This window comes from Streptomyces sp. NPDC057682 (genome assembly GCF_042799575.1).
In the GTDB taxonomy this organism is placed as follows: domain Bacteria; phylum Actinomycetota; class Actinomycetes; order Streptomycetales; family Streptomycetaceae; genus Streptomyces.
The window spans coordinates 335,471-390,690 of record NZ_JBHVIN010000007.1 but is presented as its reverse complement, the minus strand read 5'-3'; the positions used below and the strand labels follow the sequence as shown (position 1 = coordinate 390,690).

The 55,220-nt window shown below is 72.5% G+C and carries 53 protein-coding genes (2 of these 53 running past the window's edge); 26 read left to right on the top strand and 27 right to left on the bottom strand.

What is annotated here, in order from left to right; all coding sequences use genetic code 11:
• Both hydA and ACFVDM_RS15960 read left to right on the top strand, forming a co-directional pair.
• A protein-coding gene (gene hydA / locus ACFVDM_RS15965; protein ID WP_383639023.1) for a dihydropyrimidinase crosses the window boundary here: on the top strand, positions 1-214 show its 3' portion. It extends 1,178 nt beyond the left edge of the window; only the last 214 of its 1,392 coding nucleotides appear in the window; its start codon lies beyond the left edge, outside the window; the stop codon is at positions 212-214.
• A gap of 241 nt (positions 215-455) precedes the next feature.
• Complete coding sequence (locus ACFVDM_RS15960) at positions 456-1,457, top strand: TIGR03842 family LLM class F420-dependent oxidoreductase (RefSeq protein ID WP_383639020.1); 1,002 nt, start codon at positions 456-458, stop codon at positions 1,455-1,457.
• Positions 1,458-1,464: 7 nt separating this feature from the next.
• Here the strand turns inward: ACFVDM_RS15960 and ACFVDM_RS15955 are convergent, their stop codons facing one another.
• Positions 1,465-2,238 carry a hypothetical protein gene (locus ACFVDM_RS15955; protein WP_383639017.1) on the bottom strand — a complete coding sequence of 258 codons (774 nt, stop codon included), beginning with the start codon at positions 2,236-2,238 and terminating at the stop codon, positions 1,465-1,467.
• Positions 2,239-2,436: 198 nt separating this feature from the next.
• On the opposite strand from ACFVDM_RS15955, the gene ACFVDM_RS15950 reads away from it, so the two are divergent.
• The gene (locus ACFVDM_RS15950) at positions 2,437-2,784 is read left to right on the top strand and encodes a hypothetical protein (protein WP_383639014.1); all 348 of its coding nucleotides are present in this window, start codon (positions 2,437-2,439) and stop codon (positions 2,782-2,784) included.
• On the opposite strand, the gene ACFVDM_RS15945 is transcribed toward ACFVDM_RS15950, so the two are convergent.
• Positions 2,768-2,908 (bottom strand): hypothetical protein, encoded by a 141-nt coding sequence (locus ACFVDM_RS15945; protein ID WP_383639011.1) that lies wholly within the window; start codon positions 2,906-2,908, stop codon positions 2,768-2,770. The genes ACFVDM_RS15950 and ACFVDM_RS15945 overlap by 17 nt on opposite strands.
• A gap of 331 nt (positions 2,909-3,239) precedes the next feature.
• On the opposite strand from ACFVDM_RS15945, the gene ACFVDM_RS15940 reads away from it, so the two are divergent.
• Positions 3,240-4,703, top strand: coding sequence for an amidase (locus tag ACFVDM_RS15940; RefSeq protein WP_383639008.1), 1,464 nt, complete (start codon positions 3,240-3,242; stop codon positions 4,701-4,703).
• A gap of 3 nt (positions 4,704-4,706) precedes the next feature.
• Here the strand turns inward: ACFVDM_RS15940 and ACFVDM_RS15935 are convergent, their stop codons facing one another.
• Together ACFVDM_RS15935 and ACFVDM_RS15930 are read right to left on the bottom strand one after the other, a co-directional pair.
• Complete coding sequence (locus tag ACFVDM_RS15935) at positions 4,707-5,513, bottom strand: class I SAM-dependent methyltransferase (RefSeq protein WP_383639005.1); 807 nt, start codon at positions 5,511-5,513, stop codon at positions 4,707-4,709.
• Positions 5,510-6,493 carry a carboxymuconolactone decarboxylase family protein gene (locus ACFVDM_RS15930; RefSeq protein WP_383639002.1) on the bottom strand — a complete coding sequence of 328 codons (984 nt, stop codon included), beginning with the start codon at positions 6,491-6,493 and terminating at the stop codon, positions 5,510-5,512. The genes ACFVDM_RS15935 and ACFVDM_RS15930 overlap by 4 nt, the downstream gene beginning before the upstream one ends.
• Before the next feature lie 169 nt (positions 6,494-6,662).
• Here ACFVDM_RS15930 and ACFVDM_RS15925 point away from each other — a divergent pair, with 169 nt between their 5' ends.
• Positions 6,663-7,856: a sensor histidine kinase gene (locus tag ACFVDM_RS15925; protein ID WP_383638999.1), complete on the top strand. Its 1,194-nt coding sequence runs from the start codon at positions 6,663-6,665 to the stop codon at positions 7,854-7,856.
• A complete protein-coding gene (locus tag ACFVDM_RS15920) occupies positions 7,853-8,533 on the top strand; it encodes a response regulator (RefSeq protein WP_383638996.1) in 681 nt (226 codons plus the stop codon). The genes ACFVDM_RS15925 and ACFVDM_RS15920 overlap by 4 nt, the downstream gene beginning before the upstream one ends.
• A gap of 9 nt (positions 8,534-8,542) precedes the next feature.
• On the opposite strand, the gene ACFVDM_RS15915 is transcribed toward ACFVDM_RS15920, so the two are convergent.
• Entirely contained in the window at positions 8,543-9,607 is a 1,065-nt protein-coding gene (locus ACFVDM_RS15915; RefSeq protein ID WP_383639171.1) for a biotin/lipoate A/B protein ligase family protein, read from the bottom strand.
• Positions 9,608-9,890: 283 nt separating this feature from the next.
• On the opposite strand from ACFVDM_RS15915, the gene ACFVDM_RS15910 reads away from it, so the two are divergent.
• From ACFVDM_RS15910 to ACFVDM_RS15900, 3 genes are all read left to right on the top strand, one after another.
• A complete protein-coding gene (locus ACFVDM_RS15910; RefSeq protein WP_383638993.1) occupies positions 9,891-11,162 on the top strand; it encodes a ricin-type beta-trefoil lectin domain protein in 1,272 nt (423 codons plus the stop codon).
• A gap of 35 nt (positions 11,163-11,197) precedes the next feature.
• Entirely contained in the window at positions 11,198-12,559 is a 1,362-nt protein-coding gene (locus tag ACFVDM_RS15905; protein WP_383639168.1) for a ricin-type beta-trefoil lectin domain protein, read from the top strand.
• Positions 12,560-12,689: 130 nt separating this feature from the next.
• Complete coding sequence (locus ACFVDM_RS15900; RefSeq protein WP_383638990.1) at positions 12,690-13,517, top strand: inositol monophosphatase family protein; 828 nt, start codon at positions 12,690-12,692, stop codon at positions 13,515-13,517.
• 22 nt (positions 13,518-13,539) lie between these two features.
• On the opposite strand, the gene ACFVDM_RS15895 is transcribed toward ACFVDM_RS15900, so the two are convergent.
• Positions 13,540-14,397, bottom strand: a complete 858-nt coding sequence (locus ACFVDM_RS15895) for an SDR family NAD(P)-dependent oxidoreductase (RefSeq protein WP_383638986.1) — start codon at positions 14,395-14,397, stop codon at positions 13,540-13,542.
• 90 nt (positions 14,398-14,487) lie between these two features.
• On the opposite strand from ACFVDM_RS15895, the gene ACFVDM_RS15890 reads away from it, so the two are divergent.
• Positions 14,488-14,919, top strand: coding sequence for a MarR family winged helix-turn-helix transcriptional regulator (locus tag ACFVDM_RS15890; protein WP_383638983.1), 432 nt, complete (start codon positions 14,488-14,490; stop codon positions 14,917-14,919).
• 35 nt (positions 14,920-14,954) lie between these two features.
• Here ACFVDM_RS15890 and ACFVDM_RS15885 read toward each other — a convergent pair whose 3' ends face one another.
• Positions 14,955-15,740 (bottom strand): nucleotidyltransferase domain-containing protein, encoded by a 786-nt coding sequence (locus ACFVDM_RS15885; RefSeq protein ID WP_383639165.1) that lies wholly within the window; start codon positions 15,738-15,740, stop codon positions 14,955-14,957.
• A 171-nt stretch (positions 15,741-15,911) separates the two neighbouring features.
• Between ACFVDM_RS15885 and ACFVDM_RS15880 the strand changes: the two genes are divergently transcribed.
• Both ACFVDM_RS15880 and ACFVDM_RS15875 read left to right on the top strand, forming a co-directional pair.
• Positions 15,912-17,345 (top strand): phytoene desaturase family protein, encoded by a 1,434-nt coding sequence (locus tag ACFVDM_RS15880; RefSeq protein WP_383638980.1) that lies wholly within the window; start codon positions 15,912-15,914, stop codon positions 17,343-17,345.
• A 56-nt stretch (positions 17,346-17,401) separates the two neighbouring features.
• Positions 17,402-17,938, top strand: a complete 537-nt coding sequence (locus ACFVDM_RS15875; RefSeq protein WP_383638976.1) for an O-acetyl-ADP-ribose deacetylase — start codon at positions 17,402-17,404, stop codon at positions 17,936-17,938.
• Between the two features lie 27 nt (positions 17,939-17,965).
• Here the strand turns inward: ACFVDM_RS15875 and ACFVDM_RS15870 are convergent, their stop codons facing one another.
• Positions 17,966-18,274, bottom strand: coding sequence for a UBP-type zinc finger domain-containing protein (locus ACFVDM_RS15870; protein ID WP_383638973.1), 309 nt, complete (start codon positions 18,272-18,274; stop codon positions 17,966-17,968).
• Positions 18,275-18,505: 231 nt separating this feature from the next.
• Here ACFVDM_RS15870 and ACFVDM_RS15865 point away from each other — a divergent pair, with 231 nt between their 5' ends.
• Together ACFVDM_RS15865 and ACFVDM_RS15860 are read left to right on the top strand one after the other, a co-directional pair.
• Positions 18,506-19,993, top strand: coding sequence for an AlkA N-terminal domain-containing protein (locus tag ACFVDM_RS15865; RefSeq protein WP_383638970.1), 1,488 nt, complete (start codon positions 18,506-18,508; stop codon positions 19,991-19,993).
• Entirely contained in the window at positions 19,990-20,538 is a 549-nt protein-coding gene (locus ACFVDM_RS15860) for a methylated-DNA--[protein]-cysteine S-methyltransferase (RefSeq protein ID WP_383638967.1), read from the top strand. The genes ACFVDM_RS15865 and ACFVDM_RS15860 overlap by 4 nt, the downstream gene beginning before the upstream one ends.
• A gap of 134 nt (positions 20,539-20,672) precedes the next feature.
• On the opposite strand, the gene ACFVDM_RS15855 is transcribed toward ACFVDM_RS15860, so the two are convergent.
• Both ACFVDM_RS15855 and ACFVDM_RS15850 read right to left on the bottom strand, forming a co-directional pair.
• Positions 20,673-21,254 (bottom strand): TMEM165/GDT1 family protein, encoded by a 582-nt coding sequence (locus ACFVDM_RS15855; protein ID WP_383638964.1) that lies wholly within the window; start codon positions 21,252-21,254, stop codon positions 20,673-20,675.
• A 236-nt stretch (positions 21,255-21,490) separates the two neighbouring features.
• The gene (locus tag ACFVDM_RS15850) at positions 21,491-22,405 is read right to left on the bottom strand and encodes an alpha/beta fold hydrolase (RefSeq protein ID WP_383638961.1); all 915 of its coding nucleotides are present in this window, start codon (positions 22,403-22,405) and stop codon (positions 21,491-21,493) included.
• 86 nt (positions 22,406-22,491) lie between these two features.
• Here ACFVDM_RS15850 and ACFVDM_RS15845 point away from each other — a divergent pair, with 86 nt between their 5' ends.
• Entirely contained in the window at positions 22,492-23,082 is a 591-nt protein-coding gene (locus tag ACFVDM_RS15845; protein WP_383638958.1) for a CGNR zinc finger domain-containing protein, read from the top strand.
• Positions 23,083-23,090: 8 nt separating this feature from the next.
• Here the strand turns inward: ACFVDM_RS15845 and ACFVDM_RS15840 are convergent, their stop codons facing one another.
• The gene (locus ACFVDM_RS15840; RefSeq protein ID WP_383638955.1) at positions 23,091-23,849 is read right to left on the bottom strand and encodes a class I SAM-dependent DNA methyltransferase; all 759 of its coding nucleotides are present in this window, start codon (positions 23,847-23,849) and stop codon (positions 23,091-23,093) included.
• Positions 23,850-23,884: 35 nt separating this feature from the next.
• Positions 23,885-24,616 (bottom strand): NAD-dependent deacetylase, encoded by a 732-nt coding sequence (locus ACFVDM_RS15835; protein WP_383638952.1) that lies wholly within the window; start codon positions 24,614-24,616, stop codon positions 23,885-23,887.
• A gap of 66 nt (positions 24,617-24,682) precedes the next feature.
• On the opposite strand from ACFVDM_RS15835, the gene ACFVDM_RS15830 reads away from it, so the two are divergent.
• Positions 24,683-24,883, top strand: a complete 201-nt coding sequence (locus ACFVDM_RS15830; protein ID WP_383638949.1) for a DUF2191 domain-containing protein — start codon at positions 24,683-24,685, stop codon at positions 24,881-24,883.
• A gap of 27 nt (positions 24,884-24,910) precedes the next feature.
• Here the strand turns inward: ACFVDM_RS15830 and ACFVDM_RS15825 are convergent, their stop codons facing one another.
• Positions 24,911-25,402 carry an NUDIX domain-containing protein gene (locus tag ACFVDM_RS15825; protein WP_383638946.1) on the bottom strand — a complete coding sequence of 164 codons (492 nt, stop codon included), beginning with the start codon at positions 25,400-25,402 and terminating at the stop codon, positions 24,911-24,913.
• A 160-nt stretch (positions 25,403-25,562) separates the two neighbouring features.
• Here ACFVDM_RS15825 and ACFVDM_RS15820 point away from each other — a divergent pair, with 160 nt between their 5' ends.
• The gene (locus tag ACFVDM_RS15820; protein ID WP_383638943.1) at positions 25,563-26,678 is read left to right on the top strand and encodes a glycerate kinase; all 1,116 of its coding nucleotides are present in this window, start codon (positions 25,563-25,565) and stop codon (positions 26,676-26,678) included.
• 270 nt (positions 26,679-26,948) lie between these two features.
• Here ACFVDM_RS15820 and ACFVDM_RS15815 read toward each other — a convergent pair whose 3' ends face one another.
• A complete protein-coding gene (locus tag ACFVDM_RS15815; protein WP_383638940.1) occupies positions 26,949-27,773 on the bottom strand; it encodes a helix-turn-helix domain-containing protein in 825 nt (274 codons plus the stop codon).
• Positions 27,774-28,116: 343 nt separating this feature from the next.
• Here ACFVDM_RS15815 and ACFVDM_RS15810 point away from each other — a divergent pair, with 343 nt between their 5' ends.
• Genes ACFVDM_RS15810 through ACFVDM_RS15790 form a run of 5 tightly spaced genes read left to right on the top strand, consistent with a single transcriptional unit; the run spans position 28,117 to position 32,932 of the window.
• Complete coding sequence (locus ACFVDM_RS15810) at positions 28,117-28,914, top strand: ABC transporter ATP-binding protein (RefSeq protein WP_383638937.1); 798 nt, start codon at positions 28,117-28,119, stop codon at positions 28,912-28,914.
• Entirely contained in the window at positions 28,902-29,708 is an 807-nt protein-coding gene (locus tag ACFVDM_RS15805) for an ABC transporter ATP-binding protein (RefSeq protein ID WP_383638934.1), read from the top strand. Before ACFVDM_RS15810 ends, ACFVDM_RS15805 begins: the two co-directional genes overlap by 13 nt.
• A complete protein-coding gene (locus tag ACFVDM_RS15800) occupies positions 29,705-30,595 on the top strand; it encodes a branched-chain amino acid ABC transporter permease (protein WP_383638931.1) in 891 nt (296 codons plus the stop codon). The genes ACFVDM_RS15805 and ACFVDM_RS15800 overlap by 4 nt, the downstream gene beginning before the upstream one ends.
• Complete coding sequence (locus tag ACFVDM_RS15795; protein ID WP_383638928.1) at positions 30,588-31,691, top strand: branched-chain amino acid ABC transporter permease; 1,104 nt, start codon at positions 30,588-30,590, stop codon at positions 31,689-31,691. Before ACFVDM_RS15800 ends, ACFVDM_RS15795 begins: the two co-directional genes overlap by 8 nt.
• Positions 31,688-32,932 carry an ABC transporter substrate-binding protein gene (locus ACFVDM_RS15790; protein WP_383638925.1) on the top strand — a complete coding sequence of 415 codons (1,245 nt, stop codon included), beginning with the start codon at positions 31,688-31,690 and terminating at the stop codon, positions 32,930-32,932. The genes ACFVDM_RS15795 and ACFVDM_RS15790 overlap by 4 nt, the downstream gene beginning before the upstream one ends.
• A 68-nt stretch (positions 32,933-33,000) precedes the next feature.
• Here the strand turns inward: ACFVDM_RS15790 and ACFVDM_RS15785 are convergent, their stop codons facing one another.
• The gene (locus ACFVDM_RS15785; RefSeq protein ID WP_383638922.1) at positions 33,001-35,379 is read right to left on the bottom strand and encodes a discoidin domain-containing protein; all 2,379 of its coding nucleotides are present in this window, start codon (positions 35,377-35,379) and stop codon (positions 33,001-33,003) included.
• 425 nt (positions 35,380-35,804) lie between these two features.
• Here ACFVDM_RS15785 and ACFVDM_RS15780 point away from each other — a divergent pair, with 425 nt between their 5' ends.
• Positions 35,805-37,157: a glycoside hydrolase family 5 protein gene (locus ACFVDM_RS15780; RefSeq protein ID WP_383638919.1), complete on the top strand. Its 1,353-nt coding sequence runs from the start codon at positions 35,805-35,807 to the stop codon at positions 37,155-37,157.
• Positions 37,158-37,239: 82 nt separating this feature from the next.
• Here the strand turns inward: ACFVDM_RS15780 and pssA are convergent, their stop codons facing one another.
• The 10 genes from pssA to ACFVDM_RS15730 all read right to left on the bottom strand — a co-directional run bounded on the left by pssA (position 37,240) and on the right by ACFVDM_RS15730 (position 48,869).
• Positions 37,240-38,094, bottom strand: a complete 855-nt coding sequence (gene pssA, locus ACFVDM_RS15775; RefSeq protein ID WP_383638916.1) for a CDP-diacylglycerol--serine O-phosphatidyltransferase — start codon at positions 38,092-38,094, stop codon at positions 37,240-37,242.
• Positions 38,081-38,728 carry a phosphatidylserine decarboxylase gene (locus ACFVDM_RS15770; protein ID WP_383638913.1) on the bottom strand — a complete coding sequence of 216 codons (648 nt, stop codon included), beginning with the start codon at positions 38,726-38,728 and terminating at the stop codon, positions 38,081-38,083. The genes pssA and ACFVDM_RS15770 overlap by 14 nt, the downstream gene beginning before the upstream one ends.
• 181 nt (positions 38,729-38,909) lie before the next feature.
• A complete protein-coding gene (locus ACFVDM_RS15765; RefSeq protein ID WP_383638910.1) occupies positions 38,910-40,115 on the bottom strand; it encodes an acyl-CoA dehydrogenase family protein in 1,206 nt (401 codons plus the stop codon).
• Between the two features lie 2 nt (positions 40,116-40,117).
• Positions 40,118-40,645, bottom strand: coding sequence for a MaoC family dehydratase (locus ACFVDM_RS15760; RefSeq protein WP_383638907.1), 528 nt, complete (start codon positions 40,643-40,645; stop codon positions 40,118-40,120).
• 2 nt (positions 40,646-40,647) lie between these two features.
• A complete protein-coding gene (locus ACFVDM_RS15755) occupies positions 40,648-41,622 on the bottom strand; it encodes an HpcH/HpaI aldolase/citrate lyase family protein (protein ID WP_383638903.1) in 975 nt (324 codons plus the stop codon).
• Positions 41,619-43,631 (bottom strand): protein meaA, encoded by a 2,013-nt coding sequence (locus tag ACFVDM_RS15750; RefSeq protein WP_383638900.1) that lies wholly within the window; start codon positions 43,629-43,631, stop codon positions 41,619-41,621. The genes ACFVDM_RS15755 and ACFVDM_RS15750 overlap by 4 nt, the downstream gene beginning before the upstream one ends.
• 1 nt (position 43,632) lies before the next feature.
• Positions 43,633-44,970, bottom strand: coding sequence for a crotonyl-CoA carboxylase/reductase (ccrA, locus tag ACFVDM_RS15745; protein ID WP_383638897.1), 1,338 nt, complete (start codon positions 44,968-44,970; stop codon positions 43,633-43,635).
• A gap of 358 nt (positions 44,971-45,328) precedes the next feature.
• The gene (locus ACFVDM_RS15740) at positions 45,329-46,132 is read right to left on the bottom strand and encodes a GNAT family N-acetyltransferase (protein WP_383638894.1); all 804 of its coding nucleotides are present in this window, start codon (positions 46,130-46,132) and stop codon (positions 45,329-45,331) included.
• Between the two features lie 51 nt (positions 46,133-46,183).
• A complete protein-coding gene (locus ACFVDM_RS15735) occupies positions 46,184-46,996 on the bottom strand; it encodes a TetR family transcriptional regulator (protein ID WP_383638891.1) in 813 nt (270 codons plus the stop codon).
• A gap of 91 nt (positions 46,997-47,087) precedes the next feature.
• Positions 47,088-48,869 carry a 3-hydroxyacyl-CoA dehydrogenase family protein gene (locus ACFVDM_RS15730; protein WP_383638888.1) on the bottom strand — a complete coding sequence of 594 codons (1,782 nt, stop codon included), beginning with the start codon at positions 48,867-48,869 and terminating at the stop codon, positions 47,088-47,090.
• A 356-nt stretch (positions 48,870-49,225) separates the two neighbouring features.
• Here ACFVDM_RS15730 and ACFVDM_RS15725 point away from each other — a divergent pair, with 356 nt between their 5' ends.
• The gene (locus ACFVDM_RS15725; RefSeq protein ID WP_383638885.1) at positions 49,226-49,798 is read left to right on the top strand and encodes an adenylosuccinate lyase; all 573 of its coding nucleotides are present in this window, start codon (positions 49,226-49,228) and stop codon (positions 49,796-49,798) included.
• Between the two features lie 49 nt (positions 49,799-49,847).
• Here ACFVDM_RS15725 and ACFVDM_RS15720 read toward each other — a convergent pair whose 3' ends face one another.
• Positions 49,848-51,419 (bottom strand): alpha/beta hydrolase, encoded by a 1,572-nt coding sequence (locus ACFVDM_RS15720; protein ID WP_383638882.1) that lies wholly within the window; start codon positions 51,417-51,419, stop codon positions 49,848-49,850.
• Positions 51,420-51,599: 180 nt separating this feature from the next.
• On the bottom strand, positions 51,600-52,652 hold the full coding sequence (locus tag ACFVDM_RS15715) for an Rv2578c family radical SAM protein (protein WP_383638879.1): 1,053 nt from the start codon (positions 52,650-52,652) through the stop codon (positions 51,600-51,602).
• A 149-nt stretch (positions 52,653-52,801) separates the two neighbouring features.
• On the opposite strand from ACFVDM_RS15715, the gene ACFVDM_RS15710 reads away from it, so the two are divergent.
• Positions 52,802-53,245, top strand: a complete 444-nt coding sequence (locus ACFVDM_RS15710; protein WP_383638876.1) for an SRPBCC family protein — start codon at positions 52,802-52,804, stop codon at positions 53,243-53,245.
• Between the two features lie 184 nt (positions 53,246-53,429).
• Positions 53,430-55,220 carry the 5' portion of an MFS transporter gene (locus ACFVDM_RS15705; RefSeq protein ID WP_383638873.1) on the top strand. Its footprint extends 663 nt past the window's final position, so the window shows 1,791 of its 2,454 coding nt (coding positions 1-1,791); its start codon is at positions 53,430-53,432; its stop codon lies off the right edge, out of view.

Genomic DNA, 55,220 nt, shown 5'->3' with positions numbered 1-55,220 from the left:
CATCGTCGTCTACGACCCCAGGGCCCAGCAGACGATCTCCGCCGCCACCCACCACATGAACGTCGACTACTCGGCCTACGAGGGCAAACGCGTCACCGGCCGGGTCGAGACCGTCCTGTCACGGGGCACCGTCGTCATCGAGGACCGCGCGTACGTCGGCCGGCCCGGCCACGGGACGTACGTGCCCCGCGGTCTGTGCCAGTACGCCAACTGAGCCGCGGGGTGCGCCGGGAGACGGCCCGCCGCGCGCGGCCCCCTCCGCGCACGCACCCCGCTCCCGCGCGACGCGCATCCCGGACGGGTCGGTGCACGGTCCGGTATGCCCCCCTGTGGAAGGATCGTCCGCACCGCTCCGCCCGACCGGCACCCCGGAACCCCGCCCGCCCGCGCGCGCCCCCGCACCGCAGGAGCGCGAGGGCGGCCCCCTGTCATCTCCCACACCAGGAGCAACCGGCATGGACTTCGGACTCGTACTCCAGACGGACCCGCCCGCCTCGGCCGTGGTCGGCCTGATGCGCCGCGCCGAACGCAACGGCTTCCGCTACGGCTGGACCTTCGACTCGGCGGTGCTCTGGCAGGAGCCCTTCGTCATCTACAGCCGCATCCTCGAACACACCGAACGCCTCGTCGTGGGGCCCATGGTGACCAACCCCGGCACCCGCACCTGGGAGGTGACCGCCTCCACCTTCGCCACGCTCAACGAGATGTACGGCAACCGCACGGTCTGCGGCATCGGCCGGGGCGACTCCGCGATGCGCGTCGCCGGACGCCACCCCAACACCCTCGCCCGCCTCGGCGAGGCCATCGACGCCATCCGCGACCTCGCCGAGGGGCGGGAGGCGCTGATCGACGGACAGCCGGTCCGGATCCCCTGGATCAGGAACGGGAGACTGCCCGTCTGGATGGGCGCGTACGGACCCAAGGCCCTCGCCCTGGCCGGGCGGAAGGCCGACGGCTTCATCCTCCAGCTCGCCGACCCCTTCCTCACCGAGTGGATGATCAAGGCCGTGCGGGACGCGGCCGCCGGGGCGGGCCGGGACCCCGACGCCGTCACCATCTGCGTCGCCGCCCCCGCGTACGTCGGGGACGACCTCGCCCACGCCCGGGAGCAGTGCCGCTGGTTCGGCGGCATGGTCGGCAACCACGTCGCCGACCTGGTCTCGCGCTACGGCGAGCACTCCGGCCTCGTCCCCGAGGCCCTCACCGCGTACATCGCCGGACGCGCCGGGTACGACTACAGCCACCACGGCCGCGCCGGCAACCCCGACACCGCCTTCGTGCCCGACGAGATCGTCGACCGCTTCTGTCTGCTGGGCCCGCCGGAGGCGCACATCGAGAAGCTGCGCGTCCTGCGCGACCTGGGCGTCGACCAGTTCGCCGTCTACAACATGCACGACGCCCGCGAGGCGACCATCGACGCGTACGGAGCCGAGGTCATCCCCGCGCTGACGGGCTGAGGGCCCCTCACACCGGATTGTCCGTGCGCCCCAGCAACGCGCTGAGATCGAACGTCTCGCTCGGCGACGGCGTGTTCCTGGGCACCGGATCGCCGAAGGCGGAGAGGTTCACCACCGCGTCGGCGCCGTTGCCCCGCACGCTCAGGCGCAGCGGGTACGGCTTGCCGGTGGCGGCGACGTCCACCGTGAGGGTGGTGCCGTCGCGCATGCGGGTCAGCGGGATCACCGGGGCCCCGTCGACGGTGGTCTTCTCCCCCTTGTTGAGGGTGCCGGTGTCGTCGTTGGCGTTGTCGCTGACGAGTTTCTGGAAGGTGTTGAGATCGCAGGTCTTCGTCACGGCACGGAGCCGGGGGTCGTCGGCCTTGCCCTTGACGTAGCGGTCGCCGATGATCGCGGCGAACGTCGTCCCGCCGTTGGGGACCTGGTTCTTCCAGAAGTCGGCGTCGGGTTTGATCCAGATGTCGTCGCCGCGCTTCACGACGAGCGCGGAGCCCTGGTCGCTCCCCAGGTCGACCGAGCCGTTGCAGTTGCCGTCGCGGTCCAGGGTCAGCTCCAGGGAGGTGGACGTCCCGCCCTCGGAGAGCTTCCCCTCGGAACTCAGGTGCAGGGACTCCACGCCGAGCAGCGCGTCGCGGGAGCGGTCGGCGATCTGCTGCGCGGAGAGCGTGTCGATGTCCTCCGCGTGGGCCACGCCACCGCCGATGACGCCGCCTGCGGTGACGCCGAGTACCAGGGCGGCCGTCCAGGCCGCCGGGCGGGTGCCGAGGTGTGAACCGGTCACGTTCGCCTCCTCGAAAGGTCGTGGCGGGAGTGTGCGGGTCTGCCTTCGGTCATTCGAGCGTACGTCGGCGGCGAGCCGCCCGCCCGCGCGGACCGGACCCGCACCCCGTGCACGCAGCGTGACGTTCCGGGCGGTTTTCGGTCGCCCGGACAGGGGGACGGTTGCCACGCACCGACCGTGTACGACCGAGAGGGAACCATGACCACACCGCTGAACCGCCTGTCCCGCGTCGCCGCCGTCGCCGGGCTGACCACCGCACTCGCCCTCTCCACCGGTCTGACCGCCGCCACCGCCGCGGCCCCGGCGGCCACCCCGCCCGGCCTCTCCTGCGACACCGGCAAGCACGCCGTCGACGACTACACCGGCTACGCGCTGTGCCGGAACAACGGCAACTCCCCGCAGACCTTCTGGGTCCACCTCGTCTGCGGCTGGTCCCCCGACGTCGACGGCGAGCACGTCACCCTCGACCCGGGCCGGTCCGGCCAGTCGACCGCCCACTGCGCGGGCCTCGGCACGGGGATCGGGGAGATCACCGTGCAGCCGTAGGGGGTGACGAGGCGCGCGGGCAGCGCCGGGTGGCGAAGCGTTCGTGCGCGGGCCCGTCGGTGGCGCGGCGGGCGTTGCGGGACGGACGCGCGCCGTGGTCGAGCAGGATGCGCGTGAGCTTCATGCCGTGCGCCCCGGCCCACCGCTCCAGCGCCTCGTACGCCGTCCCGGTGCCCGGACGTCCATGATCCGCGACCGGCCGCACCGTCGGATGCGTCTCGAAATCGCCCTCGAACTCCCTGTGTTCCGCCCACTCGCTCGTTCGCCGTCCGGGCGCGCGTCCGCACGGCCCGCCCCGTACGGGAACGTAACAAGCGGCACGGACAGCGGGCCCTCGCCCTTGAGCCCCCCGCCCCCGCTCGTTACTCTCCGGTAAGTCCGTACGGGCGTCCGCCGAGGCATCCGTCCGGCGGTCAGATGCCCCGTCCGGCGCGGTACGAGGGAGGCAGGAGCCGATGTCCTCAGAGCGGTCCACCGGGGTGGAGGCCGGGCTGGCCGGCAGTGTGCGGGCGCTCGCGGCGGGGGAGACGACATCGGCGCGGCTGGTGGCCGGGGCGCTGGAGCGGATCGCGCAGAGCCAGGGGCGGATCAACGCCTTCCGGCATCTGCGGGAAGAGGCGGCGCGGGCCGAGGCCGAGGAGGCGGACCGCCGGCTCGCGGCGGGGGAGCGGCTGCCCCTGCTCGGGGTGCCCGTCGCGGTGAAGGACGACACCGATGTGGCGGGGCTGCCCACGCACTTCGGATGCGCGGGGGAACGGCCGCCCGCGACTGCCGACAGCGAGGCGGTGCGGCGGCTGCGGGCCGCGGGCGCGGTCGTCGTGGGCAAGACGCACTCCTGCGAGCTGGGGCAGTGGCCGTTCACGGAGGGGCCCGCGTTCGGCGCCACCCGCAATCCGTGGAACACCGCCCACACCCCCGGCGGCTCCTCGGGCGGTTCGGCGGCGGCCGTCGCCGCGGGGCTCGTGCCCGCCGCGCTCGGCTCGGACGGCGCGGGCTCCGTCCGCATCCCCGCCGCCTGGACCCACCTCGTCGGCATCAAACCGCAGCGCGGCCGGATCTCCGTCCATCCGCACGGCGACGCCTTCCAGGGGCTCACCGTCAACGGCCCGCTGGCCCGCACCGTCGAGGACGCGGCCCTGCTGCTGGACGCCGTCGCCGGGCCCCATCCCGACGACCCGCACCGCCCGCCGCCCGTCCGGGCCGCCGAGGCCGCCCGCCGCGAACCCGGCCGGCTGCGCATCGCGCTCGCCTGGCGGCCTCCGCTGACCCTCACGCGCGCCGCGCCCCACCCCGACATCCGGCGTGCCGTCACCGCGCTCGCCGAGACCCTGGCCCGGCTCGGCCACGACGTCGAGGAGGCGCGCCCCCGCTACGGGCTCATCGGCCTCGGCTTCGTGCCCCGCGCCACCGCCGGCATCGCCGAACTCGCCGCCCGCCACCCCGAACCGGCGCTGCTGGACCCCCGTACCCGCAGCGCCCTGCGCACCGGCACCCGTCTCGGCGGCCGGATCGTGCGGGCGGCCCGTGCCCGTGAGGTGCGCCAGCACCGCAGGATCGGGGCACTGTTCCACCCGCCCCGGGGCCGCTCCGGACCCGGCTTCGACGTGCTGCTCACCCCGACGACCGCCCTGCCCCCGCCCCGGATCGGCCGCTTCGACGGGCTGAGCGCCTGGCGCACCGATGTGGCGATCGCCGAGGCCTGCCCGTACGCCTGGCCGTGGAACGTCCTGGGCTGGCCCGGTGTCAACGTCCCCGCAGGGTTCACCCCGGACGGTCTCCCCGTCGGCGCGCAGCTCCTCGGCCCCTCCCGGAGCGAGGAGACCCTGATATCCCTCGCCGCCCAACTGGAGGCCGAGCTCCGCTGGGCCGGCCACCGGCCGCCGGGATTCGCGGGAGGCGGGGAGCGGCGCACCCCGTGACGCTCAGGGGCGGTGCGCCGTCACCACCCAGACCCCGGCCCGCAGCAGCACCCCGTGCGGTGACTCGTACGGCCGGAACACCTCCTCCATCGCCGCTTCGGTGGCCTCGGAGACGGCGAGGCCGTGGGTGCGCGAGAGGTGGAACGCCACCGCGTCGGCCGCGTCCTTCCCCCACCAGGTCCGCGCGTCGACGCCCCGGACGGTGATGTCCGCGAACCCCGAGGCGCCCAGCACCGCGCGGACCCGGTCCGGCTCCGACAGCGACGCCATCGCCTCCGCCACCGGATTGCCGCCCGGATGCTCCCGGCCCAGCAAGGCGGACAGGGTGCGGAGTGTCCGGCTCTCCTCGCCCTCCACCGGCGCCGGCCGGGGACAGAGGAACACCAGCCGGCCGCCCGGCCGCAGCGCTCCCGCGATGTTCGTGAACGCGGCGACCGGGTCGGCGAAGAACATCACCCCGCCCCGGCTGAGCGCCAGATCGTAGGCACCGGGCTCGAAGGCGCAGGTCTGCGCGTCCGCCAGCCGGTAGGTGACACGGGGGAACCGGTCGGCATCGGTCAGCGCGCGGGCGGCGTCGAGCAGCGGCTCCGAGAGGTCGACGCCGGAGACCTCGACCCCCGGTGCCCGCAGCGCGGCCGTCCTGGCGGTGTGGCCGCTGCCGCAGCCGATGTCCACCACCCGCTCCCCGGCGCGGATGCCCGCCGCCTCGAACAGCGCGGCGTCGAATCCGCCGAGCATGGCGTCGTAGCGGTCCGGGTGGGCCGCCCAGTGCGCCCCGAGCGGGCCGTTCCAGGCTTCGGCGACGTTCACGCGTGGTCCCTCGCATCCGTGGTGAGCGTGGCCTCGACCCGTCCGACGGCGAGCATCGCGCCGAAGGCGATCAGATGGACGAGGCAGTGGTCGGTGAACGGGGGCGCAAGCCAGGCGGCCACGTCCTCGTCCGTGATCCGGTACGGGGCCCGCGCCGCGAGCACCGCCAGCCGGGCGCCCGGCCGCTCCGCCCGGTCCGGCAGCTCCGCGCCGGTCAGGGGCAGCGGGGTGACACCGTCCCAGGACGCCACCGACGCGCGGACCAGCGCCGCGTCCTCGTCGCTCAGCAGACCCGCGCCCGTTTCCGCCGCCGTGCGCAGCGCGCCGAACGCGGTCCCGGCCGGAGTACCGCCCGCCCAGGCGGGCGCCTCGCCCTCGGTCTCCAGCAGGGGCAGGCTCAGCCCGGCGACCGGGGTGCGCCGCACCGTACGCGACAGCGCGCGGCCCGCCACGCTCCGCACACAGCGGATCCGCTGGAGCCCCATCGGCAGCATGCTCTCCGTCAGCAGTGCCGAGACGATCCGGTTGATGAAGTGGAACGCGAGCGCGGTGCCGATCAGTTCGGGCGCGTCGGCACCCGGGAACGGCGGCGGGGTGCTCATGTCCTTGCCCCAGGCCAGCAGCGCCCGGTGGCCGGGATCGTCCGGCACACCGCCCCGCGCGATGGTCTCGGCCAGCCGGTGGTCGCCCGTGGCGTGCAGCAGCACCGTGTGCGCGTCCACGCAGAACGGACAGCGGTTGGCGAGCGACACCCCGGCCGCCACCACCTCCTTGTCCGTACGGGACACGTGTCCGGCCAGCAGCGTCTCGCGCAGCAGCGCCCAGGCCGAGGTGAGCAGCGGAGGGGAGGCCGACAGAACGACGAAGGTCGCCGCCCGGTCGATCCCGAAGTCGGTGGACATCTGGGCGTACACGTCCGCGACCACGCCGGTCGCGGACTTCGGAGGTTCGGGTGAGGTGTAGCGGAAGGGTCCGGTCATGGCGACGATGCTCGCCCCCGCACCGGCGCCCCGTCGTCGTACCGCCGGAGGCACCGCGGGCTGCTGCCCGGCGACCGGCGGCGGGCCGGAACTACTCCCCGGGGAGTAGCGGCGGGCCCGTCCCCCGGGGCGATGCCCCGTCCGCCGTACGGGAGTTAGTGTGCCGCACATGACGGGGGACACGGACAGCACCACGACCGGGGGACGCCGAGCCGGCCCGCCCCGCGGCGACCGGGCCGCGCTCCGCGCCCGGCTGCTCGACGCGGGGCTCGCGGCCGCGATCGGCGCGGCGGTCGTCGCCGCCGCCCTGGCGGCCTCCGACCCGGACGCCCTGGACCTCGTGCTGATCGCGGGGGGATCGCTGGCCCTGGTGGAGCACCGCCGCTCCCCGCGCGCCGTGCTGACGGTCACCACGCTCGCCCTGTTCGGCTACGTCCTCCACGACCGCCCCGGCAGCTGGGCGGCCTTTCCCGTCCTGGCCGCCGTGCACGCCGCCGCCCGCAGCGGACACCGCGGCTGGGGGACGACGGCCGGTGCCCTCTTCCTCGGCGGCTACTTCACCGTCCTGCTCACGGCGGAGCCGGCCGTCGAGGGCGTCGTGGAACGGACCCTGCTGCTCCTGGGCTGGTTCCTGTGCGCCGGGGTCACCGGGCTCATCGACAAGAACTGGCAGGCGTACCTCCGCCAGACCGAGCAGCGGGCCCTGGACGCCGAACGCGGCCGGGAGGAGGCCGCGTTGCGCCGGGCCGGCGAGGAACGGCTGCGGATCGCCCGGGAGTTGCACGATTCGCTGACCCACTCCATCTCCATCGTCAAACTCCAGGCCGGTGTCGCCGTCCATCTCGCCCGCAAACGCGGCACCGAGGTGGAGCCGGCACTCCTCGCCATCCAGGAGGCGAGCGGGGAGGCGATGCGCGAACTGCGCGCCACCCTGGAGGTGCTCCGCACCGAGGCGGCCGGACCGGGCAGCGGGCTCGACCGCATCGGCGAACTCGCCGACCGCGCCCGGGGCGCGGGCATCACCCTCGCGGTCACCGTCACCGGCCACGAGCGCCCGCTCCCCGCCGCCGTGGACCGCACCGCGTACCGGATCGTGCAGGAGGCCCTGACCAACGTCGCCCGCCACGCCGACCGGGCCCCGACCACCGTCGCCCTCTCCTACGGGCCCACGGCCCTGACCGTGCGCGTCGAGGACCGGGGCCCCTGCGGCCCCGGCGACACGATCACCGCCGGCACCGGCCTCACCGGCATGCGCGAGCGGGTCGCCGCGCTCGGCGGCACCCTCGCCGCCGCCCCGCGCCGCGCCGGAGGCTTCGCCGTGCGCGCCGAACTCCCGCTCCCCGCGACCGGATCCGCCGGATGAGCGGCGAGGACGCCCCGCTCCGGGTGCTCATCGTGGACGACCAGGCCCTGATGCGGGCCGGATTCCGGGCGCTGCTCGACGCGGAGGACGGCATCGAGGTCGTCGGTGAGGCGGAGAACGGGCGCGCCGGGGTGGAACTGGCCCGGCTGCACACGCCCGACGTCGCCCTCGTCGACGTACAGATGCCCGTGATGACCGGGATCGAGGCCACCCGGGAGATCGCCGCCGACCCCCGCCTCGGCGGTGTCCACGTGGTGATCCTCACCAACTACGGGCTGGACGAGTACGTGTTCGACGCGCTGCGGGCCGGGGCCGCGGGCTTTCTGCTCAAGGACACCGAACCGGCCGAACTGCTCCGGGCCGTCCGGGTCGCGGCGCGCGGCGACGCGCTGCTCTCGCCCGCCGTCACCCGCCGGCTGATCGGGGAGTTCGTCGCCAGGCCGCCCGACCGGGCGAGTGCCCCGGGCTTCGAGACCCTGACCCGCCGCGAACGCGAGGTCAGCGCCCTGGCGGCGCGCGGTCTGACCAACGAGGAGATCGCTGCCCACATGGTCATCAGCCCGTTCACCGCCAAGACCCACATCAGCCGCGCCATGACCAAGCTCGGCGCCCGCGACCGGGCCCAACTCGTCGTGTTCGTCTACGAGTCGGGCCTCGTCGAGCCGCGCGGGCGCTGAGGGTGCCGGTCACGGCACCCGGGCGGTCCACTCCGGCGTCGCGAACTTGGTGCGGACGAGTTCCTCGGCGCGGGCCAGCTCGCCCGGCGTCACCGCGCCCCGGGTGAGACCGTGCCGCCGACGGAAGGACTCGATCATGCGCTCGATGACGGTGTGCCGGGGGAGCCCCGTCTGCCGGCGCAGCGGGTCGACGCGCTTCTTGGCGCTCTTCGTGCCCTTGTCGGACATCTTCTCCCGGCCGATGCGCAGCACTTCGAGCATCTTGTCGGCGTCGATGTCGTACGACATGGTCACATGGTGCAGCACCGCTCCGGGGCCGCCGTCGGGCCCCACCACGCGCTTCTGCGCCGCGCCCGCGATCTTTCCGACCTCGGTCGCGATGTCGTTGAGCGGCTGGTACCACGCCTTGATGCCCATGTCGCCGAGGGCTTCGAGGACCCAGTCGTCCAGATACGCGTAGCTGTCGGCGAAGGAGAGCCCGGAGACGAGGGACTGCGGGACCGCCAGGGAGTACGTGATGGTGCTGGCCGGTTCCGCGAACATCGCGCCGCCGCCGGAGACGCGGCGGACGACGGTGACCCCGTGGCGTTCCACTCCCTCCGGATCGACCTCGTTGCGCAGCGACTGGAAGCTGCCGATGATCACGGCGGGGGAGTCCCACTCCCACACCCGGAGTGTCGGCGGACGGGTGCCCGCCGCGACCTCGGCCGTGATGACCTCGTCGAGCGCCATATGGAGGGCGGGGGACTGCGGCGCGTCGTGGATGAGCTGCCAGTCGTAGTCGCTCCACTCGGTGGCGTGCGCCAGCGCCCGGCGTACGGCGACGGCGACGCCCTCGGAGGTGAGACCGAGCATCACCGTCGACTCGGGGAGCGCCGCGTCGATCCGGGCGGCCAGCCCGGTGGTGTCGGTGGTGGCCGGGGCGCCCTCCAGCGCGGCGTCGATGGCGAGGATCGCCTCGTCCGGCTCCAGGAAGAAATCGCCTGCCACCCGTACGTCGCGCAGGGCCCCGCCCCGTACGTCCAGATCCACCACGACGAGCTTGCCGCCGGGCACCTTGTACTCACCGTGCACAGCCATGCCTCCAGTTTCCGTCCGGGACCCAAGCCTATGAACCGGTCCGAACGGACATAACGCCGACGCCTCGGGGTTTACTCCGACGTCTCGGGGTCTACTCGGTCGGCCGCGTATCCACCCGTCCGGCCCGTGGTATGGACCAGACCCTTGACACCCGCTTCCTTCACTTCTTAAATCACCTACTGAACTAAGTGCGCGCTCTGCTTCCGTCATGTGAATGAATGACATGCGCATGGCGAAGCCCCTTCCCCTCCCCACACCCCCCCCGGAAGGGAGAGTCATGGACTCCCCACGCCGTTCGAAGCGGCTGCTCCACGCCGTACTCCCGGTTCTCACCCTCGCCCTGGTCACCACGGCCCTGGCCGGCGGCCCCTCCGCCGCGTCGGCCGCCCCGGCCCCCGCGGTGCAGGCCGCCGCCGTCACCACTTTCGCCGATGAATTCGACGGCGCCGCCGGATCCGCGGTCGACGGCGGCAAGTGGCTCATCGAGACCGGCGACAACGTCAACAACCACGAGCGGCAGTACTACACCTCGGGCAACAAGAACGCCGCGCTCGACGGCCAGGGCCACCTGGTCATCACCGCCCGCAAGGAGAACCCCTCCAACTACCAGTGCTGGTACGGCACCTGTCAGTACACCTCCGCACGGCTCAACACCTCCGGCCGGTTCACCCAGGCGTACGGCCATGTCGAGGCGCGGATGAAGATCCCGCGCGGCCAGGGCATGTGGCCCGCGTTCTGGATGCTCGGCGACGACATCGGACAGGTCGGCTGGCCCAACTCCGGCGAGATCGACATCATGGAGAACGTCGGCTTCGAACCGTCCACCGTGCACGGCACACTCCACGGCCCCGGATACTCCGGCTCCGGCGGGATCGGCGCGGGCTACACCCTGCCGAACGGGCAGGCCTTCGCCGACGCCTTCCACACCTTCGCCATCGACTGGGCACCCGACTCCATCTCCTGGTCCGTGGACGGCACCGTCTACCAGCGCCGCACCCCCGCCGACACGGCCGGCCGGACCTGGGTCTTCAACAAGCCCTTCTTCCTCATCCTCAACCTCGCCGTCGGCGGCTACTGGCCCGGCGACCCGGACGGCAACACCGCGTTCCCGCAGCAACTCGTCGTCGACCACGTGCGGGTGACCACCGGTGACAGCCAGCCGCAGACCGGCGGCACCATCACCGGGATCGCGGGCAAGTGCGTGGACGTGGCCGGGGCGTCGACCGCCAACGGCACCCCCGTACAGCTCTACGACTGCAACGGCAGCAACGCGCAGAAGTGGAGCGTGAACGCCGACGGCAGCATCCGCGCCCTCGGCAAGTGCCTCGACGTGGCGTCCGGGGGAACGGCCGACGGGACCGTGGTCCAGCTGTGGGACTGCAACGGTTCGGCGGCGCAGAAGTGGACGGTCACGGGGGCGAAGGACATCGTCAATCCGCAGGCCGACAAGTGTCTGGACGCCACGGGCAACATCTCGGCCAACGGCACTCGGCTCCAGATCTGGACCTGCGCCGGCACCGCCAACCAGAAGTGGACGGTGAACAAGTGACGGCCCATCGCTTCCTGCACGGTCGTGCCTCCGCCGTGCGCGGACTGCTCGGCGCCGGGGCCGCCGCCGTCCTGCTGGCCGGACTGACCGGCACCCCCGCCCAGGGCGCCGCCGCCGCGGCCGGTCAGATCACCGGGATCGCGGGCAAGTGCGTGGACGTGGCCGGCGCGGGCACGGCCAACGGCACCGCCGTACAGCTCTACGACTGCAACGGCAGCACCGCCCAGCAGTGGGACGTCGGCACGGACGGCAGCATCAAGGCACTCGGCAAATGCCTGGACGTGGCGTCCGGCGGGACCGCGAGCGGCACCGTGGTCCAGCTGTGGGACTGCAACGGTTCGGCGGCGCAGAAGTGGACGGTCACGGCGGCCAGGGACATCGTCAACCCGCAGGCCGACAAGTGTCTGGACGCCACGGGCAACAGCTCGGCCAACGGCACCCGGCTCCAGATCTGGACGTGCACCGGCGCCGCCAACCAGAAATGGACGGCCCCCACCGGCGGCGGCGACCCCACCACCCCGCCCGCCGGGGCCATGGCCGTCGCCCCCTACCTGTACAACGGCTGGGGCAGCCCGCCCAACCCGGCCACCGTCATGAGCGCCACCGGTGTCAAGTGGTTCACGCTCGCCTTCGTCCTGAGCAACGGCTACTGCAACCCGCAGTGGGACGGCGGCAGACCGCTCACCGGCGGCGTCGACCAGCAGACCGTCAACACCGTCCGCGCCGCCGGCGGGGACGTCATCCCGTCGTTCGGCGGCTGGAGCGGCAACAAGCTGGAGAGCTCCTGCTCCAGCGCGGGCGAACTGGCCGCCGCCTACCAGAAGGTGATCAACGCCTACGGGCTCAAGGCCATCGACATCGACATCGAGGCCGAGGCCTACGACAGCGCCACCGTCCAGCAGCGCACCGTCGACGCGCTGAAGACCGTGCGGGCCGCCAACCCCGGCATCAAGATCTACGTCACCTTCGGCACCGGCCAGAACGGCCCCGACGACAGCCTGATCCGCAAGGCCGCCGCCTCCGGCCTCACCGTGGACAGCTGGACGATCATGCCGTTCAACTTCGGCGGCGCCGGCCAGGACATGGGCGCGCTCACCGTCCGGGCGGCCGAGGGGCTGAAGAACACCGTCAAGAACGCCTACGGCTACTCCGACGACGCGGCCTACCGGCACACCGGCATCTCCTCGATGAACGGCATCACCGACAACAACGAGACGATCACGGTCGCCCACTTCCGGACCATCCTCGCCTACGCGCAGCAGCGCCACCTCGCCCGGCTGACGTTCTGGTCGCTCAACCGCGACCGGCCGTGCACCGGCGGCGGCGCCGACAGCTGCTCCGGCGTCTCCCAGCAGCCCTGGGAGTACACGAAGGTCCTCGCCCAGTACGCCGGCTGACCCCGGACCGTCGGGAGGGCGGCGGGTGCGCGGCGGGAGGGGCACCCTCCGCGCACCCGCCGTTCCCCGGCCACCTCCCGGCCATGACCGGGCCGCCGGCGCCCCGGAGCCCCGTGCTTAGCTGGAGGGCATGATCGATGACTTTCTCGCCGGGGACTTGTCCGACGTCGAGGCGGCGGTCCGCGCAGCGGCCGCCGCCGAGATCATGCCGCGCCACCGGCAGCTCACCGACGACGAGATCGTCGAGAAGAACGGACCGCACGACCTGGTCACGACGGCCGACCGGCTGGCCGAGCAGCACCTCACCGCCTCCCTGAGCCGGATCCTGCCCCGCTCCGTGGTCGTCGGCGAGGAGGCCGTGCACGCCGATCCGGCGGTGTACGAGGCGCTGAGTGGCGAGGCCCCCGTGTGGATCGTCGACCCGGTGGACGGCACCCGCCAGTTCGTACGGGGCGAGACGGGATTCTGCACCCTGGTCGCCCTCGCCCACCGGGGCGAGCTGCTGGCCTCCTGGACGTACGCCGCCGCCCTCGACACGATGGCCGTCGCCGTGCGCGGCGGCGGGGCCGTGGTCGACGGCGCCCCCATACGCTCCGGCTCGCCCGCCCCCGACGCCGCGCTCCGGGTCGCCATGTCGCATCCCGACTACACGACGGACGCGCAGAAGCGGGCCCTGCTGGGCCTGAACACCGACGGCATCGAGCCCCGCCCCTGCGGTTCGGCCGGGCTCGAATACCTGGCCGTCGCCCGGGGCGAGATCGAGGCCGTCGCGTTCAACTGGGAGTACGCCTGGGACCACGCGGCGGGCCTGCTCCTGGTCGCCGAGGCGGGCGGCCACCAGGCCACGCTGTCCGGCGAGCCCTTCCGTATCACCGGCGGCAACGCGCTGCCCTTCACCGCCGCCCGCGACCGGGCGACCGCCGACCGTGTGCTCAGCGCGCTGCGCACCGGGGCCTGAGCGGCGCGAACGCGCGGGCGCCTCAGCGGGCCAGCAGCTCGCGGGTGAGGGCGGCGAGACGGGCGCGGGCCGACGGGTCGTACGCCTGGGCATGGGCGGGGGCGTCCGTGAAGCGGTCGAAGTAACGGCCGCTGACCCCGGCGAGCGCCGGGTCGGTGATCAGCCGCACTGTCGGGCGCACGCCCTCCTCGACGGGGACGGCCGGCGTCAGCCCGTACGCCCTGACCCCTTCGGTGTCCATGAGGTGGGCGGGGTGGAGGGCGTTGAACGTGACTCCGGTTCCGGGCGTCTCCTCGGCGGCCAGGTCGAAGGTGGACATGATCAGCGCGAGCTTGCTGCGGCAGTAGGCCTCCAGGCCCTCGTAACCGCGCTCCATCATCACGTCGTCGAAGTCGACGGGTGACTGCCCGACCGAGGCGACCTGTACGACCCGCGCCGGGGCGGAGGCCCTCAGCAGCGGCAGGAGTTCCCGGGTGAGCACCTGCGGCGCCAGATGGTTGACGGCGAAGCGCAGCTCATGGCCCTGCGCACTCAGCTCGCGGCGCAGCGGCTCGGAGCCGCCGCCGGCCACCGCGTTGTTCACCAGGACGTCGAGGCGGGGCTCGGCGGCCCGCACCCGTGCGGCCAGGGCACGGACCTGGTCCAGGTCGGAGAGATCGGCGAGGTAGGTGCGCACCGGTGCCCTGCCGCCCGAGACGGTCCGCACCTCGGCGGCCGCCCGGTCGAGCCGCCCCCGGTCGCGCCCGTGCAGCAGCAGGGTCGCGCCTCGTCCGGCCAGATCCCGGGCGAGGTGGAGGCCGAGCCCCTGGGTGGCGCCGGTGATGAGAACGGTCCGGTCGACGACCTCGGGGGCGGGGTGGCGCAGATGTTCAGTATCCATGGGTTGAGTTATATCAAGGGCTTTATGGTCAGCCCATGCCTTATATGTGATCGATCCTTGCTTCATGAGCGGGCCTGTACGCTCGCGGGCATGGGAATGACCGCCGGTGAACGCCTCGGCGCGGACATCAAACGCGCAGAACAGGCCCTGATGGCCGCCAAGAGCGCCGCGCTGAGGGGTGTCGATCTGAGCGTCGCGCAGTACGCGGCGCTGTTCGCCCTGGACGGCAACCCGGGGATGTCGGGAGCGGCGCTGGCCCGCGCCTGTCTGGTGACCCCGCAGGCGATGGCGGCGGTGCTCAAGCATCTGGAGGAGCGCGGCCTGATCGCCCGATCGGTGCACCCGTGGCATCAGAAGATGCTGGAGACCCGTCTGACGGACGCCGGGTCCGAGGTGCTGCGGCTGGCCGACGAGCAGGCCGTACGGATCGAACGCCGCCTCGCGGACGCGTTCACGCCGCAGGAGCGCGACACCCTGCGCGCCCTGCTGGCCCGCAGCGTCGAGGCCATCAAGCAGGACTGAACCGCGCGCCCCGGCCGGGAAGGGGCCGGCCGGGATCAGGCCGACCGCGCCGACAGCATCCCGCGCACGTCGCGCACGATCCGCCCGGCCGACTCCACCGCCGCGGTGTCCAGCCCCCGCAGGGCCTCGCCGACCCGCTCGGCGAAGCCCGCCGGGGTGTCGGGGAGGGCCGCCGCGGCGGCCAGCGCGCCCTTCTCGTTGAGGCACCAGGTGCGGTGATGGGCGTGCAGGGACTGGGCCAGGACGCCGAAGGCCCGGGACAGGCAGAGCGACACATGGAGCCGGTCGTCCGAACCGGCCGACTTGGCGGCCGCCGCGACCGAGAAGTCCGCCTCCCAGGCCGCGTCGGCCAGCGCCCTGCGCAGCGGTTCCGGATATACGGCGGTCTGCCGTCGCAGTTCCGTCAATTCGCCGTGCGGATCCGCCAGCACGCGGGCGAGCGCGACCTCGCCCGGATACGCGGGGGACCAGAAGCCGAGCGGATGGCCGGGCTGGATCCCCACCTCGAAGCGGCCCTCGCGGCAGTCGGCCCAGACGGATTCGACGCGGTCCAGATCGCGGAGGATCCAGTCCACCTGGACGTTGTCCACGCGCAGCCAGGCGCCGCCGTCGACCCAGGGGCCCCAGCCGCCCGGACCGGCGATTTCGACGGGCGAACCCTGGAACTCCGAGGCCAGCGCGGTCAGCGCGGCGAGGTCCGGCGCGCCCCGGTAGTACAGCCCGAGGTCCCAGTCGGAGTCCGGACGGTGGGTGCCCCGGGCCCGGCTGCCGCCGAGCGCGACCGCCCGGATTCCGGCGACGCCGGTCAACTGCTCGGCCATGGCCGCGATCCGGGGCGGCACGGAGGCATCGGACGGTGCGGCGGGGGCGGACGGCTGCGGAGAGGCGGAACGTGGAGTGGTCATCGGTCGGTGACCCTACCCGCGCCCCCGCTGTCGGTGCCTGCGAATATCCTGGGTGCCCAGACCGTCGGCTGACAAAGGAGTCCGAAGGTGCCGTCGATGCTCGATGCAGTCGTCGTGGGGGCGGGCCCCAATGGACTGACCGCCGCGGTCGAACTGGCCCGCAGGGGCTATGCCGTGGAGGTCTTCGAGGCCGGAGCGACCGTCGGCGGCGGGGCGCGCACGGAGGAGCTGACGCTGCCGGGCTTCCGGCACGACCCCTGCTCGGCCGTCCATCCGCTGGGCATCGGCTCGCCCGCCTTCGACACGATGCCGCTCGCCCGCCACGGCCTGGAATGGATCCAGCCCGATCTGGCGCTCGCCCACCCCTTCCCGGACGGCACCGCGGCCGTGCTGGCCTCCTCGGTGGGGGAGACCGCCATGGCGCTCGGCCCGCGCGACGCGGGCGCCTACCGACGGCTGGTCGAGCCCTACATCGGCCACTGGGACACCCTCGCCCAGGACTTCCTGCGCACCCCGTGGGACGGACTGCCCCGCGACCCCTACCGCTGGGTCCGCTTCGGACTCGACGCGATCCAGCCCGCCACGCTGCTCTCCCGCCGCTTCCGGGGCGAGAAGGCCCGCGGTCTGCTCGCCGGACTCGCCGCCCACGCCATCGCGCCCACCAGCGGCCTCGCGACCGGCGGCATCGCCCTGCTCTTCGCCCTCGCCGCCCACGAGCGGGGCTGGCCGGTGCCGCGCGGCGGCTCCCAGTCCATCTCCGACGCCCTCGCCGGGTACCTCCGGGAGCAGGGCGGCGTCATCCGCACCGGCACCGAGGTCAAGCGGCTGGACGAACTGCCGCCCGCCCGCGCCTACGTCTTCGACACCTCGCCGACCGCGCTCGCCCGGATCGCCGGACTCGGCCGCGCCTACCGGGGATACCGCTACGGCGCCTCCTGCTTCAAGATCGACTACGCGCTCTCGGGCCCCGTCCCCTGGACCGCCGAGGAGGCCCGCCGCGCCGGCACGGTCCACATCGGCCCCACGGCCGGCGAGATCGACGCCGCGCTCCGTGCCGCCGTCACCGGCCGCGACCCGAGCGTGCCCTTCCTCATCACCGCCCAGCCCAGCCTCTTCGACCCGTCCCGCGCCCCGGAGGGCAAGCACGTCTTCTGGGCGTACGGACACGTCCCGGCGGGCTGGGAGGGCGACGCCACCGACGTCATCGAACGCCAACTGGAGCGCTTCGCCCCCGGCTTCCGCGATCTGGTGCTCGCCCGCGCGGTCGCCGGCCCGCCCCGGCTCGCCGCCCGCAACGCCAACTACGTGGACGGCGACGTCGCCTGCGGGGCCTTCGCCGGACTCCAGACCGTCATCCGCCCCCGGCTCGCCCGGATTCCGTACGCGACCGCGCATCCGTCGGTCTACATCTGCTCCTCGGCGACCCCGCCCGGCCCCGGGGTGCACGGCATGTCCGGACACCACGCGGCGAAGGCCGTCTGGCGGCGGCTGCGGGAGACGGGGCCGGCCGCCCGCCGGTGACGACCGGCCTGCCCCACCGGCCCCCACGGCCCGTTCCGCAACGGCAGAATGGCCTCATGCGCACACCTTCCACCGTCGCCGTCACCCTCGTCCGGGGCGACATCACCCAGCAGTCCGTCGATGTCGTCGTCAACGCCGCGAACTCCTCCCTGCTCGGCGGCGGCGGAGTCGACGGGGCGATCCACCGCAGGGGCGGCCCGGAGATCCTGGCCGCCTGCCGCGATCTGCGCGCCTCGACGTACGGCAGGGGACTGGCCACCGGGCAGGCCGTCGCCACCACCGCCGGACGGCTCGACGCCCGCTGGGTCGTCCACACGGTCGGACCGGTCTACAGCAGCGCCGAGGACCGCTCGGCCCTCCTGGAGTCCTGCTACCGCGAATCGCTGAAGGTCGCGGCGGAGCTGGGCGCGCGGACGGTCGCCTTCCCCGCGGTCTCCACCGGCATCTACGGCTGGCCCATGGACGACGGCGCGCGCATCGCCGTGCGCACCGTGCTGGCCGAGGCCGCGCCGCCCGTCGAGGAGGTGCGGTTCGTGCTCTTCGACGCGCACGCGTACGTGGAGTTCGAGGAGGCGTTGGCCGCCCAGCGCTGAGCCCCGGACCCGCCGGGGCCGTGCCGCTCAGGCCTCCCGCGCGGGGCCGACGCCGTCCACGTCGAAGGTCACCTGGTCCTCGTAGCACCACCACCAGGTCTCGCCCGGTTCGTAGGAGCGGACCAGCGGATGTCCCGAGGCGCGGAAATGGGCGGTGGCGTGCTGGTTGCGCGAGGAATCGCAGCAGCCCACGTGCCCGCAGCTCTGGCACATGCGCAGATGCACCCAGCTGTCCCCCTGCGCCACGCACTGCGGGCAGGAGTCGGGACTGTCCGGAGGGACGCTCCGCACCTGGTCGAGGTGGGAACAGATCGGCGCGGACGACGCGTCCGTCATGACGGCTCTCCCTTGCGCTCGCGTACGGTGCTCGGGCACCCCCGCTCCGTGCGGTCCCAGCCGGTCCACCCGGCCCACGGGCCCCACGGCCCCCTCCAGCCTCTCATCGCGCGGATGCCTGTCAACTCGCCGCCCGCCCCTTCACCAGGGCCCGCGCGAGGGTGCGGCGGGCGCACGCCCATGTCGGATTTCCGCCAGCCCCGGCCCGGGACCGTGACCCATGCTGGGACCATGCACACCGACACCGAGCGCTGCGTCCGGGCCGTCCGCTCCAAGGACGCCCGCTTCGACGGCTGGTTCTTCACCGCGGTCCTGACCACCCGCATCTACTGCCGCCCCAGCTGCCCGGTCGTCCCGCCCAAGACCGAGAACATGACGTTCTACCCGAGCGCCGCCGCCTGTCAGCAGGCCGGATTCCGGGCCTGCAAACGGTGCCGGCCCGACACCAGCCCCGGATCGCCCGAGTGGAACGCCCGCGCCGACTCCGTGGCCCGCGCGATGCGCCTGATCAGGGACGGCGTCGTCGACCGGGAGGGCGTCCCGGGACTGGCCGCCCGGCTCGGCTACTCGGCCCGCCAGATCGAACGGCAGCTGCTCGCCGAGCTGGGCGCCGGACCGCTGGCCCTGGCCCGCGCGCAGCGGGCGCAGACCGCGCGGCTGCTCATCGAGACGACCGGGATGCCCATGGCCGAGGTCGCCTTCGCCGCCGGGTTCTCCTCGATCCGCACCTTCAACGACACGGTCCGCGAGGTCTTCGCCCTCGCCCCCGGGGAACTGCGCGCCCGCGCCGCCCGCTCGGCCCGTCCCCCTGCGACCCCCGGCGTGATCGCGCTGAGACTGCCGTACCGTGCCCCGCTCAACCCGTCCAACCTCTTCGGGCACCTGGCCGCGACCGCCGTGCCCGGTGTGGAGGAATGGCGCGACGGCGCCTACCGCCGCACCCTCGACCTGCCGCACGGCCACGGCATCGTCTCCCTCGCGCCCCGCCCCGACCACATCGCCTGCCGGCTCTCCCTCACCGACCCCCGCGACCTCACCCGGGCCATCAGCCGCTGCCGCTGGCTGCTCGACCTGGACGCCGACCCGGTGGCCGTGGACGCGCAACTGCGCGCCGACCCGCTGCTCGCGCCGCTGGTCGACGCGGCCCCGGGACGCCGGGTGCCGCGCACGGTCGACGGCGCGGAGTTCGCCGTACGCGCGGTTCTCGGCCAGCAGGTCTCCACCGCGGCCGCCCGGACGCACGCGGCCCGGCTGGTCACGGCGTACGGCACCCCCGTGGACGATCCGGAGGGCGGGCTGACCCATCTCTTCCCGCCCCCGGAGGCCCTGGCCGGACTGGACCCCGAGCGGCTGGCACTGCCGCGCTCCCGCCGCCGGACACTCACCACGCTCGTCGGGGCGCTCGCGGACGGCTCGCTGCGGCTGGGCCCGGACAGCGACTGGGAACGCGCCCGCGCCGACCTGGACGCCCTGCCCGGATTCGGCCCCTGGACCGTCGAGGTCATCGCGATGCGGGCCCTGGGCGATCCGGACGCCTTCCTGCCGACGGACCTCGGCATACGCCGCGCCGCCCAGCACCTGGGCCTGCCCGCGACCCCCGCCGCGCTGACCGCCCGCGCCGCGGACTGGCGGCCCTGGCGCGCGTACGCCGTCCAGTACCTCTGGACCGTCGACGACCACCCCATCAACCATCTCCCCCCGGCCGAAGGTTCCTCGTGAGCACCGCATCCGCATCCGCAACCGCATCCGCATCCACCGGCCCGGCCGAGCGCCGGCACACCGTGACCGACAGCCCCTACGGGCCGTTGACCCTCGTCGCCGCCGACGGGGTCCTCTGTGGCCTGTACATGACCGGACAGCGGCACCGGCCGCCCGAGGAGACCTTCGGCGTCCCCGATCCCACCCCGTTCGACGAGGCGATCGGGCAGCTGGACGCGTATTTCGCCGGTGAACTACGCGCCTTCGACCTGCCGCTGCGCCTGGAGGGCACCCCGTTCCAGCGCCAGGTCTGGGCGGAGCTGCGCCGCATCCCGTACGGCGAGACCCGGACGTACGGGGAACTGGCCGGGAACCTGGGCCGGCCGGGGGCGTCCCGGGCCGTGGGCCTGGCGAACGGGAAGAACCCGGTCGGGATCATCGTGCCCTGCCACCGCGTGATCGGGGCCTCGGGCAGCCTCACCGGCTACGGCGGCGGCCTGGACCGCAAACAGCGGCTGCTGGCGTTCGAGAACGGCTCCGAGGACAGCGTTCCGGTGCTCTTCTAGGGTTCCGCGCCGGCCGCAGAAAAAGGGGCGGGCCCCCGCGCGGAAACGCGGGGGCCCGCCCCTTTCCTCGCCCCACCGACCGGACCGGACGAGGACCGGCCCGGACGGAGGCTCGGACCGGACGGAGGCCAGGATCAGACGAAGATCTCGATCACGGTCCAGATCGCCAGACCCAGCATGCACAGTCCGCCGATGCGCTGGACCGTCTTGAGCGGGACGCGCTTGGCGATGAAGCGGCCCGCCAGGAGCGCCAGGGCCGATACGGACATCAGGGCGGCGGCGGAGCCGATGGCCGTGGACCAGGCACCGTTGCTCGCGGCCAGGTTGGCCGTGGTGATCTGCGTCAGATCGCCCCACTCGCTGATGAACACGGCCATGAACGCGGTCGAGTACACCGGCCAGAAGCCCGTCACGGTCTTCGGGCCGTCCTCGTCCTCGTCGTCGCCCCCGTCGGCCCGCAGCAGCATGAAGGCGCCGAAGGCGAACAGCGCGGCGGAGACGATCTTGACGATCCAGCCGGGCAGCAGCCCCAGGAGGCCGCCCGCCCCGACCGCGATGGCGACATGGACGATGAACGCGGACGAGGTGCCGAACCAGACGTAGAGCGGGCGCATGCGGGTGCCCATGGCGAGCGACGCGAACATCGTCTTGTCGGGGAGTTCGGCGAGGAAGATCAGCCCGAAAGCGGTGATGATCGCCAGGGGGTCGAGATGCATTCCGGGTGGCTTTCTGTAGGAGCCGGGCTCCGGATCTTCCGCGAAGTGCCGCTCGGGCGTCTCGGAGGACCACTCGGCCCGGCATGACGGCACCGCCCACGGGATGTGGACGTGTCATACCTGACCGAAGGTCTCGCCCGTCCGTGCCGGAGCGCGGACCCGGCCACCGGGAACCCGGGGGTTCCAGTGTGTCGACGACCGGTTCGCGGGGCTACTCCCCTTCGCAGCCACTCATCCTACCGGACGGCCCCCGGGGCCCCCACCCGGTCCAGGAACGCGGCGATCAGCGGGGCGATCACCGGCAGCCGGTCCTCCAGCGCGAAGTGCCCGGTGTCGAGGAGATGCAGCTCGGCGTCCGGGAGGTCGCGCAGATAGGCGCGGGCCCCGGGCTCGGGGAAGAACATGTCGTGCGCGCCCCAGACGACGAGGGCCGGCGGGGTGTGCGTTCGCAGCCACTCCTGCCAGCGCGGGTAGAGCGCCACGTTGGAGTGGTAGTCGAAGGCCAGGTCCAGCTGCGGTGCGGTGCGTCCCGGCAGGTCCAGGAAGTGCTGGTCCAGCGTCCAGCCGTCCGGTGCCACCAGCTGCGGATCGGCGGTCCCGCCCTCGTACTGGCCGCGCGTCGCCGGCAGCGTCAGCAGCGCGCGCACGGTGTCGGCGGCACCGGGGGTGTCCCGCCGGAGCGCGATGAAGTCGCGGGCCGTCGGGGACAGCCCCTCCGCGTACGCGTTGCCGTTCTGCACCACGAGCCCGGCGATCCACTCCGGGTGGCGGGTGGCGAGCCGGAACCCCACCGGGGCGCCGAAGTCGAACACGTACATTACGAAGCGCTCCAGTCCGAGCGCGAGCACGAAGCCCTCCATGACGTCGGCGAGCCGGTCGAAGGTGTACGTGAACGAGCCGCCCTCGGACGTGGAGGCGGGGGCGTCGCTGTGGCCGAACCCCGGGTAGTCCGGCGCGATCAGCCGGTAGTGGGCCCCGAGGGCGTCCATGAGTCGGCGGAACTGGTGCGAGGCCGAGGGGAATCCGTGCAGCAGGAGCAGCGGCGGGGCGTCCTCCGCGCCCGGCGACGGGACCGACTCGCGGAAGAAGACACGGACGCCGTCGACCTCGATGTGCCGGTGGCGGATCTGCGGAACCGTCTGGATCACCATGTTCACATGCCTCCTCAATGGAATGACCCATTAGTTCTATGAGGCCATCGACTAATGTGTCAAGCGGATGAGTTAGCATTAGTCATATGACTGGCCCCGAGCCCCTGACCGGCGAACCGCTCGCCCTGGACCTGCTCAACACGCTGCCGTACGCAGCCGAGGGCGATCCGCCCGACCATCTCGCCGACGCGGAGGGCCTGCTGCGCTGGCTGGCCCTGGAGGCCGGCCGGCTTCCAGGTGCCGCCGGGGCACGCGAGGCGGACGCGGCCGACGCGGCGGCCGTCCGCGCCGTGCGGACCCACGCCGCCCGCGCCCTCACGGCGGCCCGCCGGGGCGAGCGCCCCGACCCCGCCGACCTGCGCGCCCTGAACGAGGCACAACGTGCCGCCCCCGCCGTCCGGTTCGCGGAGTGGAGCGACGGGACGGTCACGGCGGAGCCCTGCCGCTCCGGCCCGCTCGGGGCTCGGGTGGCGGCGGCACTGGCCGAAGAGGTCGTCCTGCTGCTGGCCGGTCCGGCGCTCGCGAAGGTCAGGGAGTGCGAGGCCGACGACTGCACGATGCTCTTCCTGCCCGCCCACCCGCGCCGCCGCTGGTGCTCGGCCGCTCGCTGCGGCAACCGCGCCCGGGTCGCCCGCTACTACGCCCGTCACAAGGACGACGGCCCCGCACGCAGCTGACTGACCCCCTACGCGCCCCTGCGCGCCAGCAGGAACGCCTGCGGCGTCGCCTCCGTCGCATCCGCCGCCCGGACCAGCCCGGCCACCCCCTCGAACCCGGCCGCCTCCAGCAGCCGGGCCACCCGCGCGGGGGAGAAGCGGTACACGTCCAGATCCACCCGGTGCCCGTACGCCCGTTCCAGCCGGACCCGTTCGTCCCCCGCCTTGAAGGCCAGCAGCAGCGGACCGCCCGGCGCCAGTACGCGGTGGAACTCGGCCAGGAAGCGGGGCAGTTCCTCCGGCGGGGTGTGGACCAGCGAGTACCAGGCGAGCACCCCGCCCAGCGAGCCGTCCGCCGCGTCCAGCGCCGTCATCGTGCCCACCTCGAACCGCAGATCCGGATGGCGGCGGCGGGCCTCCGCCACCATGCCCGGCGACAGGTCGACCCCGGACGCCGGTACTCCGAGGTCCCGCAGAAGGGCCGCCACCCGGCCCGGCCCGCACCCGGCGTCGAGGACCGGCCCGCCGGCCGCCGCCGCGTACGAGGCGAACACGGCCAGCACCGCCCGGTCCAGCGGCTTGTCCGCCAACTCGTCTGCGAGCAGGGACGCGTAGTCGACGGCGACGGTGTCGTACGAGGACCGGGTGGCCTCGACCGTGTCGCGCGGGGAACGAGGGTCCGTTCCGGTGGTCAGCGGGGAACGGGGGTCCGTTCCGGTGGTCAGCGGGGAACGGGGGTCCGTTCCGGTGGTCAGCGGGGAACGGGCGGGGGAGCCGGCGGAAGTCATACGGCGGACCGTACCGAGGGCCCGACGGGCCGGGATCAGGCGCCCGACTCCTCCGCCAGGCGTTCCAGCAGCGCGGGCAGTGCGGTGCCGATCGGCTCCCGGATCGTCTCCTCGGCCAGTTCGTCGTACGGCGTCGGCTCCGCGTTCACCACGATCAGGCGCGCCCCGTGCTCCACCGCGAGGCCGGCCAGCGACGCGGCGGGCTGCACCTGGAGCGAGGTGCCCACCGCGACGAACACCTCGCAGGCCTTGGCGACGCCCATCGCCTCGCCCAGGACCACCGGGTCGAGCCGCTCGCCGAACATCACCGTCGCCGACTTGAGGATGCCCCCGCAGTCGCGGCACGGCGGATCCGGCTCCCCGGCCTCCACCCGGTCCAGCGCCTCGGCCATCGTCGTCCGGCGGTGGCAGCGGGTGCACACCACCTCGCGCGCGGTGCCGTGCAGTTCGAGGACCTTGCGGGCGGGCATCCCGGCCAGCTGGTGCAGCCCGTCGACGTTCTGCGTGATCACCCGGACCGGGACGCCGGCCCGCTCCAGCGCGGCGACCGCGCGATGCGCGCCGTTCGGCTCCGCGTTCCACGTGGCGCTCGTCCGGCGCATCAGCCAGGAACGGCGGCGGATGTCCGGATCCGCCATGTACAGGTCGTACTGAACGAGCTTCTCGGACTCCGGGTCCTTGCGCCACAAGCCGTTCGGCCCGCGGTAGTCGGGGATTCCGGAGTCCGTGGAGATACCGGCACCGCTGAGGATCGCCACGAGTGTCATGGCGCGAGCGTACGCAGCCGACGCGGCCTGCGGCGAGGCGATATCGCGGGCTGCTACCGTCCCGCCATGGCGAAGGTAATGGTGGGTCTGGACGCGGAACTCGTCGTCGAAGTCATGGTCCTCGCGGGGGTCGGCAACCCCCAGGACGCCGTCGAACTCGTCGTACGCGACTACATCGCGCGCGGCCACCGCACGGAGGCGCGCACCGCGGCCCGCGAGGAGACCGTGCGCGAGGACGGGGTCAGGCCGCAGGACACCCAGGGCTGACCCGGCGGTCCGCACCGGGCGGAGGGATCAGACGGCGGGCCGGCCGTCCACCAGCTCCGCCGTGCCCGCACCGGAGTCCAGCACCTCCAGCGAGGCACGCACCCGTGAGAGCAGGGTGCCGGGCAGATACGCGTCCAGCTCCGCCGGCTCGACGAGCTTCCAGGACAGCAACTCCTCCTCCTGGATCCGGATCGCCTTCAGGGCCTCCTCGTCGAGGACCCCGCCGTCGTAGACATGGGCGACGATCGGCGGCCGGGCGCTGCCCCGGGTCCAGTCGACGGAGAGCAGCCTGCCCGGCTCCAGGTCCAGCCCGATCTCCTCGGCGGACTCGCGCCGCGCGGCCTGCCGCGGGGTCTCGCCGTCCGCCGACTCGATCGTGCCGCCCGGCAGCGTCCAGCCCTCCCGGTAGTTCGGCTCGACGAGCAGCACCCGCCCCCGGGCGTCGCGGAACAGGCAGGCCGCGCCCGCCAGCACCTTGGGCAGACCGGCGATGTAGGTGGCGTAGTCAGAGGTCGTCACGGCAGCAGCCTAGCGGCGCGGCGGGCACCGCCGGGTCCCGCCCGGGGGCGGTCCAGGGCCCGGACACCCATGGGCAGGGAGGGGGTGCTGCGGATAGGGTCGGGGCGGCGCGACTGCCTGTTCGAATGCAAAGGGAATCAAGGTGACGGACGGAGCAGTGATGGAGACCGCACGCGTGCTCGTCGCGGCGGACAAGTTCAAGGGCTCGCTGACGGCCGTACAGGTCGCGGAGCGGGTCACGGCCGGGCTGCGGCGGGCCGTTCCCGGAGTACGGGTCGAGGCCCTGCCCGTCGCGGACGGCGGCGACGGCACGGTGGCGGCCGCGGTGGCCGCCGGATTCGAACGCCGCGAGGCCCGGGTGACCGGCCCGCTGGGCGACCCCGTCACCGCGGCCTACGCGGTGCGCGGCACCACCGCCGTCGTCGAGATGGCCGAGGCCTCCGGCCTCCAGCACCTGCCCTCCGGCGTGTTCGCCCCGCTCACCGCCACCACGTACGGCTCCGGCGAACTGCTGCTCGCCGCGGTGGAGGCCGGCGCGCGGACCGTCGTCTTCGGCGTCGGAGGCAGCGCGACCACGGACGGCGGCGCGGGCATGCTGACCGCGCTCGGCGCCCGCTTCCTGGACGCGGACGGCAAGCCCGTGGGCCCCGGCGGCGCCGCCCTCGCTGATCTGGCCACGGCCGATCTGTCCGGGCTCGACCCCCGGCTCGGCGGGGTCGACCTGATCCTCGCCAGCGACGTCGACAACCCGCTCACCGGACCCAACGGGGCACCGGAGGTCTACGGCCGGCAGAAGGGCGCCACCGAGGACGACATCGCCCTCCTCGACGCGGCGCTCGCCCACTACGCCTCCCTGCTCGGCCCGGAACAGGCCCGGCTGCCGGGCGCGGGCGCTGCGGGCGGCATCGGCTACGGCGCCCTCGTCGCCCTCGGAGCGCGTTTCCGGCCCGGCATCGAGGTCATGCTCGACGTCCTCGGCTTCGCCCCCGCGCTGGCCCGCGCCACCTTCGTCATCACCGGCGAGGGATCCCTCGACGAACAGACCCTGCACGGCAAGGCCCCGGCCGGCGTCGCCGCCGCGGCCCGCGCCGCGGGCCTCGACGTCGTCGCGGTCTGCGGGCGCCTCGCCCTGCCCCCGGAGTCCCTGGGCCGCGCGGGCATCCGCCGCGCCTACCCGCTCACCGAGCTGGAACCCGACCCGGCCGTCTGCATGGCCGAGGCCGGCCCACTGCTGGAGCGCGTCGCGGAGTCGATCGGGCGGGACTTCCTGAGCTGACTCCGTGGGGCGGGGCCGCCGCGGGTCGGTGACCACGGGCGCCGTGACGTGGTGACATCGTGACGCCGTGACCGGGGGTGCTCCCGGTCTCGGTGGCACGGGGGCGTGCGGTCCGGGGACGTGGGGCGTTCCCGGTCTCGGTGGCACGGGGGCGTGCGGTCCGGGGAATGTGCGGGTCGTGACGCCGTGGCCTGGGGCGTTTCCGGTTCCGGTGGCACGGGGACGCGCGGTCCACGGCCGTGGGCGGGCCGGCCCCGCACCGGCCCCGGATCAGCCCGCGTACCCGGCGCCGCGCCATCCTCCCGGTCCGCGCGGCAGACCTCGGGGGCCGTCCGGCGACCCCGGCGCGTACCCCTCCGCCGGGATCCGCACCGGCCCGGCGCCGCCCGGCGCACGCCCGACCGCCTCCAGGGCCAGGACCACCTCCACCAGCTCCCGGGGCCGCGACAGCGACCGCGAGGTCAGCGTCTCCAGCCTCCGCAGCCGGTTCAGCACGGTATTGCGGTGACAGCGCAGCCGGGCCGCCGCGCGCGCCGCCGAACCGTCGCAGTCCAGCCACGCCTCCAGCGTCGCCACGAGCACCGCCCGGTCCGCCGGGGCGCGGTCCAGCAGCGGACCGAAGACCTCCCCGGCCAGATGGGCCGCGAGGTCCGGGCCGCCCGCCACCAGGGCCGCCGGAATCCGGCCCGCCAGGCACACCGCCCGGTCCCCGCCCGGACCGCACACCAGCAGCGCCGCCTCCGCCAGCCGGCGCGCCGCCCCCAGTCCCGACAGCCCCTCGACCACCGGACCGACCCCGCCGGGACCCGGCCGTACGGCCGACACGGCCGCCGCCACCGCGACCGGATCCGCGTCCCCCGCCACCACCACGGCGATCTCCCGGCCGGGCCGGGCCCGCCACAGGAACCTCAACCCGTGCGCGCCGCTGGGCCGTTCACCGGCACCCGCACGCGGAACGACGACCGCGACCGCGTACCGCCCCCGCTCCGGCAGGGCCAGCGCACCGGCCGCCAGACGGACCAGGTCCGGGCCTCCGTCGCCGTCCAGCAACGCGTCGAGGAGCGCCCCCTCCCGTCCGTCCCCGCGCCGCCGCATACCCGCTCCGTCTCCCCGGCCGACCACGCCGGTGTCCCGTCCGTTCCGCGGCATCCGTCGTCCGGCGTCCGTGCCGTCCGGCCCGCGCCGTGAGGATGACACCGCTCCCCGGCCCGGGGGAGCGGGCCGGGGAGCCGTCTGTGCGTGTGCCCAACCGGGCCGCTCCGGCACTGGTCATCCGCAGCGTCCGGGCCCCGGGCCGTGGACGCGCGGCCCGGCCGCTGCTGGTCTGTGGCGCACGGACGCACCGGACGGGCAACCGCCGGCCGCCTCCGGGCCGGGATCCCCGTGCCCGTACGGCACCCACGCGTCCGCTCCATGACAGGCGGAAGGAGGAGGACGCATGGCAACGCTGGAGATCCGCGCACTGTCGGTGGGCTACGGCCCGGTCCGCTCGCTGCGCGACGTCTCGCTCGATGTGCCGGCCGGCACGATCACCGCCGTGCTCGGCGGCAACGGGGCCGGGAAGACCACACTGCTGCGGGCCGTCTCGCGGACCCTCGGCTTCCACCGGGGTACGGGTACGGGCACGGTCCGCTTCGACGGACGGCCCCTGGACGGGCTGCACCCCGCCCAGGTGGTCGCCGCCGGAGTGGTCCAGGTCCCCGAGGGCCGCCAGGTGTTCGCCCGGATGACGGTGGCCGACAATCTGCGGGCGGGCGCGCTCGGCGCCCGGGGCGGACGCAAGGCCGCCGCCGAGGCCCTGGCCCGCGTCCACGAGCTGTTCCCCGTCCTCGCCCGGCGCGCCCACCAGCGGGCCGGGCTGCTCTCCGGCGGCGAACAGCAGATGCTGGCGATGGGGCGGGCGCTGATGGCCCGGCCCCGGCTGCTGCTGCTCGACGAACCCTCGCTCGGCCTCGCCCCGCTGATGGCGGCCCGCATCGCCGACACCGTGCGGGAGATCAACGCCACGGGAACCTCCGTCCTGCTCGTCGAGCAGAACGCCGCGATCGCCCTGCGCCTCGCCTCCACGGCCTACGTCCTGGAGGTCGGCGAGGTCGCCCTGGAGGGACCGGCCGACGAACTGGCCGCCTCCGACGAGGTCCGCCGCCGCTACCTCGGCGTCGTCGACGAGACCGCCGCCGAGGACGCCGGGAGCGCCGCCGGCACCGCACCCACGCTCAGCAGGTGGTCCGCGTGACGACCGCTCAGGACACCACCGCGGCGGCCCCCGAGGCGCTCACGGTCCACGACGTCACCGTGCGCTTCGCCGGGCTCACCGCGCTCGACGGCATCTCCTTCACCGTGGAGCCGGGCAGCGTGCACGCCGTCATCGGCCCCAACGGCGCCGGGAAGTCCACCACCTTCAATGTGCTCTCCGGGGTCTACCGGGCCGCCTCCGGCACCGTCCACCTCGGCGCCACCCGGCTCACCGGACTCGCCCCGCACCGCATCGCCGCGCTCGGCGTCGCCCGCACCTTCCAGAACCTCGCGCTGCCCCCGCACGCCACCGTCGCCGACACCCTGATGCTCGGCCGACACCGGCTCACCCGGGCCGGCTTCCTCGCCTCCGGACTGCGGCTGCCCGCCGCGGCCCGCGAGGAGCGGCGCCACCGCGAACGGGTCCGCGAGATCGCCGCGTTCATCGGCCTCGACAAGGACCTGGACCGCCCCGCCGCCGCCCTCCCGTACGGAACGCAGAAGCTCGTCGAACTCGGCCGGGCGCTCTGCATGGAACCGAGGGTCCTGCTCCTGGACGAACCCGTCGCGGGCATGACCGCCGACGAACGCCGGCGCACCGCGGCCGTCGTCGCCGGGATCCGCGACAGCCTCGGCATCTCGATCGTGCTCGTCGAACACGACATGGGCGTCGTCATGCGGCTCGCGGACGCCGTGACCGTACTCGACTTCGGACGCAGGATCTCCGGCGGCACCCCCGCCGAGGTCCAGAACGACCCGGCCGTCGTCCAGGCCTACTTGGGGACACAGGAATGACCACTTTCATCGAACTCCTCCTCGGCGGACTCTCCATCGGCTCGGTCTACGCGCTCATCGCGCTCGGCTTCGTCGTCATCTTCAAGGCCACCGAGGTCGTCAACTTCGCCCATGCCTCGCTGCTCCTGGCCGGCGGCTACGTCACCGCGGTCCTCCACGACGACATCGGCTTCTGGCCCGCGCTCGGCGCCGGGATCGCGGGCGCCGCGGTCGTCGGTGCCGCCGTCGAGTTCCTGGTGATGCGCCGCTACCGGGGCGGCGACCAGAGCGTCCTGGCCATCGTCACCATCGGCGTCGACATCCTGCTCACCACCGAACTCACCCGGCGCATGGGCACCGAGGTCCTCTCGCTCGGCGACCCCTGGGGCGACCAGGTCGTCACCCTCGGCGACGTCACCCTGGCCCAGACCCGCATCGCGGCCTTCGTCGCCGCGGCCCTGCTCATCACCGTGTTCCTGCTCGCCTTCCGCTTCACCTCCTGGGGCGTGTCGATGCGGGCCGCCGCGGAGAACCCGCAGACCGCCGCCCTGATGGGCATCCGGCTCGGCCGGGTCTCGCTCACCGCCTGGGCGGTGGCCGGAGCACTCGCCGCCGTGGCCGCGCTCTTCCTCACCGTCTTCCCCACCCCGGGGCTGGAACGCGCCACCTCGCTCGCCGCCCTCAAGGCCTTCCCCGCCGCCATCCTCGGCGGACTCGACTCCACGACCGGAGCCCTGGCCGGCGGGCTGATCGTCGGTGTCACCGAGGCACTCGCCACCGGATACCAGAGCGATCTGTCCTTCCTCGGCCGCGGCATCGGCGACCTCGCCCCCTATCTGGTGATGGTGCTCGTACTGCTGCTGCGGCCCGCGGGACTCCTGGGAACGAAGGAGCTGGCCCGTGTCTGAGACCACCACCGCACCCGCCGCCACCGGCATCACGGCCGCCGCCGCCCGCCTGCGCCGGCCCCGTACGTACCTGTGGGCCGCCGGAGCCGTGCTGCTGCTCGCGTTCCCGTTCTACCTCGACCGCTTCTGGCTCCAGGCCGGGCTCTTCGCGATGGCCGCCGCCATCGGCGCGATCGGCCTCAACCTGCTCACCGGCGCCACCGGCCAGCTCTCCATGGGCCACGCCTTCTTCCTCGCCGTGGGTGCCTACGGCTACTGCGTCCTGGCGGGGGAGAGCAGTACGGAGAACGGGCACCGACTGACCGGGCTCGGACTGCCCGGCTGGCTCGCCGCCCTGCTCGCCGTCCTCCTCGCCGGAGCGGCCGGCGGACTGTTCAGCCCCATCGCGAGCCGGCTGCGCGGCGCCTACCTCGGCATCGCCACCCTCGCCCTGATCTTCATCGGCCAGCACGTCCTGTTCAACGCCGGCTCGCTCACCGGCGGGTTCAACGGACGCGACGTACCCCCGCTCTCGCTCTTCGGCCTCACCTTCGACGACACCGAGGTGCTGGTCGCCTCCGTCCCGTTCCAGTCCTCGGAGAAGCTCTGGTACGTGGCGCTGCTCGCCCTGGTGCTGAGCGGGCTCTTCGCCCGGGGCGTGCTGCGCGGCCGGCCCGGCCGGGCCCTCAACGCCATCCGCGACCACCGGATCGCCGCCGGGGTGATGGGCGTCCCGGTGGCCCGCTACCGGGCCGGGGTCTTCGTCCTGTCGTCCATGTACGCCGGACTGGCCGGGGTCCTGCTCGCCCTCGTCTTCCAGCGGACCGTGCCCGAGTACTTCGGCATGGTCCTCTCCCTGGAGTACCTCGCCATGATCGTCATCGGCGGGCTCGGCACCGTGGCGGGCGCCGTCGTCGGCGCCGCGTTCGTCACGCTGCTCCCGCAGCTGCTCACCCACTACAGCGACTCCCTGCCCCTGGTCTCCGCCCCCGGCACGGGCGGACTGTCACCGGGCGAGGCCTCGCGCTACCTGTACGGCGCCGCGGTGGTCGCGGCGGTCCTGTTCCTGCCCGGCGGCCTGACACGTCCGCCGAAGAACCCGGGAGACAAGAAATGAAACTGCGTGTGCTCGGGGCCGTGTGCGCGGCCCTCGCCCTCACCCTCGTGGGCTGCAGCGGCAAGGCCGAACCCTCCGGCGGCGGCGAGGACAAGGGCGGGGTCAAGACCGGCGAGGGCGTCACCGGCAAGACGATCACGCTCGGCGCGCTCACCGACATGACCGGCGTCTACGCCTCCCTCGGCAAGAGCGTCACCCAGGCCCAGCAGCTCTGGGTCAAGGAGACCAACGCCGCCGGCGGCATCTGCGGCCGCACGGTCGAACTGACCGTCCGCGACCACGGCTACGACCCCCAGAAGGCCGTCGCCGGATACACCGAGCTGGAACCGAAGGTGCTGGGCTTCGTCCAGTTCATCGGCTCGCCCTTCGTCGCCGCCGTCGAGAGCCGCGTCAACGGCGACAAGGGCCTCGTCCTGCCCCAGGCCTGGTCCGCCAACCTCCTCGGCAGCTCCTACATCCGGGTCATCGGCGCCACCTACGACGTCGAGACCATCAACGCGATCGACTACCTCCTCTCCGAGAAGCGCATCGCCCGCGGCGACCGCATCGGCCACGTCTACTTCGAGGGCGACTACGGCGAGAACGCCCTCGCGGGCGCGAAGTACGCCGCGAAGGAGGCCGGGCTCACCGTCGTCGAGCAGAAGATCAAGCCCACCGACAACGACATGACCGCCCAGGTCGCCGCCCTCAAGCAGGCCGGAGTCAAGGCCGTCGTCGTCAGCGCCGGACCGCGCCAGGCCGCCTCGCTCGTCGGCGTCGCCGCCGCCACCGGCTTCAAGGTCCCGGTCATCGGCAACAACTCCGCGTTCGCCCCGCAACTCCTCAAGACCCAGGCCGGGCCGGCCCTCGCCCAGGACTACTACGTGGCCGCCTCCACCCTCCCGATCGGCGACCCGGGCGCCGGCCCCGCCAAGCTCGCGAAGGACTACTCCGCCGCCTATCCCGAGGACGGCCTCGACAACGGCGTCATCGCGGGCTACAACGCCGCGAGCCTCTTCGGAGACGCGCTGAAGAAGGCCTGCGCCGCCAAGGACCTCACCCGTGAAGGCGTCGACAAGGCACTGCTCACCATCAAGGACTTCGGCGCCGACTTCGGGATGCCGCACGACTTCTCCGACCCGGCGGCGCCCTCCACCCGGGAGAGCGTGATCATGAAGCCGGACCTGAAGACCCCCGGTGGACTGAAGGTGGTCAGGCCCGCCCAGGCCGCCGCCGCGGCGAAGTCCTACCCCGTGAAGTAGCCGGACCGCACGGCCGGCGGGCGGCACGCCTCACGGTGTGCCGCCCGCCGGTGCTTCCGGGTGCCGGATCAGCTCGTGTACGCCTCCAGTTCCGAGAGCTGCGCCGCGGGCCAGCCGGTGTTCGCGGTGAACGTCAGCCGCAGATACCGGGTCGCCGTACCGGGCAGGGTGACGGTCGCCAGGTTGCCGCCCGCCGGATCGAAGGTGTAACCGGCGGAGCCCTTCAGCGTGTTGTACGTGGTGCCGTCGGTGCTGCCGGACACCGCCAGGGTCTGTGTACGGGGCGACCAGGCCGCCGCCGGCGGCAGCTTCAGGACCAGCCGCTTCACGGCCTTCGCCGCACCGAGGTCGACGGTCAGCGTCTGCGGGAAGGCGTTGTTGGTGCTCTCCCAGTAGCTGTTCGCGTCGCCGTCGACGGCGCGGGCGGGCGTGTAGACGTCCGCGTGGCCGGACGCGGTGACGGTACGGCCCCGGGCGAGGTTGCCCGTCTCCTCGGGCGGGTCGGTGGGGTCGGTGGGCGGGTCGGTCGGATCGGTCGGCGGGTCCGTGGGGTCGGTCGGGCCGCTGCCGCCGCCCGGCACACCGCCGTTGGTCCACACCGGGTCGGGCCAGGTGCCGGTGCAGGCCGGGGGATCGGCGTACCAGCCGGAGTTCCCGGCGCCCCGGGTGATCCGGAAGCCGCTGCCGACGCAGTTGTGGATCGGGTTGGACTGGGCGATGTGCGTGGCCACGACGTTGTCGAAGGTGGCCGTGCCCGGGGACTGGATCTGCAGCGCGTACGTTCCGGCGCCGTCGATCCTGATGCGGTCGAAGTGCAGCCCGTTCGTCGCACCCTCGATCAGATGGATCGCGGCGTAGGAGCTGTCCAGGATCTCGCTGTCGGAGACGTTGATCGTGGCGTTGATGGGCTCGTTGAGCCCGCTGAACCAGACCGCGCCGACGCCGAAGCGCCAGTTGTAGTCGTTGTTCCCGGTCCGGATCAGGGTGTTGCGGGCCGCGGTGACGGTGCCGGAGACGGCCGTACCCTGGCCGGAGTTGACGCCGGGGTAGCGGTTGGCGATGTGCAGTCCGCCGCCGTTGGTGATCGTGTCCGCCATCACGTTGTCCGCGATGGTGATGTCCTTGCCGCCGTAGGTGACGATGTTGTTGGCGAGGATCGGCAGGATCACCGTGTTGAAGGAGAACGTGTTCTTCACGTTCGGGACGTTCTCCGCCCACATCGCCAGACCGTCGTCACCGGTGTTGCGGACGAAGGTGTTGGTGACCGTGGAGTTCGTCACTCCGTAGTGGAAGTTCACGCCGTCGGCGGTCTGGTCCAGGATGCGGCTGTTCTTGATGGTGAAGTGGTCCATCGGGCCGTCCATCCAGGCGCCGCACTTGGTGTGCTGCATCCAGACGTTGTCCACCGTGGAGTTCGACAGGGCGCCGCCGATGGCGTTGACCTGGTCGTTGTCCACCCGCTCCCGGATGTCGCCGATGATGGCGAAGTCCTTGAGCAGGACGTCGCTGCTGCCGCCCTGCGCCGCGTACTTGCCGTAGACGCCGACGGCCTTGGAGCGGTCGGAGGGGTCGCGCCCGGTCAGGACGGAGTACCAGGGCCCCGCGCCGCGCAGCGTCACCTTGTCCACGACGATGTGGTCGCGGACCTGGAAGGTGCCCCGGGGGATGTACACCTCCTTGCCCTGGGTCCGGCCCGCGTCCACGGCCGCCTGGATCCTGGCCGTCGAGTCGGCGGCCCCCGTCGGGTCGGCCCCGAAGTCGGCGACGACGTCGAGCGCGCCCGAGGGCCTGGCGACCGGGTCGGCCACCTGCTCGAAGTCCGCCAGGTCGATGGTGAACGAGGGCGAGTCCGCGGTCGAGGAGACCTGGAGCCGGACCTTGGTGCCCGCCGCCAGCGTCGACCCGAACATGGTCCGGGCCTCGTCGTAGAAGTGGTGCGGGTCGGTGTCGCCGGGGTTGTTGTTGAACGGGTACCCGCCGTAGTACCACCCGTACTTCGAGGTGACCGGCACGGCCTTGGCCGAGCCGCCGTTCACCCGTACGTCGATCGAGGCGTCCCGGCCCGATCCGGCGGCGTTGTCCGGCAGCGAGTACCGGAAGGACATGGCGTTCGCCGGGGCGGTGAGCGTGAACTCCACGTACTCGCCGACGGCGTCGAGGGTCACGGCCTGCCGGCCGGAGGCCTCGGACGGCAGGGTGCCGTACAGCCGGTTCGGGCCGATCAGGGTGCCGTTGGTGGCCGCGTACTCGGCCTCCTGCTCCGTGAACGGAACGGTGGCACCGCGACCGGGGACGGCCAGCGGCGAGGGGGCGGGGACGCCCGCGGCCTCGGCGGCCGGGGCACCGGAGAGGACCACGGCGGCGGCGGTGCCGAACGCGGCCAGGGCCAGGGAGAGGGAGGCGGCGAGCGAACGCCTCGGCCAGGGATGTCGGGGTGATGGGGTCACGTCAGATGTGTCCTTGCGGCTCGGCTCGTGGGGGTTCCGGACGCCCACAGGCTAGGAGCACCTTCGCAAGTAAGTCTATGAGTGTGCGCAAGAATCTGATGGCAGAGCTAAATTATCCGACGCCGCCAAGGGGGGAATGCTGCTTTGTGCGGTGGTTGGCGAGGTAAGGCCCGGACGGGCCCCTGATGTCTGCAAGTTCTTGCGTCCATCGAAACACCGTCGAAACTGTTGACGCGCCTCCCGGGCCGATGCCACGGTTCGGCCTGCGGGCGTCGATCCGCCGTCGATTTGGGAGCGCTCCCAAATCGCGGGATCGGCGCATGTGCTCGCTGAAAGGATCCCGCGCGCCCCCGTGCGCAGATCCTCTGGGAGCGCTCCCGTACTGCTCCCGCGCCCCACGTACCCCCACCGAAAGGCGAAGAAGCATGACCCCCTTCAGAAGCACGCGCCTGGGCGCGGCGGCGGCCGCCACCGCGCTCGCCGCCGTGTTCGCGCTGTGCGGACCGGTCACGGCCCGGGCCGAGCCCGCCGCCGCTCCTGCCGCGGCTCCCGCCGCCGGCACGGACTGGCTGCACACCGACGGCAACCGGATCGTCGACGAGAACGGCGACCCGGTCTGGCTGACCGGCGTCAACTGGTTCGGCTTCAACGCCACCGAACGCGTCTTCCACGGCCTCTGGTCGGCCAATCTGGACACCCTGACCGGGCAGATGGCCCAGCGCGGCATCAACCTCGTCCGGGTGCCGATCTCCACCCAGCTGCTGCTGGAGTGGAAGAACGGCCAGGCGGCGGTGTCCAGCGCGGTCAACACCTGGGCCAACCCCGAGCTGAAGGACAAGAACACCCTCCAGGTCTTCGACGCCTTCCTCGCGACGGCCCGGAAGTACGGCATCAAGGTCATGCTCGACGTGCACAGCGCCGAGGCCGACAACTCGGGGCACATCCACCCCGTGTGGTGGAAGGGGGCGATCACCACCGAGCAGTTCTACACGGCCTGGGAGTGGGTCACCGACCGCTACAAGGGCGACGACACCCTCGTGGCGATGGACATCAAGAACGAGCCGCACGGCAAGCCGTCCGAGAGTCCGCGCGCCAAATGGGACGGCTCCACCGACCCGGACAACTTCAAGTACGCCTGCCAGACCGCGGGCCGGCGCATCCTCGCCGTCAACCCCAAGGTGCTGATCCTCTGCGAGGGCATCGAGGTCTACCCCAAGGACGGCACCAACTGGACGTCCACCTCCCCGACCGACTACGACTCCGTCTGGTGGGGCGGGAACCTGCGGGGCGCCGCCCAGCACCCCGTGGACCTCGGGGCCCAGCAGGACCAGCTCGTCTACTCCCCGCACGACTACGGGCCGCTCGTCTACCAGCAGCCCTGGTTCCAGGGCGACTGGAACCGTACGACCCTGGAACGCGACGTCTGGGACCCGAACTGGCTCTACCTCCACAAGAACAACACCGCGCCGCTGCTGATCGGCGAATGGGGCGGCTTCCTCGACAACGGCCCCAACGAGAAGTGGCTGAAGGCGCTGCGCGACCTCATCGTCGAGAACCGCATCAGCCAGACCTTCTGGTGCCTCAACCCCAATTCCGGTGACACCGGCGGCCTGCTCGGCTACGACTGGGCCACCTGGGACGAGGCCAAGTACGCCCTCCTCAAGCCCGCCCTGTGGCAGGAGAACGGCAAGTTCGTGAGCCTCGACCACGAGGTGCCCCTCGGCGGCACGGGCTCCACGACGGGCATCAGCCTCTCCGACCTGTACGGCACCGGCTGACACCGGCTGACCCGCCCCGCACACGCACGAGGGCCCGGATGCCTTGCCGGCATCCGGGCCCTCGTGTCGTCTCTGCGGTCCGCTACGGCAGCTGTGCCGCGCGGGCCTCGCGACGGTTGTCGCGGAAGGTGTTCACCCGGCGGGCGGTCGCGAAGAGCGGGATGACCGCGCCGAGGACCACCTGGAGCGCACAGCCGGTCTGGAGCAGGAGCTGGCCGCCGGGGGCGTCGAACGCCCAGGCTGCCAACAGCCCCATCGCGGCCACGATCCAGCCGAGCATCGCCACCGCGAGGACGCCCCGCGGCTTCGGGTACTCGACCCGGCTGACCATCAGCCACGCCACGCCGACGATCGCCAGCAGCGTCGGGACGAAGGGCAGCTCCAGGAGCACGATCGAGATGACCGTGAGCGCTCCGAAGGGGCTTGGCATGCCCTGGAACATGCCGTCCTTCATCGTCACGCAGGAGAACCGCGCGAGTCTGAGCACCACCGCCAGCAGCACCACGATCGCCGCGAGCGCCGAGACCCGCTGGTGTGCGTCGTCCGCGACCATGCCGTACACGAGGACGAAGTACGCCGGGGCGAGCCCGAAGCTGATCAGGTCCGAGAGGTTGTCCAGCTCGGCCCCCATCGGCGAGGACCGCAGCTTGCGCGCCACGAGTCCGTCGAAGAGGTCGAAGACGGCCGCCATGAGCATGAGGATCACGGCGGTGGCCGCGGAGTGCCGCGCCATCCCGCTCTCGTCGCTGCCCGTGAGGTGCGGAATGAGGATCCCGGTGGTGGTGAAGTACACCGCCATGAATCCGCACGTGGCGTTACCGAGCGTGAGGGTGTCCGCTATCGACAGCCGCATCGAGAGCGGCATGTCCTCGGAGTCGTCCTCGTCCTCGGCCTCCGGGACCCAGCCGGTCTGTGTGTCCGGATCAATCACGGTCAATTCGAGTCACCCCCGCGGTGGTGGCCTGGCCGACCTCGACCGCGACATCGACACCTTCCGGAAGGTAGATGTCCACCCGGGACCCGAAGCGGATCAGGCCGATGCGCTCGCCCTGCTCCACCTTGGTGCCCTGCGGGATGTACGGGACGATGCGACGGGCCACTGCGCCCGCGATCTGCACCATCTCGATGTCGCCCAGCTCGGTGTCGAAGTGCCAGACAACGCGCTCGTTGTTCTCGCTCTCCTTGTTGAACGCCGGGACGAAGCCGCCGGGCACGTGCTCGACGGACGTCACGGTGCCGGCCAGGGGGGCGCGGTTCACATGGACGTTCAGCGGGCTCATGAAGATCGCGACGCGGGTGCGCCCGTCCTTCCACGGCATGATGCTCTGCACCACACCGTCGGCCGGCGAGATGACGCGCCCCTGGGTGATCTCGCGCTCGGGGTCGCGGAAGAACCACAGCATGCCCGCCGCGAGCGCGGTGGTGGGCACGGCCACCGCCGCCCAGCGCCCGGACCTGCGGGCCCGGGACAGGCTGAGTGCGGCGGTGGCGACGGTCGGCAGGAGCCACGGCGAAGCTCCGCGTGCAAGGCGGACCCCGCCGCGGGGTGCGGAGGAATGGCTGTCGGGCATGGTTGACCTTCGTAGCGGATGAGGCCGCGTTGGCAATGGGGGACGGCGGCTTTTCCGGCGATGTTATCGGTTGCGGCCAGCAACTGGGCAAGCCAGCAGCCGAGTCGGACGTCTGGAAGGCACCGGATGAGGGTGACAGGGTGTGATGTTCTTCGCGGCTAAATCACCTCAAAAGGGATGATCACCCCTGGAAACGGTACTCCTCAAGGAGTCGGCGCCCGATGATCATTTTCTGGATCTCGGCGGTACCTTCACCGATCAGCAGCATCGGTGCCTCCCGGTAGAGGCGCTCGATCTCGTACTCCTTGGAGAAGCCGTAGCCGCCGTGGATGCGGAAGGCGTCCTCGACGACTTCCTTGCAGTATTCGGAGGCGAGGTACTTCGCCATCCCTGCCTCCAGGTCGTTTCGCTCCCCGGAGTCCTTTTTGCGTGCCGCGTTCACCATCATGGCATGGGCCGCTTCGACCTTGGTGGCCATTTCGGCCAGCTTGAACTGGATCGCCTGGTGCTGGGCGATCGGCTTTCCGAAGGTCTGCCGCTGCTGTGCGTAGGAAACGCCCAGTTCGAACGCACGCTGCGCGACACCGCAGCCACGGGCGGCGACATTGACCCGTCCCACCTCGACGCCGTCCATCATTTGGTAAAACCCTCGGCCGGTGACCCCGCCCAGGACGCGATTGGCCGGAATGCGCAGTCCGTCCATCACCAGCTCGGTGGTGTCGACGCCCTTGTAGCCCATCTTGTCGATCTTCCCGGGGATGGTGAGGCCGGGCCGGACCTCGCCGAAGCCGGGTTCCTTCTCCACCAGGAAGGTCGTCATCGACTTGTGCGGGGCCGTGCCCTCGGGGTGGCCTTCGTCACTGCGGCACAGCACCGCCACGAGCGAGGAGGTGCCGCCGTTCGTCAGCCACATCTTCTGGCCGTTGAGGACGTACTCCTCGCCGTCCCTGACGCCCTTGGAGCTGATCGCCGACACGTCGGAGCCCAACGCCGGCTCCGACATCGAGAAGGCCCCGCGGACCTCGCCCAGCGCCATCCGCGGCAGGAAGGTGTCCTTCTGCTCCTGGGTGCCGTGCTGCTTGAGCATGTACGCCACGATGAAGTGCGTGTTGATGATCCCGGAGACGCTCATCCAGCCGCGGGCGATCTCCTCCACGCAGAGCGCGTAGGTGAGGAGCGACTCGCCCAGGCCTCCGTACTCCTCGGGAATCATCAGACCGAACAGTCCGAGCTCCTTGAGCCCCTCGACGATCTCCGTGGGGTACTCGTCGCGGTGCTCCAGCGCCGTCGCGACCGGAATGATCTCCTTGTCGACGAAATCCCGGACCGTGGAGAGGATCTCCCGCTGGACCTCGGTGAGCCCGGCCGTCTGGGCGAGTCGCGTCATGGCTACTTCTCCACGTTCTTCTGCGAGGGCTGGTTCAGCTCCGGGCGGCCGGGCTGCTCGCCGCCCCGCTCCTTGATGTACGTCGCGGTGGGGACCATGACCTTGCGGCGGAACACGCAGACCAGCGTGCCGTCCTGCTTGTAGCCCTTGGTCTCCACGTACACGATGCCGCGGTCGTTCTTGGACCTGGACGGGGTCTTGTCGAGCACCGTCGTCTCGCCGTAGAGGGTGTCGCCGTGGAAGGTCGGCGCCACGTGCTTCAGCGACTCCACCTCCAGATTGGCGATGGCCTTGCCGGAGACGTCGGGGACCGACATCCCGAGCAGCAGCGAGTAGATGTAGTTGCCGACGACGACGTTCTTCCCGAAGTCGGTCGTCCGCTCCGCGTAGTTGCTGTCCATGTGCAGCGGGTGATGGTTCATGGTCAGCAGGCAGAAGAGGTGGTCGTCGTACTCGGTGACCGTCTTGCCGGGCCAGTGCTTGTAGACCGCGCCGACCTCGAACTCCTCGTAGGTGCGTCCGAACTGCATGATCAGGCCTCCGGCGCTTCGAACTTCGAGGTGCGCTGCATACCGGCCGCGCGTCCCTTGCCCGCCACGACCAGGGCCATCTTGCGGCTGGCCTCGTCGATCATCTCGTCGCCGAGCATCGCCGAGCCCTTCTTGCCGCCCTCCTCGGAGGTGCACCAGTCGTACGCGTCGAGGATCATCTCGGCGTGGTCGTAGTCCTCCTGCGAGGGCGAGAAGACCTCGTTGGCCGCGTCGACCTGGCCGGGGTGCAGCACCCACTTGCCGTCGAAGCCGAGCGCGGCGGCACGGCCGGCCACCTCGCGGTAGGCGTCCACGTCGCGGATCTGGAGGAAGGGGCCGTCGATCGCCTGGAGGTCGTGGGCGCGGGCCGCCATCAGGATGCGCATGAGGATGTAGTGGTACGCGTCCGCCGGGTAGCCGGGCGGCTGCTGGCCGACGACCAGGGTCTTCATGTTGATCGACGCCATGAAGTCGGCCGGGCCGAAGATCAGCGTCTCCAGGCGCGGGGAGGCGGCGGCGATGTCGTCGATGTTGACGAGGCCCTTGGCGTTCTCGATCTGCGCCTCGATGCCGATCCGCCCGACCTCGAAGCCCATCGTCTTCTCGATCTGGGTCAGCAGCAGGTCCAGCGCCACGACCTGCTGGGCGTCCTGGACCTTCGGCAGCATGATGCAGTCGAGGTTCGGGCCCGCGCCCTCGACGACCGTGATCACATCGCGGTACGTCCAGTGGGTCGTCCAGTCGTTGACCCGCACCACCCGGGTCTTGCCCGTCCAGTCGCCGTTGTTCAGCGCGTCGACGATGTGGTGGCGGGCGCCCTCCTTGGCGAGCGGGGCGCAGGCGTCCTCCAGGTCCAGGAAGACCTGGTCTGCGGGGAGGCCCTGGGCCTTCTCCAGGAACCGCGGGTTCGAGCCGGGCACGGCCAGGCAGGAGCGGCGCGGGCGCAGGCGGTTCACAGGAGCGGTGGGCGTGGTCATGCGGGGACCTCCAGAGGGTCGAGCTTGTTCGCTTTCCGGATCTCGTCGACGATACGGCCGATGATCTCCGTGATACCGAAGTCCTTCGGGGTGAATACGGCGGCGACACCGGCGCTGATCAGGGCCTCGGCGTCGGCGGGGGGAATGATCCCGCCCGCGATCACCGGGATGTCGCCCGCCCCGGTGCGGCGCAGCCGGGTCAGTACGTCCGGCACCAGCTCGGCGTGCGAACCGGACAGGATCGACAGACCGACGCAGTGCACGTCCTCGGCCACGGCGGCCGAGACGATCTGTTCGGGGGTGAGGCGGATGCCCTGGTAGACGACCTCGAAGCCGGCGTCGCGGGCGCGTACGGCGATCTGCTCGGCGCCGTTGGAGTGCCCGTCCAGGCCCGGCTTGCCCACGAGGAGCCTCAGCCGGCCCGCGCCCAGCTCCTCGGCGGTCCTGGCCACCTTCTCGCGGACCAGCGCCAGCGGGGAACCCGCCTCGGCCGGCACCGCGACCGGGGCCGAGGACACACCGGTCGGCGCCCGGAACTCGCCGAAGACATCGCGCAGCGCCCAGGACCACTCACCGGTGGTGACGCCCGTGCGGGCGCACTCCAGGGTGGCCTCCATCAGGTTCCCGGTGCCCGCCGCGGCCTTCTTCAGCGCGGCCAGCGCCTCGGTGGCCCGGGGCTCGTCGCGGTTGTCGCGCCATTCGTGGAGCGCGGCGACGACGGTGGCCTCGTTCGCCGGGTCGACGGTCATGATCGCCCCGTCGAGGTCGGCGGTGAGCGGACTGGGCTCGGTCGTCTCGTAGACGTTGACGCCGACGATCTTCTCGTCGCCCGCCTCGATCCGGGCCCGACGCTCGGCGTGCGAGGAGACCAGCTCCGATTTGAGGTAGCCGGACTCGACGGCCGCCATCGCGCCGCCCATCTGCTCGATCCGGTCCATCTCGGCCAGTGCGTCGCCGACCAGCTCGTCGACCTTGGCCTCGACGACGTGCGAACCGGCGAAGATGTCCTCGTACTCCAGCAGATCGCTCTCGTGGGCCAGCACCTGCTGGATGCGCAGCGACCACTGCTGGTCCCAGGGCCGGGGCAGGCCCAGCGCCTCGTTCCAGGCGGGCAGCTGCACCGCGCGGGCGCGGGCATCCTTGGAGAGGGTGACGGCCAGCATCTCCAGGACGATGCGCTGGACGTTGTTCTCCGGCTGGGCCTCGGTCAGTCCGAGCGAGTTGACCTGGACGCCGTAGCGGAACCGGCGCTGCTTGGGGTCGGTGATGCCGTAGCGCTCCCGGGTGATGCGGTCCCAGAGGCGGCCGAAGGCCCGCATCTTGCACATCTCCTCGATGAAGCGGACGCCCGCGTTCACGAAGAACGAGATCCGGGCGACCACGTCGCCGAACTTCTCCTCCGGCACCTGGCCGGAGTCGCGGACCGCGTCGAGCACGGCGACCGCCGTCGACAGGGCGTACGCGATCTCCTGGACCGGGGTCGCCCCCGCCTCCTGGAGGTGGTAGCTGCAGATGTTGATCGGGTTCCACTTGGGGATCCGGCCGACCGCGTAGGTGATCATGTCGGTGGTCAGCCGGAGGGAGGGGCCCGGCGGGAAGACGTGCGTCCCGCGCGAGAGGTACTCCTTGACGATGTCGTTCTGGGTGGTGCCCTGGAGCTTCGCGGGGTCGGCGCCCTGCTCCTCGGCGACGACCTGGTAGAGCGCCAGGAGCCACATGGCGGTGGCGTTGATCGTCATCGAGGTGTTCATCTGCTCCAGGGGGATGTCCTGGAACAGCCGGCGCATGTCGCCGAGGTGCGAGACGGGCACCCCGACCCGGCCGACCTCGCCGCGCGCGAGGACGTGGTCGGGGTCGTAGCCGGTCTGGGTCGGCAGGTCGAAGGCGACCGACAGACCCGTCTGGCCCTTGGCGAGGTTGCGCCGGTACAGCTCGTTGGACGCCTCGGCGGTGGAGTGGCCGGCGTACGTCCGCATGAGCCAGGGGCGGTCCTTCTGGCGGCCGGCCATGTCAGACGTTCCTGAATCGGTTGATGGCGTCGATGTGCTGGGCCCGCATCTCCGCGTCGCGCACGCCCATGCCCTCCTGCGGGGCCAGCGCCAGGATGCCGACCTTGCCCTGGTGGAGGTTGCGGTGCACGTCGTACGCGGCCTGGCCGGTGTCCTCCAGGGAGTAGACCTTCGACAGCGTCGGGTGGATCTTCCCCTTGGCGACCAGGCGGTTGGCCTCCCACGCCTCGCGGTAGTTGGCGAAGTGCGAGCCGATGATCCGCTTCAGCGACATCCACAGGTAGCGGTTGTCGTACTCGTGGTGGTAGCCGGAGGTGGAGGCGCAGGTGACGATGGTGCCGCCCTTGCGGGTGACGTAGACGCTGGCGCCGAAGGTCTCGCGGCCCGGGTGCTCGAAGACGATGTCCACGTCCTCGCCGCCGGTCAGTTCGCGGATGCGCTTGCCGAAGCGCTTCCACTCGCGCGGGTCCTGCTCGTGCTCGTCCTTCCAGAACCGGTAGCCCTCGGCGTTGCGGTCGATGATGGCCTCGGCGCCCATGGCGCGGCAGATGTCCGCCTTCTCCGGGCTGGAGACCACACAGATCGGGTTGGCGCCGCCGGCCAGCGCGAACTGCGTGGCGTAGGAGCCGAGTCCGCCGCTGGCGCCCCAGATGAGGACGTTGTCGCCCTGCTTCATCCCGGCGCCGTTGCGGGAGACGAGCTGGCGGTACGCGGTGGAGTTGACCAGGCCCGGTGCCGCCGCCTCCTCCCAGCTCAGGTGGCCGGGCTTCGGCATCAGCTGGTTGGACTTCACCAGTGCCAGCTCTGCCAGGCCGCCGAAGTTGGTCTCGAAGCCCCAGATGCGCTGCTCGGGGTCGAGCATCGTGTCGTTGTGGCCGTCGGAGGACTCCAGCTCGACGGAGAGGCAGTGCGCGACGACCTCGTCACCGGGCTTCCAGGCGTTGACGCCGGGGCCGGTGCGCAGGACGACGCCCGCCAGGTCGGAGCCGATGACGTGGTAGGGCAGGTCGTGGCGCTTGGTGAGCTCGCTGAGCCGTCCGTACCGCTCCAGGAAGCCGAAGGTGGAGACGGGCTCGAAGATCGAGGTCCAGACGGAGTTGTAGTTCACCGAACTGGCCATGACGGCGACCAGGGCCTCGCCGGGGCCGAGTTCGGGGACCGGCACCTCGTCGAGGTGGAGGGAGGTGCGCGGGTCCTTGTCGCGGGATTCGAGGCCGGCGAACATGTCCGCCTCGTCCTTGTGCACGGTCACCGCGCGGTACGACTCGGGAACGGACAGGGCCGCGAAGTCTGCGGCGGTGCTGTCCTCGGACTGGATCGCGTCCAGGATTTCCTTCACGGTGTGCCTCCGGCGGTGCGGCGTTCGACGGAACGCTTGAGGGACCTGCTGGGCAGGGGGAGTGGTGGGGCGTGGAGGTGTGCCGTCGGTTCGGCGGGTGGTGCTCGGCTGGGTCGCTCTGTGGAGCGGAAGGGCTCGCCTGTGACGCAGGCGTCCGGGCGCACGGGCACCTGGCCCGCGGGGACAGCCGGCGTACGCGAGGTCTCGCTGCGCCGGCCGCCCGGACACCTTCAACGTATGGCACTCCGTGACAGCTGACAAGGCACTGCGTGCCAGGAATTTCCCTCAATTGTCATTCGCCTGCCACGCATGAGCAACAGGGGAGATGGTCTGATGCGATTTACCCCGTTACGGGCGGTCAGGCGGAGGGGCGGTAGACGTACGGGGTCGTCGTGCCCAGGGCCGTGAAGCCGAGGCGCTGGAGAATGGGCCGGCTGTTCTCGGTGGCGTCGACCTGGAGATACCGGAAGCCGCGCGCGGCGGCGATCCGGGCACGGAAGGCCACCAGCGCCCGGTAGAGGCCCCGGCCGCGCCACTCCTCGACCGTGCCCCCGCCCCACAGCCCGGCGAAGCCGGTGCCCGGATACAACTCCATCCGGGCCGAGGAGACCGGCTCCCCGTCCGCCAGGGCCACCACCGCCACGATGTGCTCCGGATCCTCGCGGAGCCGGGCCACCAGCTGCCGTCGCAGCCGCTCCCCGTCGTCGCCGAAGGCCCGCTCGTGGACGCGCGACATCAGCGCGGCACCGGCCTCGTCGCGCACCGTGAGCAGCCGGACGCCGTCGGGCAGCGTGACGTCCGTGGCCAGTTCCGCGACCGGCGCCACGAGCAGCGTCTCCGGCTCCTCCGGCACGAAACCGGCCGCCCGCAGCCGGTCGCCCAGATCGGCCGGCCGGTCGTGCGCGTACAGCTTCCACTCGAAGGAGCCGTACCCGTGCGCCGCGCAGTGCGCCACCTGCGCGGCGATCGCCGCGTCGGCGCGGGCCGCGTCCAGGTCCGGCGCCGACCAGACGACGCCGTTCCAGTCGTCGGCGGAGCCGACCTGGCGTACGACGTCGGCGGTGCGCTCCACGCGGACCCCGGGGCCGTCGGGGCGGGCGTGTTCACGCATCTCGCGGTCGAAGACGGCGAGCAGGTCGGCGGCGGCGGGGCGCAGGTCCATCCGCCCACCCCAGCACCGCGCGGCGGCCCCGGCAATCGGGTTTCGGCCCGCTCAGCGCTCCCCGAGGGCCTGCTGGATGGTGCGCATCACTTCGTCCAGCGGGGCGTCGGTCCGGGCCACGGCCACCAGGACCTCGCCCTCCGTGCTCACCGAGGCGGCCGGCCTGACGGGCTCGGCCGCGGCCTTCCGGCCGGCGCCGATCCCCGTGCCGAAGGTGTCCCGGACGATGGCGAAGGCCTGGTCGAGCTGGGCCTCCACATCGCCCCGGCCGTCGGCGCGCAGCCAGCGGCGCAGCACATGGTTGTGCGCGGTGACCACGGCGGAGGCGGCGACCTCGGCCAGCAGCGGATCGTCGTTGCCGGCCTGGTGGTCGCGCTCGTCGAAATGGCCCAGGAGATAGCGGGTGAACAGCCGCTCGTAGCGGGCCACCGAGGCGATCTCGGCCTGGCGCAGGGTGGGCACCTCGCGGGTCAGCTTGTAGCGGGCCACCGAGACGGCCGGCTTCGCCGCGTACATCCGCATGACTTCCTTGATGCCGCGGCAGACCGTGTCGAGCGGATGCTCGTGCGCGGGTGCGGCGTTGAGGACGGCCTCGGCCCGTACGAGGGTGTCGTCGTGGTCCGGGAAGATCGCCTCTTCCTTGGAGCGGAAGTGCCGGAAGAAGGTCCGCCGGGCGACGCCCGCCGCGCCCGCGATCTCGTCGACGGTCGTCGCCTCGTACCCCTTCGTGGCGAAGAGCTCCATGGCCGCGGCGGCCAGTTCGCGGCGCATTTTGAGCCGTTGGGCGGCGGCGCGGGTGCCCGCGGCACTCTCCGGGACGTCGGGCGCGGCGGACACACGGGGGGACCTGGCGGGCTGGGACATGGTGTGAACGTACTGCATCGGTCCCGGGGAGCGCGCCTGCGGGGGCGGGCCGCCCAGGGGTCCGAGCAGCCCGCCCCAGCCGGCCCCGGGGTCAGCGCCGGGCATATTCGCGGAAGCCGCGGCCCGTCTTGCGGCCGAGGCAGCCCGCGGCCACCAGATGCTCCAGGAGCGGGGCGGGCGCCAGGCCCGGATCGCGGAACTCGCTGTGCAGCACCTTCTCGATGGCGAGCGAGACATCGAGCCCGACGACGTCCAGCAGTTCGAAGGGACCCATCGGGTAGCCGCCGCCCAGCTTCATCGCGGCGTCGATGTCGTCGAGGCTGGCGTAGTGCTCCTCGACCATCTTGACGGCGTTGTTCAGGTACGGGAAGAGCAGCGCGTTCACGATGAACCCGGCCCGGTCCCCGCAGTCCACGGGGTGCTTGCGGACCTTCGCGCAGACCTCGCGGACCGTGGCGTGGACGTCGTCGGCGGTGAGCACCGTGCGGACGACCTCGACCAGCTTCATCGCCGGGGCGGGGTTGAAGAAGTGCATCCCGATGACGTCCTCGGGCCGCGTGGTGGCGCGGGCGATCGAGACGACGGGCAGCGAGGAGGTGGTGGTGGCGAGCACCGCGCCCGGCCGGCACACCTTGTCCAGCGCGGCGAAGAGCTGCCGCTTGACCGCCAGGTCCTCGGCGACCGCCTCCACGGCCAGGTCGACCTCGGCGAAGGCGTCCAGCGAGCCCGCCGGGACGATACGGGCCAGCGTCTCGTCCCGGGCCTCGGCCGTCAGCCGTCCCTTGGTGACCGAACGCTCCAGGGACTTCGCGATCCGGGCCTTGGCGGTGTCCGCCTTCTCCTGACCGCGCGCGGCCAGCACCACGTCGTATCCGGCCTTGGCGAAGACCTCCGCGATGCCCGAGGCCATCGTCCCGGAGCCCGCGACGCCCACCGAGCGCACCGGACGGCCGGCGTCCGCCGCGCGGTCCGGCGCCGGGGTGAGCGCGTCCGGCACCACGTCCGGGCTGCCCGGCTCCGCGTAGGTGTAGAAGCCGCGGCCCGTCTTGCGGCCGGTCAGTCCGGCCTCGCTGAGCTGGCCCAGGACGGGGGCGGGGGCGTGCAGCCGGTCGTGCGAGGAGGAGTACATGGCCTCCAGCACCGTGCGCGCCGTGTCGATGCCGATCAGGTCCAGCAGGGCGAGCGGCCCCATCGGAAGACCGCAGCCGAGCTTCATCGCCGCGTCGATGTCCTCGCGCGAGGCGTAGTTGGCCTCGTACATGGCGGCGGCCTGGTTGAGATAGCCGAAGAGCAGCCCGTCGGCGACGAAGCCGGGACGGTCGCCGACCGCGACGGGCTCCTTGCCGAGCTGCCGGGCGAGCGCCGTGACGGCCTCGACGGCGGGCGGCGCGGTCAGCACCGAGGAGACCACCTCGACCAGCTTCATCGCCGGGGCCGGATTGAAGAAGTGCAGCCCGAGGACGCGCTCGGGGTGCTGCGACTCGGCCGCCAGCCGGGTCACGGACAGGGCGTTGGTGCCGGTGGCCAGGATCGTGGCCGGGGCGACGACCGCGTCCAGCTCCCGGAAGACCCGCTGCTTGAGTTCGTAGTTCTCCGGCACGACCTCGATCACCAGCTCCGCGTCCGCGGCGGCCTGGAGATCGGAGAAGGTGCGGAACCGGGCGAGGGCGTCGCGCCGTTCCCGCTCGGTGATCCGCTCGCGCCGCACGGCACGGGCGGTGGCGGCCTCCAGGGAGGCGACGGCCTGCCGGGCCGCCTCCTCGCTGACGTCGATGCCGATCACCTCGTGGCCGGCGCAGGTCAGGACCTCGGCGATGCCGGTGCCCATCGTGCCGAGGCCGACGACGGCAATGGTGCTGAAGGGGGTGTCCATCACGGGACTCCAGGGATGAGTGACGACTGGGGGACGCGGGGCCGATGAGAGGGGGCGCGGAGCCCGAACGGCGCGCGGGAAATACCTGTCGTGGTGCTCGGGCCCGTGCACACACGGCGCACACGACCCACGAGGGGCGACGGACCCTGTCCCGGAGTCACGTCTCGCAAAACTGCCGAACCGACCAACACTCCGGACGGCTGCGTCACCAGGCCACCGGAGCAAGCGGGGAGTGTGTCCCGCTCACATGAGATTAACCGACGGGTAATGAGCGCGCCAGCCCCTCCCTTCTGTGGCCCCCCTCACAGACGCCGCCCCCATCGGCACGCTGTGTGCCCGGCGATACGCTGAGCGTCATGGATGAGGAGTTCCGTTCACTGGCACACCGACTGGCGGACGAGGCGGGGGAGTCGGCGGCCTACCACCGGCTGCTGGCCACCGAGGACGACGAGGAACTGGCCCGGGTCCTCGTCGAGCGCGAACGCCCGCTCTGGGCCCGCGAGATCGCGGCGTTCCGGCTGGGCTGCGGCGGCGACCGCCGCGCCTTCGAGCCCCTGGTGCTGCTGCTCAACCACCGCGACCCGGAACGCTGCGTCGCCGCCGCCCACGCCCTGGCCCGACTCGGTGACCCCCGCACCCCCCGCGCGGCCGCCGCGCTCGCCACCAACTCCCTGCGCACCGCCTACGCCCTGCACCCGGTCCGTCTGCTCACCGCACTGCGCGCCCCCGAGTCCGCCCCCGCCCTGATGACCACGCTCTCCCGGCTGCTGGCCCCCGACGAGCCCCACTGGCGAGTGGCCCTGGCCTGCGTCGAGGGGCTGGGCGCGCTGGGCGACGTCCGGGCCCGCCCGGTCCTGGAGGCGGCCCTGCCCCATCCGCGGCTGGGCTCCGCCGCCACGGCCGCGCTCGGCCGGCTCCCGGCGCGGTGAAGGGGGGCGGGTCGCCCCGCCCCCCTTCACCGGAGAGCCCCGTGCCGTCTCAGCGCCGGAAGCCGAGCAGTCCGTGCAGGACGCTCCCCCGTCCGCTCTCCTCGGAACGCGTCGCGGGCCGTGCCGACTTGGCACTCGCGGGTTTCGGGTCGGGCGTCTTCGCGCAGACCGCGTCGGCGTCGCCGCCGCTGCCCCGGGGCACCGTGCCCTTGGCCAGGTAGTCCGTCAGATAGCGGTCCAGGCAGTCGTTGCCGCTGAGCGTGATGCCGTGGTTGCCGCCGCCCTGTTCGACGACGAGGCTGGAGCCCTTGAGCTTGCGGTGCAGGGTGACGCCGCCCTCGTACGGGGTGGCCGCGTCGTCCGTCGCCTGGAAGAGGAGGACCGGGGGCAGCGAGCGGTTGGAGACCCGGACCGGGTTCAGCGGTTCCACCGGCCAGTCGGCGCACGGGGCGTTGTACCAGGTGTTGCCCCAGGTCATGAACGGCGCCTTGGCGTGGATCCGGACGGAGTCGTTGCGCCACACGTTCCAGTCGCGCGGCCACTGGGCGTCCCGGCACTGCACGGCCGTGTAGACCGCGTACCCGTTGTCGCCCTCGGCGTCGACCGCGCCGAACCGGTCGAACGCCTTGACCAGGGCCTTCTCGTCCTTGTCGTGCACATAGGCGGCGAACGCGGTGGCCAGCGTGGGCCAGTAGCCGTTGTAGTAGCCGCCGGGCAGGAAGGTGTCGTCCAGCTCGCCCGGTCCGACCTTCCCGCCCGCCGGACGCTGCGCGACCGCGTCCCGCATCCGGTACCAGGCGCGCTCGACGCCGGCCGGATCCGTGCCCAGCCCGTAGACGTCGTCGTACTGCGCGACCCAGGCGGCGAACGCCTTGTGCCGGGTGTCGAACGCGTAGTCCTGCTCCAGGTTGTCGTCGTACCAGACCCCGTCCGGGTCCACGTTGGAGTCGAGGACCAGCCGGCGCACCCGCTCCGGGAACAGCTTGGCGTAGACCGCGCCGAGATAGGTGCCGTAGGAGTAGCCGAAATAGTTCAGCTGCCGGGCGCCGGTCGCGCGCCGGATCACGTCGAGGTCCTTGGCCGCGCTCACGGTGTCCATGTACGGGAGCAGGTCCGGGTACTTCTTCCCGCAGGTGGCGGCGAAGTCGCGGGCGCGGTTGCGGTTGACCCGCTCGTCCAGGAGGGAGCGCGGCACCGGGTCGGGGCGCACCGGGTCGAAGTACCGGGGCACGCAGTCCAGGGCGGGCCGGCTCCGGCCGACGCCGCGCGGGTCGAAGCCGATCACGTCGTACTGCGCGGCCACCGCTTCGGGCAGCGCGGAGGCGACGAAGCCCGCCATCGACAGACCGCTGCCGCCCGGCCCGCCCGGATTGACCAGCAGCGGGCCCTGGAAGGTCTTCGCGGTGTGCGGCACCCGGGTCAGCGCGAGGGTGACCGTACGGCCCGTGGGATCGTCGTGGTCGAGCGGGGAGCGCACCGTGGCGCACTGGAGCGTCGGGGCGGATTCGGTGCCGCAGGCGGTCCACTTGAGCGCGGCGGCGCGGTCGCCGGGGCCGGCGCTCGCCGTGGCCGGGGCGGCGGTCACCAGACCGGCGACCGTCGCCCCGACGGCGAGGAGCATTCCTGGGCGGGTTCCTGAACGGTTCGTCATAAGGGCCTTCCGTGACGGGGAGCACGGCTGCGCGCGACGCAGCCCCGGCCGCATGCTCCCCGCATTCGGGGGCGGAAGGACCTGTTCCGGTGAGAGATGACCCGTTTGCCCGCGCATGCGCCGGTACGTGCGCCGGGAAGGCGGCTCCGGTCAGAGGAGCGTGAGCTGGGTCGGGCCCGGAGCGTCGGCCGGCCCGGACCCCGGAGTCCCGCGCCGGGGGAGCGCCCGGGGCGTGCCCCGGTGCGAGGGTCCGATGCCGTACTCGGCGGCCAGTTCATGGACGAGCCGGGTGATCCGGCGCTGGTACCAGGTGGGGGCGTACGCCCCGTCCGCGTACAGCCGCTCGTACCGTCCCACCAGCCCCGGGTGGTGCCGGCCCAGCCACTCCATGAACCACTCCCGGGCGCCCGGCCGCAGATGCAGGACGAGCGGGGTGACCGAGGTGGCCCCGGCGGCGGCGATCGCGCGGACGGTCTCGCGCAGCTGCTCCGGACGGTCGCCGAGGTAGGGGATCACCGGCGCCATCAGCACCCCGCAGCCGATGCCGTGCTCGCCGAGCGTCCGGACGACGTCGAGGCGGCGCTCGGGGGCGGGGGTGCCGGGCTCCACCGTGCGCCACAGCTCGGGGTCGGTGAAGCCGACCGAGACCGAGACCCCGACCTCGGTGACCTCGGCGGCCTGCCGCAGCAGCTCCAGATCGCGCAGGATCAGCGTGCCCTTGGTGAGGATCGAGAACGGGTTGGCGTGGTCGCGCAGGGCGGCCAGGATGCCGGGCATCAGCCGGTAGCGGCCCTCCGCCCGCTGGTAGCAGTCGACATTGGTGCCCATCGCGACGTGCGCCCCGTGCCAGCGCGGCGAGGCGATCTCGCGGCGGACCAGTTCGGGCGCGTTGACCTTGACGACGATCTGCGAGTCGAAGCCGAGCCCGGTGTCGAGGTCGAGATAGCTGTGGGTCTTGCGGGCGAAGCAGTAGACGCAGGCGTGCGAGCAGCCCCGGTACGGGTTCACCGTCCATTCGAACGGCATCCGCGAGGCCCCGGGCACCCGGTTCACGATCGAACGGGCCCGGACCTCGTGGAAGGTGATGCCCCTGAACTCGGGGGTGTCGAAGGTCCTCGTCGTCACCGCGTCGGCGGCGAAGAGCGCGCCCGCACCGGTCGCGGGCTCGCCGGAGTTGTTCTCGGCCAGATGGTCCCAGCGCATGGACGCCTCCTCGGTAGTACTGCCCCGAGAATAGAACACTTGTTCCCTTGATCGTTTTCCCCCCTTCGTCCCGGACCGGATTTTGAGCCCGGCGGCCGAGGTGGTTGGCTCAGCAGCACCCGGAACAACCGAGTGCTGGAGGAACAGGCATGGCGCAGGTCGAGGCCACGACGGAGCGGATCATCGCGGCGGACGCGGAGGCGGTGTTCGACGCGCTGGCCGACTACAAGGACGTGCGCGGCAAGGTGCTGCCCGGCCACTTCAGCGAGTACGAGGTGCGCGAGGGCGGCGACGGCGAGGGCACCCTGGTGCACTGGAAGCTCCAGGCCACCAGCAAGCGGGTGCGCGACTGCCTGCTGGAGGTCAGCGAGCCGAGCGACGGGCAGCTCGTGGAGAAGGACCGCAACTCCTCGATGGTCACCACCTGGACCGTCACCCCGGCCGGCGAGGGCCGCTCCAAGGCCGTCGTCTCCACCGTCTGGAACGGGGCCGGCGGCATCGGCGGATTCTTCGAGAGGACCTTCGCCCCCAAGGGACTTGGGCGCATCTACGACGAACTCCTCGCCAATCTCGCCGCCGAGGTCGAGAAGTAGTCCCCGAACCCGCTCCGCGGCCTCACCGGTTCGGGTGGTCTTTCCGGACGGCCGGTGGTGCGCCGTAGTGGCTCCGACCGGGGATTAAGCCCCGGAGTGCGCCGTCGGCGCCCCCTCGTCGCGTTTGCCCTCGCTTGTCATGCAATGCGAGAAATGTGCGGCAGCGCGACGAGGGGAGCGGCACGTGGTGGGTGGCATCACTCTGGTGAAGGACGAGCCGGACGGGACGGACGGCACCGGAGGACCGCCCGGGGCGGTCGCGCCACCGCCCCCCGGTACGACCCCGGAACCGGCCGTACCGGCCGTGCCCGACGGGGCGGTGACCGATCCCCGCCGGATCCGGCTCGTCTTCGTCGGGCTGATGCTCACGCTCCTGCTCGCCGCGCTCGACCAGATGATCGTCGCGACCGCGCTCCCGAAGATCGTCGGCGAACTGCACGGCCTGGAGAAGATGTCCTGGGCGGTCACCGCCTATCTCCTCGCCTCGACCATCGGACTGCCCGTCTACGGCAAGCTCGGCGACCTCTTCGGACGCAAGGGCGTCTTCCAGTTCGCGATCGTCACCTTCGTCATCGGCTCCGCGCTGGCCGGCTGGTCGCGCACCATGGACGAACTCATCGCCTTCCGCGCCCTCCAGGGCGTCGGCGGCGGCGGGCTGATGATCGGCGTGCAGGCGATCATCGCCGACGTCGTACCGCCCCGCGAACGCGGCCGGTTCATGGGCCTGATCGGCGCCGCCTTCGGCCTCGCGTCCGTGGCCGGCCCGCTGCTCGGCGGCTTCTTCACCGATCACGCCTCCTGGCGCTGGTGCTTCTACATCAACGTGCCGTTCGGGCTGGTCACCCTGGCCGTCATCACCGTCGTGCTGAAACTGCCGAAGCCGTCCGTCCGGCCCCGCCTCGACATCCTCGGCGCGGTCCTGCTGGCCGCCGCCTCCACCTGTCTGGTCCTGCTGACCAGCTGGGGCGGGACCGAGTACGCCTGGGGCTCCGCCACCATCCTGGGCCTCGCCGCCGGAGCTGCCGGAACGACTCTGCTGTTCGTCGCCGTCGAGCACCGCGCGCCCGAACCCATCATCCCGCTGCGGCTGTTCCGCGACTCGATCTTCAACGTCACCGCCCTGGTCGGCGCGGTGGTCGGCGTCGCGCTGTTCGGCGCCGCCTCGTATCTGCCGACCTTCCTCCAGATGGTCGACGGGGCCACCGCCACCGAGTCCGGGCTGCTGATGCTCCCGATGATGGGCGGCATCGTCGGCGCCTCCGTCGTCTCCGGCCAGCTCATCTCCCGCACCGGGCGCTACCGGATCTACCCGATCGCCGGCAGCGCGGTCTCCGCCCTCGGCATGTGGCTGCTCTCCCGGCTGGAGACGGACACCCCGCGCCTCGAATACAGCATCGCCCAGGCCGTCCTGGGCCTCGGCATCGGGCTGATCATGCCGGTCCTCGTCCTCGCCGTGCAGAACTCCGTACGCCCCGCCGACCTCGGCACCGCGACCAGCGCCAACAACTACTTCCGGCAGATCGGCGGCAGCGTCGGCGCCGCCGTGTTCGGCACCCTCTTCGCCGGCCGGCTGGCCGACGCCCTCGCCGTACGGCTGCCCACCGGCAGCGATCTGCCCGACCCCGAATCGATCACGCCGCAACTGGTCCACGCGATGGACCCCGCGCTGCGCGACGCCTACATCCGGGCCTACGCCGACGCCATGCCCCGGATCTTCCTCTACCTCGTGCCGGTGCTCGTGCTCGGCCTGGTCCTCGCCTTCTTCCTCAAGGAGAAACCCCTGGTGTCCCACCACAGCCCCGAAACCGAAGCCGAGCCCGCGACGATCCCCTCCGCCCGCACCGACCGGTCCGCCCCCGCCCCGGCCCCCGTCCACCCCGGCGGCGTCCCGGTCTGCGGAGCCGTCCAGCACCCCGACGGCACGAAGGTGCCCCGCGCCGCGCTCACCCTGATCGACGTCCAGGGCCGGCAGGTC

Bases quoted from the DNA above. Each gene is read 5' to 3' on its own strand.
- ACFVDM_RS15900 (WP_383638990.1), top strand. From the start codon at position 12,690: ATGATCGATGACTTTCTCGCCGGGGACTTGTCCGACGTCGAGGCGGCG.
- ACFVDM_RS15755 (WP_383638903.1), bottom strand. From the start codon at position 41,622: ATGACCACGCCCACCGCTCCTGTGAACCGCCTGCGCCCGCGCCGCTCC.
- ACFVDM_RS15910 (WP_383638993.1), top strand. From the start codon at position 9,891: ATGGACTCCCCACGCCGTTCGAAGCGGCTGCTCCACGCCGTACTCCCG.
- ACFVDM_RS15850 (WP_383638961.1), bottom strand. From the start codon at position 22,405: ATGGTGATCCAGACGGTTCCGCAGATCCGCCACCGGCACATCGAGGTC.
- ACFVDM_RS15855 (WP_383638964.1), bottom strand. From the start codon at position 21,254: ATGCATCTCGACCCCCTGGCGATCATCACCGCTTTCGGGCTGATCTTC.
- ACFVDM_RS15730 (WP_383638888.1), bottom strand. From the start codon at position 48,869: ATGGACACCCCCTTCAGCACCATTGCCGTCGTCGGCCTCGGCACGATG.
- ACFVDM_RS15875 (WP_383638976.1), top strand. From the start codon at position 17,402: ATGCGCACACCTTCCACCGTCGCCGTCACCCTCGTCCGGGGCGACATC.
- ACFVDM_RS15925 (WP_383638999.1), top strand. From the start codon at position 6,663: ATGACGGGGGACACGGACAGCACCACGACCGGGGGACGCCGAGCCGGC.
- ACFVDM_RS15885 (WP_383639165.1), bottom strand. From the start codon at position 15,740: ATGGCCGAGCAGTTGACCGGCGTCGCCGGAATCCGGGCGGTCGCGCTC.
- ACFVDM_RS15735 (WP_383638891.1), bottom strand. From the start codon at position 46,996: ATGTCCCAGCCCGCCAGGTCCCCCCGTGTGTCCGCCGCGCCCGACGTC.
- ACFVDM_RS15765 (WP_383638910.1), bottom strand. From the start codon at position 40,115: ATGACGCGACTCGCCCAGACGGCCGGGCTCACCGAGGTCCAGCGGGAG.
- ACFVDM_RS15820 (WP_383638943.1), top strand. From the start codon at position 25,563: ATGGAGACCGCACGCGTGCTCGTCGCGGCGGACAAGTTCAAGGGCTCG.
- ACFVDM_RS15815 (WP_383638940.1), bottom strand. From the start codon at position 27,773: ATGCGGCGGCGCGGGGACGGACGGGAGGGGGCGCTCCTCGACGCGTTG.
- ACFVDM_RS15940 (WP_383639008.1), top strand. From the start codon at position 3,240: ATGTCCTCAGAGCGGTCCACCGGGGTGGAGGCCGGGCTGGCCGGCAGT.
- ACFVDM_RS15750 (WP_383638900.1), bottom strand. From the start codon at position 43,631: ATGGCCGGCCGCCAGAAGGACCGCCCCTGGCTCATGCGGACGTACGCC.
- ACFVDM_RS15830 (WP_383638949.1), top strand. From the start codon at position 24,683: ATGGCGAAGGTAATGGTGGGTCTGGACGCGGAACTCGTCGTCGAAGTC.
- ACFVDM_RS15930 (WP_383639002.1), bottom strand. From the start codon at position 6,493: ATGACCGGACCCTTCCGCTACACCTCACCCGAACCTCCGAAGTCCGCG.
- ACFVDM_RS15740 (WP_383638894.1), bottom strand. From the start codon at position 46,132: ATGGACCTGCGCCCCGCCGCCGCCGACCTGCTCGCCGTCTTCGACCGC.
- ACFVDM_RS15840 (WP_383638955.1), bottom strand. From the start codon at position 23,849: ATGACTTCCGCCGGCTCCCCCGCCCGTTCCCCGCTGACCACCGGAACG.
- ACFVDM_RS15870 (WP_383638973.1), bottom strand. From the start codon at position 18,274: ATGACGGACGCGTCGTCCGCGCCGATCTGTTCCCACCTCGACCAGGTG.
- ACFVDM_RS15780 (WP_383638919.1), top strand. From the start codon at position 35,805: ATGACCCCCTTCAGAAGCACGCGCCTGGGCGCGGCGGCGGCCGCCACC.
- ACFVDM_RS15710 (WP_383638876.1), top strand. From the start codon at position 52,802: ATGGCGCAGGTCGAGGCCACGACGGAGCGGATCATCGCGGCGGACGCG.
- ACFVDM_RS15770 (WP_383638913.1), bottom strand. From the start codon at position 38,728: ATGCCCGACAGCCATTCCTCCGCACCCCGCGGCGGGGTCCGCCTTGCA.
- ACFVDM_RS15760 (WP_383638907.1), bottom strand. From the start codon at position 40,645: ATGCAGTTCGGACGCACCTACGAGGAGTTCGAGGTCGGCGCGGTCTAC.
- ACFVDM_RS15865 (WP_383638970.1), top strand. From the start codon at position 18,506: ATGCACACCGACACCGAGCGCTGCGTCCGGGCCGTCCGCTCCAAGGAC.
- ACFVDM_RS15890 (WP_383638983.1), top strand. From the start codon at position 14,488: ATGGGAATGACCGCCGGTGAACGCCTCGGCGCGGACATCAAACGCGCA.
- ACFVDM_RS15960 (WP_383639020.1), top strand. From the start codon at position 456: ATGGACTTCGGACTCGTACTCCAGACGGACCCGCCCGCCTCGGCCGTG.
- ACFVDM_RS15920 (WP_383638996.1), top strand. From the start codon at position 7,853: ATGAGCGGCGAGGACGCCCCGCTCCGGGTGCTCATCGTGGACGACCAG.
- ACFVDM_RS15715 (WP_383638879.1), bottom strand. From the start codon at position 52,652: ATGCGCTGGGACCATCTGGCCGAGAACAACTCCGGCGAGCCCGCGACC.
- ACFVDM_RS15950 (WP_383639014.1), top strand. From the start codon at position 2,437: ATGACCACACCGCTGAACCGCCTGTCCCGCGTCGCCGCCGTCGCCGGG.
- ACFVDM_RS15725 (WP_383638885.1), top strand. From the start codon at position 49,226: ATGGATGAGGAGTTCCGTTCACTGGCACACCGACTGGCGGACGAGGCG.
- ACFVDM_RS15835 (WP_383638952.1), bottom strand. From the start codon at position 24,616: ATGACACTCGTGGCGATCCTCAGCGGTGCCGGTATCTCCACGGACTCC.
- ACFVDM_RS15810 (WP_383638937.1), top strand. From the start codon at position 28,117: ATGGCAACGCTGGAGATCCGCGCACTGTCGGTGGGCTACGGCCCGGTC.
- ACFVDM_RS15945 (WP_383639011.1), bottom strand. From the start codon at position 2,908: ATGAAGCTCACGCGCATCCTGCTCGACCACGGCGCGCGTCCGTCCCGC.
- ACFVDM_RS15790 (WP_383638925.1), top strand. From the start codon at position 31,688: ATGAAACTGCGTGTGCTCGGGGCCGTGTGCGCGGCCCTCGCCCTCACC.
- ACFVDM_RS15720 (WP_383638882.1), bottom strand. From the start codon at position 51,419: ATGCTCCTCGCCGTCGGGGCGACGGTCGCCGGTCTGGTGACCGCCGCC.
- ACFVDM_RS15845 (WP_383638958.1), top strand. From the start codon at position 22,492: ATGACTGGCCCCGAGCCCCTGACCGGCGAACCGCTCGCCCTGGACCTG.
- ACFVDM_RS15895 (WP_383638986.1), bottom strand. From the start codon at position 14,397: ATGGATACTGAACATCTGCGCCACCCCGCCCCCGAGGTCGTCGACCGG.
- ACFVDM_RS15800 (WP_383638931.1), top strand. From the start codon at position 29,705: ATGACCACTTTCATCGAACTCCTCCTCGGCGGACTCTCCATCGGCTCG.